The following is a 57,671-nucleotide window of genomic DNA, read 5'->3' as shown; positions in this document are numbered from 1 at the left end:
TGTCGATCGACTGCGTGGCCAGCGCGACGCCTTGCGTGAGGTCCTGGGCCTTGCCGGCAACGATCAGCGTCGCCGCGGCGTTGAGCACCGCGACGTCGCGGTAGGGGCCCGGCATGCCTTCGAGCACCGCGCGCAGCGCGACTGCATTAGCCTCGGCGTCACCGCCCTTCAGCGCCTCCGCAGGCGCGCGCGAGAGGCCGGCGTCTTCAGGGCTGATCTCGAAACTGGTGATCTCGCCATCCTTGAGCTGCGCGACGGCGGTCGGGCCGGAGAGGGTGATCTCGTCGAGGCCGTCGGAGCCGTGCACCACCCAGATCGCCTCGGAGCCGAGATTCTTCAGCACCTGCGCCAGCGGCTGCACCCATTGCCGTGAGAACACGCCGATCATCTGGCGCTTGACGCCGGCCGGGTTCGACAGCGGGCCGAGCAGGTTGAAGATGGTGCGGGTGGCGAGTTCGACGCGAGTCGGGCCGACGTTCTTCATCGCCGGGTGATGCGTCGGGGCGAACATGAAGCCGATGCCGGCCTCGTGGACGCAGCGGCCGACCTGCGCCGGCGTGATGTCGATCTTGACGCCGAGCGCGTTCAGCACGTCGGCGGCGCCGGACTTCGACGACAGCGCGCGGTTGCCGTGCTTGGCGACTGGAACGCCGCAGCCGGCGACGATGAAGGATGCACAGGTCGAGACGTTGACCGAGCCGGAGCCGTCGCCGCCGGTGCCGACCACGTCGACCGCGTCGGCCGGGGCGTCGACGGTGAGCATCTTCGACCGCATCGTCGTCACCGCGCCGGTGATCTCGTCCACCGTCTCACCGCGGACCCGCAGGCCCATCAGCAGGGCGCCCATCTGCGACGGCGTCGCATCGCCCGACATCATGGCGTCGAACGCGCTCGCCGCCTCGTCCCGCGTCAGCGTCGCGCCAGTCGCGACCTTGCCGATTACAGCTTTGAAATCAATCATGTCCCCATCCGGCGACACCGACGCAAGACAGCTGCGTCAGTTGCTCACCGCCCCCGTCGCCTGCGCCACCGCCTGCTCGTTGATCTTGGTGCCGAGGTCCTTCTCGAGCCAAGCGATATATTCGCCGACCTGCTCGTCGGTGATCCGCTGGATCAGGGCTTCCTTCAGCTTGGTCACCTCCGCGGATGCGAGATCGACCGGCGGCACGGTGATGTCGGTGACGCGGAACACGAACCATTCGGTGCCGCTGCCGCCCTGGCTCTGGCCGGTGCCGTCCTTGGCTGTCCTGAAAACGGCGTCGACCACGCTGGCGGGCACGCTCGTCGTGCCCTCGCGCTTGAGGCCCGTGGCGGTCTCGACCTTGACGCCCGCCGGCGCCACGTCGGCGAGTTTGCCATCTGTGCCGAGCTTCTGCACCAGCTCGGTGGCCATCTTGCGCAGCCTGTCGGTGACCTGCTCGGAGCGCCAGCGGGCTTCGACCTGATCCTTGACCTCGTCGAGGCTGCGCTCGTGCGACGGAGTCACGCCGAGCACGTCGAACCAGACATAGCCGTTCTGATAGCTGATCGCGTCGGTATCGACGCCGACGTCGGCGTTGAACGCCTGGGTGGCGAGATCGAGGCCCTGCGGGATGTCCTTGACCGGCTGACCATCCGGGCCACGGCCGGAGCGGTCGACGGCCTCGATAGTCACGGCATTCAGGCCGAGCGTCTTGGCGGCGTCGACGACGTTAGCGCCGCCGGCGCGGGCGTCTTCCATCTTGTCGTGCTGGCTCTGAACTTCGGCGCGGGCGCGATCGAGCGCGATCTCGCGCTTGATGGTCTGCGCCACGCTCTCGTAGCTCGGCTGCACGCCCGGCTCGATCTTCGAAACCCGGACCAGCGCCGTTCCGAACGCGCCCTTGATCGGCTGGCTGACTTCATTGACCGGCAGCGAGAACGCGGCGTTCGCCACCGCCGGGTCGAGCATGTCGGCCTTGCTGACGAGGCCGAGTTCGACGTCGGCCGGCTTCAGCCCGCGCTCTGTGGCGATGTCCTCGAACGAGGCGCCGTCGGTGATCTTCTTGCGGGCGGCTTCGGCGTCCGCCGCGTTAGGGAAGACGATCTGCGACACCTGCCGCCGCTCCGGCGTCGACAGCTTGTCCTTGCGCTCCTCGTAGATTTTGCGGGCGTCTTCGTCCGACACCTCGGTCCACTTCGCGACCGAGTCGGGCGTCAGCACCACGTAGCCGATCTTGCGATATTCGGGCGCGCGGAACTGCGCCTTGTGCTGCTCGTAGAACGCGGCCAGCGCTTCGCTGGAGGGCGGGTCGATGGTGCCGGCCTGCGCTTCCGTCAGCTTCAGATAGTCGATCGCGCGCTGCTCGTTCTGGAACTGGCTGGCGACCTGCAGCATCGTGTTCGGCACCGCGAGGCCCGCCGTGACGGTGCCGGCGAGTTCGCGGCGCAGCGCGACCTTGCGCTGCTCGGTCATGTAGCGCTGCTCGGTGAAGCCGAATTGGCGGATCACCTGCTGGAAGCGGTTCGGATCGAACGCGCCGTTGGCCCCCTTGAAGTTCGGATCCGCCAGAACGCTCTTCATCGTATCTTCCTCGGACTGGCCGAGGCCGAGCCGGCGCGCCTGTTCGTCGAGCGCGGCTTCGGCGATCACCTGCTGCAGCACCTGGCGGTCAATGCCGAAGGCGCGCGCTTGGTCCGGCGTCAGCGGCCGGCCGAACTGGCGGCCGATCTGTTGCAGACGATCGTTATAGGTCTGGCGGAATTGCTCGGTCGAAATCTCGGTGCCACCGATGCTGGCCAGCGTCGACCGGCCGAAGCCGCGGAAGATATCCGCAATACCCCAGACACCGAAGCTGATGATCAGCACGCCCATCACGATGGTCATGATGGTCTTGCCGACCCAGTTGGATGAGGCGTTGCGAATTCCGCGAAGCATGGAGCCACTTTTTGTCAGGAGGGAACCGGCCGCGCCGTTGCGCGCGGAGGCGCAAATTAGCGTCGCCGGCTTGGAAATCCATCATAAAATGGCGGAGAAAGCGTCGCAACCGACCGCGGCGCCGGATTGCCGGCCATGGCTACCGCCCGGCACAGCGATTGCGCGATAGTCTCTTGCCTGCGCGATCACGCGGCCTTGAGCATCGCAAACGGCTCTGCTAGCGACATTGTGCAACCCCAGTCATGTGAGAGTGTCATGCCGGTCCACGCCGTTCGTCCGTTGATTGCCGGAAACTGGAAGATGAACGGCCTCAAGGCGGCTTCATCGGAATTCGAGGCGATCCTGGCCGGCGCGGCCGAGCTGTCGCCGGGAATCGATCTCCTGGTCTGCCCGCCGGCGACCCTGATCGCGGCCTTTGCGGACAAGCTCGCGGCCTCGAACGAGAGCGGCGCTCTCAAGGTCGCGATCGGCGCCCAGGATTGTCACGTCAATGCGTCGGGCGCGCATACCGGCGACATCTCCGCCGAGATGCTGGCTGACGCCGGCGCCCGCGCCATCATCGTCGGTCACTCCGAGCGTCGTGCCGACCACGCCGAGACCGACGCGATCGTGCGCAGCAAGGCCCAGGCGGTGTGGCGGGCCGGGCTGGTGGCGATCGTCTGCGTCGGCGAGACGCAGGGTGAGCGCAATGCCGGTCACACTCTCGACGTCGTCGCCGGCCAGCTCGCCGGCTCGCTGCCGGACGGGGCGACCGCAGCCAATCTGGTGGTCGCTTATGAGCCGGTCTGGGCGATCGGCACCGGAATGACCCCGACGGCCGAGGATGTCGAGGAAGTTCACGGCTTTATCCGCCAGACTCTGACGCAGCGCTTCAACACTGAAGGCGAGCGGACGCGTCTGCTGTATGGCGGCTCGGTGAAGCCGTCGAACGCCCGCGAGTTGCTTGCGGTTCCACACGTCAACGGCGCGCTGATCGGCGGCGCCAGCCTGAAGGCGTCGGACTTCCTTGCGATCGCCGCCGGCTGCCCCTAACTGAGGGCCAACCGGTCGCCTCATGGGCGCGGGTCTGGGACCGTCCGGGGGTGACAATGCCCCCATCGATCGTGTAGACACCGCGCGACTTCGTTGATCCCGCAAGCCTGTCGAGCAGCTCGCGCCGGCGCCCAGCCGGCCTTTCGGCGGTCCGGGCTTGTGATGGAAGGGTGCTATGCAGACTGTCATTATCGTCATCCACCTGATGTTGGTCCTCGGCCTGATCGGCGCTGTGCTGTTGCAGAAGTCCGAAGGCGGCGGCCTCGGCGTAGGGGGAGGCGGCGGCTTCATGTCAAGTCGCGGCACCGCGAACCTGCTGACCCGCACCACGGCGATCCTGGCGGTCGGGTTCTTCATCACCAGCCTGTCGCTGTCCTGGCTGGCGACCTACAACCGGAAGCCGACGTCGATTCTCCCGACCTCGGTCCCAACCCAGCAGGCGCCGGGCGCGCCAGTGGTGCCTCAGGGTGGCGGTCTGCTCGACAGCTTGAAGCAGTCCGATCAGCAGCAAAGCCAGACCCCGGCGGCTCCCGCTCCGCCGCAGTCGCAATAAGCATTGCCGGCATGCGTTGGCGGCAGCTCAGCAAAAGCCTGAGCAGCCGCGCGTAATCGTATGAAGGCGCTGATCTTTCAGCGTCACCCACAGGCGTTTGGAAAACTGCCCGCGGGGCACGAATCGCTTTTGCGAATCGGACCTAGGGCCTTAAAGGTAAAGTCCCATGGCGCGGTATATCTTCATCACCGGCGGCGTGGTCTCCTCGCTCGGCAAGGGTCTGGCATCAGCGGCACTCGGTGCGCTGCTGCAGGCGCGTGGCTACAAGGTCCGCCTTCGCAAGCTCGATCCCTATCTCAACCTCGATCCCGGGACGATGTCGCCGTATCAGCACGGCGAAGTGTTCGTGACCGACGACGGCGCCGAGACCGATCTCGATCTCGGCCATTACGAACGCTTCACCGGGCGGCCTGCGACCAAGCAGGACAACATCACCACCGGCCGGATCTATCAGGACATCCTGACCAAGGAACGCCGCGGCGACTATCTCGGCGCCACCATCCAGGTGATTCCCCACGTTACCAACGCGATCAAGGACTTCGTCCTCAGCGACAATGACGGCTACGACTTCGTGCTGGTCGAGATCGGCGGCACGGTCGGCGACATCGAGGGCCTGCCGTTCTTCGAGGCGATCCGCCAGATCAAGAACGATCTGCCGCGTGGCGATGTGATCTACATCCATCTGACGCTGCTGCCTTACATCCCGAGCGCCGGCGAACTGAAGACCAAGCCGACCCAGCATTCGGTCAAGGAGCTGCGCTCGATCGGCATCCAGCCCGACATCCTGCTGTGCCGCACCGACCGCGAGATCCCGAAGGAAGAGCGCCGCAAGCTCGGGCTGTTCTGCAACGTCCGGGAAAGCGCGGTGATCGAGGCGCGCGACGTCGACAACATCTACGCCGTGCCGGAGGCGTATCACGCCGCCGGGCTCGACGACGAAGTGCTGGCGGCATTCGCGATCGCCGCCAAGGAGCCGCCGCAGCTGGCGCGCTGGCACGAGATCAACGAGCGCGTCCGCAATCCGGAAGGCGCGGTGACGATCGCCATCGTCGGCAAGTACACCGGCATGAAGGACGCCTATAAGTCGCTGATCGAGGCGCTCAGCCACGGCGGCATCGCCAACAAGGTCAAGGTCAATCTCGACTGGATCGAGAGCGAAGTGTTCGAGAACGAGGACCCGGCGCCGTTCCTCGAACACGTCAACGGCATCCTCGTGCCCGGCGGCTTCGGCCAACGCGGGGCCGAGGGCAAGATCGAGGCGGCGCGTTTCGCCCGCGAGCGCAACGTGCCGTATTTCGGCATCTGCTTCGGCATGCAGATGGCGGTGATCGAATCGGCCCGCAATCTCGCCGGCATCGAGCAGGCCAACTCCACGGAATTCGGTCCGACGCCGGAGCCGCTGGTCGGCCTAATGACCGAATGGGTCCGCGGCAACGAACTCGAAAAGCGCTCGCAGGCCGGCGACCTCGGCGGCACGATGCGGCTCGGCGCCTATCCGGCGGCGCTGAAACGCGGCAGCCGTGTCTCCGAGATCTATGGTGGCGCCACCGAAATCTCGGAGCGGCATCGCCACCGCTACGAGGTCAACACCGCCTATAAGGACCGGCTCGAGCAGCACGGCCTGCGCTTCTCCGGCATGTCGCCGGACGGCGTGCTGCCGGAGATCGTCGAATACGAGGATCACCCCTGGTTCATCGGCGTCCAGTTCCACCCCGAACTGAAGTCGCGCCCATTCGAACCCCACCCGCTGTTCGCGTCCTTCGTCGGTGCGGCGCTGGTGCAGAGCCGGCTGGTTTAGTAAAGGCCGCGCGGCCGCGTCGCGTGCTCGATCGCGATGCAGCTACGCAATCGTCGTTTGCGTCGTCATGGCCGGGCTTGTCCCAGCCATCCACGCCTTTTTCCCGTAACGCTCACCAAGGCGCGGATGCCCGGCACAAGGCGGGGCATGACGGTGGTGATGCTTGGGACTAACTGATCAGCGCTTGATCAATTCTCGAACAGCACGAATGCCGCCCACACCGATGGATCCTCGGCGGCTTTGATCTTGCCGTGGATCGCTTCGATGCGGACTTTGCGCAGTGCTGCGGCGTAGTCGAGCTTGTCGTCGGCGAGCACCTGGTACAGCCGCGCCATGAAATTGGCGGTGCCTTCGTCGCTGACTTCCCACAGCGTCAGCAGCGAACGGCGGGCGCCGGCGATGGCCAGCGCGGTCGGCAGGCCGCTGACGCTGCCGATCCGGCTCGGATCGCCGAGCGCCGTCTGGCAGGCGGACAGCACGACGAGGTCGGCGGCGGATAGATTCCAGTCCATCAGTTCGCGCGCGTAGATCACGCCGTCGGTGCCGTCGCGGCGCGGGGGGCGGTCGAGTTGAGGACGCGCGGCGACGAGCCCGCTGCGCCATAGCGCGTCAGTGCGGTCGGTCGCGGCCTTGTAGAAACCGTGGGTGGCGAGGTGAAGCAGCGCGGCGCCTTCGGCCCTGCCGCGGATCGCGGTTTCGCCGGCGTCGTCGGTCATCATCACGCTGGCGATGTCGCGGCGCTGCAGGTCGGGCGCGATGCGGTCGATCTCGGTTTTGGTCGAGGGAAGCTGGCTGGCCGCGCCGGCGTAGTCGAGACCGCCGACCAACACGGCCTTGGTGCCCGCGATCAGATGATCGTCCTGGTCCGCGAACACGATCGCATCGGCGCGGGTCAGGATGCGGGTGTCGTAGATCTCGTCGAGATAGCGGCCGTTGCCATCCTGCAGCATCGCGAACGGCAGGCTGTAGAGGTCGGCGTCGGGCACCAGAAACAGCCGCGTGACATCGGCGAGCTGCGGCTTGAGCGGCCCGATCAGGGTGTCGTACAGCCGGCGGAAGGGCTGCATCCGGTCTGCGCTCTCGACGCTCGGAGCGGTGAAGCTGTCGAGCAGGCCGAGGTCGATGACCTGCGGCGGTTTGCCGGCGCGGCGGACGACGGCCTGCAGCCGCGCCGCGGGCTTCGGTTCGGTCGGATTGACCCGGCTGCCGCGGCCGCTGACGAAGAAATCGACCAGCGCGTCGTTCGCCGCGAGCTTGTCCTCGACAGAGGGCAGCTGCACATTCGCTGGCGGCTTCGTGCCGGCGCGCGCGGCGAGCTGCTGTCGCGCTTCGTCAAGCCGCTTGAGCACGTCGCGGGCATCGTCGTCGAGCTTGCCGGACGACAGCATCTCCTGGCGCTGACCTGACAGCCGCAGCACGGTGCGGGCGAGCTCGCGCGTCGGCTCGTCGGGCAGGCGGTCGAGTGTCAGCCGCAGCAGCGTGCGTTCGCCGTCCTCCATGGTCTTCCAGCGCGCCACCGCGTCCGCATAGGCGAGCGCCGCCTTCGGATCGATCAGCGCGTAGCGGCCGTATTCGTACAGGATGTCGTCGGCGAGCTTGCGCATCGTCTCGGCGACGTAGCGATTGCCGGCGGTGCCGACCTCGCGCAGCATCCAGTTGAAGGATTGCTGCTCGACGTCCTTGAAGGTCGCCAACGCATCGGCGTCGCCGCGCTTCAACCGGGTCACCGCAACGCCGAGCAGCGCGTCGAACGTGATCGGATGCTGCCGCGCGATGGTTTCCTGCGAGCGCTGATAGGCGTCGATCCGCAACGCCAGCGCCCGGCCGGTATCGCCGCGGCGCTCGTAGTGATCAGCGGCGAGCTGCGCCGACTTGATCCGCAACAGGTCGGGCGCGCCGTTCCAGTCTTTCACACGCGCCATCGCTTCCAGTTCTGTCGGGGATAGCGAACGGTCGGGATGAAAGTAAGCTTTGGCGTAGGCGATCCAGGTGTCGGCCTGGGCGACGTGTTCGGAGGTCGGGTCGGCGAGCTCGGCAGCGCAGCGCTTCTGCAGCGCGAGCGCCTGCATGGTCTCGGCCTCGTTGCCCATCGCCAGATGATCGAGCGCCAGATTGCTCGCGCTGACCAGCGCCTGGATGCTGCCGACGCCGTAATGCGCGATGCGCTTCTTCAACAGCGGGGCGTCGATCTTGGCGGCGAGGTCGGGATGACCGACCATGCGCAGCGCTTCGGCGTAGTTGTTCTCGGTGCGCCAGGTCAGCGGCTCCTTGTCGCCGAGCGCCTTGCGGGCGCCGAGATAAGTCTCTTCCGACAGATTGAGACCGGCTGCCACGGCACCGTTGTTAGTCAGCAGCGTGGCGAGGATGTCGCTGCCGGCGATGTCCTGCGCGGTGTTCGGTCCATAGATGGCGCGCATCCGTTTGCGCGCCTCGACCGCGACCGGAATGCCGCGCTCGTACTGGATCGTGCGCTCGAGGAAGCGGGCGTACTCGAACCACAACGTGGTGGCGTCCGGACTCGCCTCGCGCGCAGCGCGGGTGTTTGCGGCCTCCGCGAACAGCTCGGATGCCGTCGCAGTGTCGCGTCGCCGCTCGAAGAAGGTGACGGCGTTGAGATAGGCCTGAATCGTCAGTGCGTCATAGCTGCTGTCGCGCACCGCGCGCAGTGCGGCGGTGAGGCGCTGCCGGCCGCCGTCGCGATCGCCCGCCTGCAGCGACCGGAACGCATCGTTGATCTTCGCCACTAGTTCGCGTTCGCTCGCCGCCCCGCGTTGCTGCGCCTGGACCGGTAATGTAGTGAGCGCCGGTAGCGCGGCCGACGACACCAGAGCGGCGAGAATGAGCCGGGCGACACGGGTACGCGCCAGGCGGCGCGATCGAGACTGAAGTACCATCACCGGAGCGACGCGCCGCGCTACTTGCAGCCCGCCGTCGCGTCGCCCGCGCGTGCCATCGGTTTGCCATTGATGAAAACGTTTGGACCGCCGCCCACCACCGCGCCGCCGCAGGTCGTTTTGCCTCCCATGACTGCGGCCGGTTTGCCGTTGATGAAGACGTTGCTCGAGCCTTCCACGATCGAACCGTCGGACGTCGTGTCGCCCGCCCGCGCAGCCGGCTTGCCGTTCACCGTCACATTGCCGCTGCCGCTAGTGATCACGCCTGAATCCTGCGCCGCGGCCGGAGCCCCGGCAAGGATCAGCAAAGCGAGGGCAGGGACCATGCGCATCATTCTCTCCATTGATCTGGCAGCCTTAAGGTAACGACTAACCAGCGGATGTGTCGCCGGGTCGCGATGCGGTTCGAATTTTCACGGTGTTCGAACGATTGTTTGTCACTTCCCGGACAGACATTCGATCAGGGGTGGATGATGCTGTTGACGTCAACCGATGCGTGTTTAGCGACGCAGAGCGATCGAGGGTTCCGAAATGGCACAGCCGGTCACGCTGTTTGCATGGGCAATTCCCGCCTGGGATTCGGAATCGCCAGTCGACCATACTTGGGTGACCAGTTACGACAATCGTATTCACGCCTATCCAACCATCACCGAGGTGGTGGGGGCCAACCAGTTCTTCTGGTACTGTTGGGGCTCGTTTCATGCAGTCGGCGGCACGCCGGTGAACACCAGCGGAGCGCTGGGCCAGCAGCCCGGCGATCTCGCTGTGGCGCAATGTCTGGTACGGCCCAATCTGGATTCGCGAACGACGTCGCTGGCCCGCGGGACGATCTATCACTACGGCGTCGACGGGGTCTGCCACCAATTGGCAAATCAGGTGTTGTATGCGAGCGGACTAGGCGGCGCGGCGCCGCTGACGGTGCACAACGCGCGCGGCTACCTGTTGAGCAGCTTCATCTACGGCACCTACGGACTGCAGCAGACGGCTTGGTCGGCCAAGATTGCGTCCTGCACGGCACAGCAGCTGGCGGCAGGTCCCGGTCGCCCGGAAGGATTGAGGATGGCGCGAGACGAGGCGGTGCCCGAACCGGACGAATTCGAGAAGCGAGCCGTCGCCCTACTGGCCGCAGAGCCGGCGAAGCTGGGCCGATTGCTGCAGCTGCGCAGCGAGGTCCAGCAATTCGCGGCCCGGGCTTGGCCGGGATCCGGCCAGCCGAGCGCCCCCGCATTGAATGCTCGGAACCAGGAGTTGATCGACGAGGCCGCAAGGCTGCTTGGTCCGGAGGTTTTCCGGCAGCTGTTCGGGAGCGATCCGGCCGCCAAGGTCAATCTGGTTGATCCCCACATTGCCAACTCGGCCGGCGAAATTCCGCCGCCGAAACTGCGTTAAGGCTCATTCCGGCGTCCGTCGCGCGAACGTCACGCGTTGTTGCCATGCGGCGGACGCGGTGCTGTCCGCCGCCGCTCGCTTTGACCTTCTCTCCAATTGTTGCCACAACACGGCACCCGCCGCGCGGCCACGAGTGGAGGCCTTTCATGATCTACGAGTCCAGGACGTATCGGTGCGTCCCCGGCCGTCTTCCCGCGTTGCTGAAGCGGTTCGAGACCGTCACGCTGAAGTTGTTCGACAAGCACGGCATCCGTCCGGCCGGCTTCTTCACCACGCTGGTCGGCACCTCGAACCAGGAGCTGACCTATCTTCTTGTTTGGGAAAGCCTCGCTGAACGCGACCAGAAATGGACCGCGTTCGTTACTGATCCGGAATGGCTGGCCGCGCGAGCCAAGAGTGAGGAAGACGGCCAGATCGTCGAGACCATCGGCAATCAGCTCCTGACACCCACCACATTCTCCGCGATGAAATAATCGTTGCCGTCTGGATGAGAGTTTCGAACTGATGCCCAGCGGGCTCGACCATATCGTTCACGCCGTACGAGACCTCGATGCGGCGGCCGACGCCTATCAACATTTCGGTTTCACCGTCGGAGCGCGAAACCGCCATCCCTGGGGTACGCATAACCGCATCGTGCAGCTCGACGGCTTCTTCATCGAGCTACTCACCGTCGCCGAGCCGGAACAGATCGAGCCGCACCGTCCCGGCGCGTTTTCATTCGGTGCCTTTCAGCGCGACTACTTGTCCGGACGTGAAGGGCTGTCGATGCTGCTGCTCGCCAGTAGCGATGCGGCCGCTGACGCCCGGCACTACGCGGCTGTCGGCATCGGTGACGATGGGGTGTTCAGCTTCGCACGACAAGGGACGCGGCCGGACGGCAGCGTCGCGGAGCTCGGTTTTTCGCTCGCCTTTGCCCGCGATCCGCTGGCACCCAACGCCGGCTTCGCGGTCTGCCAGCATCACCATCCCGAGAATTTCTGGAGCGCCGCGTTTCAGCGCCACGCCAATGGGGCGCGCTTGGTGATCGCTGCGGTGATGGTCGCGGACAGCCCGACCGATCATCATATCTTTCTCGGCGATTTCACCGGCCTGCGTGATCTGCATGCCTCGTCGATCGGCGTCTCGGCGCGGACGCCGCGCGGTGATATCGCGATCGTGGAACCGGTGTCGTTCCGTGACCAGTATGGTGTCGACGTCGCGGCGGAGCCCGCAGGTGCCCGGTTCGCCGGATTGCGCATTGCAGTTGAAGACTTGGCCGTGGTTGAAGCGGTGTTGCAGCAGAACGGCGTCGCAGCGACGCATCATATGGGTCGGCTGGTCGTCCCGGATCTCTACGGCGCGACGTTGATCTTCGAACAAGGAATGGTCCGTTGAACAAGAGTATTGCGCCCGCGACCGCGGTGAGCGCGGGGAACGTCAAATTCGGCAACGCGCTGCCGCTGTCTGTGATCGCCGGGCCGTGCCAGCTCGAGAGCCGGGCGCATGCGCTGGAAGTGGCGGGCGCGCTGAAAGAGATCGCCAATCGGCTCGGCATCGGCCTCGTCTACAAGACCTCGTTCGACAAGGCCAATCGCACCAGCGCCGCGAGCGCGCGCGGCATCGGGCTCGACGCCGCGCTGCCGATCTTCGCGGAGATCCGCGACAGCATCGGCCTTCCGGTGCTGACTGATGTGCACGAGAGCGAACAATGTGGGCGCGCCGCCGAAGCGGTCGACATCCTGCAGATTCCGGCGTTCCTGTGCCGGCAGACCGATCTGCTGCTGGCCGCGGCGGCCACCGGCAAAGTGGTGAACGTGAAGAAGGGCCAGTTCCTGGCTCCGTGGGACATGGGCAACGTGGTCGCCAAGATCACCCATGCGGGCAATCCCAAGGTGCTGGTCACCGAGCGCGGCGCCTCGTTTGGCTACAACACGCTGGTCTCGGATATGCGCGCGCTGCCGATCATGGCCAAGACCACCGGCGCGCCGGTGATCTTCGACGCGACGCATTCAGTGCAGCAGCCGGGTGGCAAGGGAACGTCCTCCGGCGGTGAACGCGAATACGTACCCGTGCTGGCGCGGGCGGCGGTCGCGGTCGGCGTCGCCGGGGTGTTCATCGAGACCCACCCCGACCCCGATCACGCGCCGTCGGATGGCCCCAATATGGTGCCGTTGCGCGATTTCGAGGGCCTGCTGCGGACCCTGATGGAGTTCGACGCGCTGGCCAAAAAGCGTCCCGGCGTCGGCGCGGCTTGATGCGGCAAACTGGTGGCAGGGACGCTCCGGCGGGCCTGCCGCCGGCGCTCAATATCATCGCGCTGTCGGGGTTCGCCGCCAGCCTGTCGACGCGGGCACTCGACCCAGTGCTGCCGCGTATTGCGTCCGAGTTTTCGGTTTCGATCACGACGGCGGCCGGGCTGGCCGCGGTCTCGGCCTTCACCTTTGCGGTCGTGCAACCGGCGATCGGCGCGCTCGCCGACATGTTCGGCAAGGCGCGGCTGATGATCGTCTGCCTGGCGCTGCTCGGCCTTGCCAGCCTGCTCGGGGCGATGGCGACATCGTTCGAACTCCTATTTCTGTGCCGCATTCTGGCCGGCATCGGGTCGGGCGGCGTGTTCCCGGTCGCGCTCGGTCTCACCGGCGATCTGGTCGGGCCTGAGCGGCGGCAGGTGGCGATCGGCCGCGTGCTCGGCGGTTCGATGACCGGCAATCTGCTCGGCGCCACCGCCTCGGGCGTGATCGGCGATGTGCTGGGCTGGCGCGGTGTGCTCACCGTGCTGGGGCTGCTGGTGATCATCGCGGCGCTGGCCGTGGCGTTCGGCTTTCGCGGCAAGCCGATCAGTCCCGGCGGCCCGATGGATTTCGCCGGACTGCGCCGCAGCTATCGTACCATCTTCAGCAATCCGAATGCGGCGATCTGTTTCACCGCGGTGCTGGTCGAGGGCACCTGCGTGATGGGGACGTTTCCTTACGTCGCCGCCTTCCTCCACGAACTCGGCCAGGAATCGCTGGCGATCGCGGGGCTGGTGATCGCCGGCTTCGCGGTCGGCGGATTGATCTATACGCTCACCGTCGGCCGGCTGCTGCCGCGGCTCGGCGTCAACGGCATGATGATCGCCGGCGGCGCCCTGGTCGGCCTGCAACTCGCCATCATTGCGTTCGGCCCGCCGTGGCAGGCGCAAGCGGCGTGCTTCATCGCCATGGGCATGGGGTTCTACATGCTGCACGGCTGCATCCAGGTGTTCGCCAGCGAGCTCACCGAGACCGCGCGCGGCACAGCGATGTCGCTGCACTCGTTCTTTTTCTTCATCGGCCAGACGACCGGGCCGATCGCCTATGGCTTCGGTCTCTCCCATGCCGGCAAAGTGCCGACGATGCTGATGGCGGCGGTGACGATGCTAACGCTGGGGCTGGTTCTGGCCCGCATTCTGCGCGCCCGGCCGCCCGCCGACGCGATCGGCGTGGCGCCGGACCGTTAACCCATCGCGAGGAGACGCTGCAGCGTCTCGCTGTCCCCCATCACAGCACGCTTTTCGCGAGGGCCGAGCCAGCGGGCGGCTTCCGCGTAGCCATGCGCGTCGTCGATTAAAGTTCTGGCGATCGCCAGATCGGCCTCGATCCCGCCACGCCTTCGCTGCGGATGGCGCGCCAAGCCCGCGAGGTGCAACGCGCGGAGCTGCGGATCGTCCCGCAGGGCGTCGAGCGGATCGCCGACGCAGACCTTGCCGTGCATCATCGCCGCAAGCTCCGGAACCCGCTCCAGAATAGCGGGTGGGTTGCGGTCTTCCGGTGTTGTCAACACGCTATCGGCTGGGCCCGCGGCTCGCGTAGTGATCAGTGCGACCGGAATGGCGAGGACCAGGCCGAGGATCACCGGCGTCATCCACAGCAGCAACGGCCAGGAGACGATCAGCGCGGCTGTGGCCATCAGCAGGCCGAGCAGCGTGGGCATGGCATAGCGATGCATCACCTCGCGAAGCGGAATGGCGCCGTCGCCGCGGCGCTGCACCTGCCAGCCGGCGTCGCGCCCCATCAGGATCTCGGCGACCGCCGTCGATTGGAACATCATCATCACCGGTGCGGTGAGCGCCGAGAGCAGGGTCTCGACCACGACGCCGGAAGCGGCGCGCCAGCCGCCACCGAACTGCCGTCGCGCGTCATGACGGATCAGTACCAGGATCAGTGCCAACAGCTTCGGCACGATCAGCAGCGCGATGGTGGCGCCGAACACCCAGGCGGCGCGGATCGGATCCTGTGCCGGCCAATGCGGAAACAGCGAGAACGCGTTCGGGAAATATTCGGGGCGGACGAACTGCGCCTGCAGTGAGATGGCGATGCCGGCAGTCAGGAACAGCAGCCACATTGGCGCGGTGATGTAGGCGCCGATTCCGGTGACGAAGTGCAGCCGTGAGACCCAATGCAGTCCGCGCGTCGGCAGCAACCGCGCATGCTGCAGATTCCCTTGGCACCAGCGGCGGTCGCGGGCGGCGAAGTCGAGCAGCGAGGGAGGGCATTCCTCGTAGCTGCCAGGCAGCGTCGGCGCCATGTGGATGCGCCAGCCGGCACGCCGCAGCAAGGCCGCCTCGACGAAATCGTGGCTGAGAATATCGCCGCCGAACGGTTTACGGCCAGGCAAAGTCGGCAGGCCGGCGCATGCGGCGAAGGCCGCGACTCTGATGATGGCGTTATGGCCCCAGTAATTGCTTTCCGAGCCGTACCACCACGCTACGCCGGCGGCGATCATCGGCCCGTACATCCGGCCGGCGAATTGCTGGACCCGCGCGAACAGCGTCCTGGCGCCGACGATGACAGGTAGGGTCTGGATCAGCCCGACATCGGCGTGTCGTTCCATCGCCGCTGCGAGCCGGACCAGAGCTTCGCCGGTCATCACGCTGTCGGCGTCGAGCACCACCATGGAGTCGTAGCCGGCGCCGAAGCGCGTCACCCAATCCTCGATGTTGCCGGATTTTCGCGCGCGGTTGTTCGGGCGGTGGCGATAGAACAAGCGACCGCTGCTCTCGGCCAGCGCGAGATAGCACGCTTCTTCGGCCGCCCATATCGCCGGATCGGTGGAGTCGCTGAGGACGAACCAGTCGAACTGATCGCCTTGGCCGGTGAGATCGACGGATTCCCGCGTCGCCTGCAGTCGCGCGAATACGGTGTGGGGGTCCTCGTTGTAGGTCGGCAGCAGCATCGCCACGCGATCGCCGAGCTTTGGGAGCGGTTCGTCTGCGGCCACGCCGAGAGCGTCGCGCCATCCGCAGCACAGCGCGACAAAACCCGTCAGCGCGGAGACGAAGGACAGCGACACCCAGGCGAACAGCGCGGTGAACAGAGCCAGGATGACGCCCTCGAGAATGGTGATGCCGCCGATCTTCAGCACCTGAACCATCTCGTAGACGCCAGCGGCCGTCAGTGCTGCCGCCGCGAGCATGACCAGGGCGCGGCGCCATTCCGGGCCGCGGCCGGGCGCCCGGTCGGCGCGTGGCGGCGTCGATAGCGACTGCGCCGGCATTGCGAGCGGCGCCTCGGCGGGCAACGGATCGAACGCCTGCGCAGTGCGATCCTGCGGCCCGATCACAATGTCCATCGGTAGAGCCAGACTTCGGTGAGCGCCTGATCGCCCTGCATCAGCGATGCACGTAGTTCCACCGGTGGCGGAGCTGATACCAGATCGAAGCTCAATCGCCAGCCGCCGGTGACAGGATTGAGCTGAACGACGATGTTGTGGATCTCGCCTTTGTCGGCCGAGACGTCACCGCGGACCAAATCCGGATCGGCCTCCTTGAGTTTGTCGCCCTCGATGTCGAGCACGAACAGACGATTGTTGTCGCCGCGCACGCTGATGCCGGTCCGGGTGAATCGCGCCAGCGAACTCGGCTTCGGCGCGTCCGGTCCCCAGTGCAGCCGATACGTGTAGCTGTGTTCGCCCTTCGCAAGCAGCGGCCCCTTGGGCTCCCAGAACGCGGCGATATTGTCGTGGACTTCCTCGCGGGTCGGGATTTCGATCAGCTTCACGACGCCTTCGGTCCAGTCCCCGATCGGCTCGGCCCACAGGCTGGGACGCAGCTCGAAGCGGGATTCGAGATCGTGATAGGCGGCGAAGCTCTTCTCGCGCTGCATCAGGCCGTAGCCGCGCGGATCGCGGTCGTTGAACGCGCTGATCTGCAGATCGCGGGGATTGGACAGCGGGCGCCACAATTGTTCGCCGCGGCCGTTGAACACCGCGAGGCCATCGGAGTCGTGCACGGCTCCGCGGAAGTCCGGGATATCGCCGTGATCATTGGGCCCGAAGAAGAACATGCTGGTCATCGGCGCGAGGCCGACATGCTTCAGATCGACGCGCGGGTAGAGCACCATCTCGACGTCGAACACGGTCGTGTCGCCGGGGCGGATGGTGAAGCGATACGCACCCGTGACGCTCTTGCTGTCGAGCAGGGCGTGGACCACGAGCGAGGATGCGCCCTGGGCGGGACGTTCGAGCCAGAACGTCTTGAACAGCGGAAACTCCTCGCCGGACGGCTGCCCGGTGTCGATCGACAGCCCGCGCGCCGACAGGCCGTAACGCTGGCCCTTCGCGACTGCGCGGAAATACGCGGCGCCGAGGAACACGCAGAACTCGTCGTGGCGGTGCGGATCCTGGAGCGGCGCGTGAATGCGAAATCCGGCGAAACCCAGATCGGCATCGGGCGATGGAGTCGGCATTTCGGCGAAGCGGAAGTCTGCCGCGCGGTAAGCGATCTTTCGCGCCCGGCCGTCGCTGACCTCGTGGATGGTCACACGGTTCTTGTAGAGGAACCCGCGATGAAAGAACTGCACCTGAAACGGCAGGTGTTCGCCGCGCCACAGCGCCCGATCCGGGTCGAACCGAATCGTCCGATAGGCGTCATAGCCGAGGTCGGCGAACGACGCCGGCAGTTGGCTGTCAGGCGGCTGGTACGGCTTGCTCGCAAGATCCCGAGCCATCTGGCGGACGACCCAGGGACTGAAGGCATCCGAGGGATCGAACGCCTCGGCGACGCTCTTGCCCGCTTCCGAATGCAGCAGCGGCAAGGCCGCGAGGCCGGTCAGAACTTGCCGCCGGTTCAAGATGATGCTCCGCGAAAGGAATGAAGGCCAGCAAACGTCTTGGTGCGCGAAGGGTTCCTGTAAATCCAGGCGCGGAACGTCGCAGCGGGTGGGGTGGGGCTTGTATCGCCTTCACGCATCCGAAAGACAGATGTGGTTAGTACGCCAACAACGGTCGCTGCCGCTCACACGATCCTCGTGAACAAACGAAGTGGCTGTCGGCGAAGCAAGGATTGCGACTACAATCGGCAGGCCGATGCCGAATCGGAACGTGATGTCGCCTGGCGTGCAAGCGAGGCACCCTTTGCAATCGAGGTCGGATTTGCTGAAGAGATCGAACAAGGGGCAGGGCGCCCGCGCGCGAACGCGGATCATCGCCGCCGCGATGGCCGCCGGCGCGATCGCGACGCTGGCGGGGACGGGTGCAGCCGATGCTGCCAAACGTGGGCGGTCGGCCGCTCCGGTCGAAGCCGTTGCACCGCGCGAAGCCGGCGAGCCGATCATGGCGATCGTTTCGATCAAATCGCAGCAGGTGACGTTCTACGACGCCGACGGGTGGATCTTCCGCGCCCCGGTCTCGACCGGCACCAGCGGACGCGAAACTCCGGCCGGAATCTTCGCGATCGTCGAGAAGGACAAGGATCATCACTCGACGATGTACGACGACGCGTGGATGCCTCACATGCAGCGCATCACCTGGAACGGCATCGCCTTGCACGGCGGGCCGCTGCCCGGCTATGCGGCCTCGCACGGCTGCGTGCGGATGCCGTTCGGCTTCGCCGACAAGCTGTTCGACAAGACCCGGATCGGCATGCGGGTGATCATTTCGCCCGGCGATGCGGCGCCGGTGGAGATCTCCCATCCGGCTCTGCTCCAGCCGAAGCCGGAGGCGCTCGCAGCGGCGCCCGGGCGCGTTGAGGCGCTGGCCCGCGAGGCCGAGGAGGCCGCCGTTGCGGCGGCGGAGGCCAAGAAGGCGGCTGCCGCGGCCGCCCGTGAGCTGCCGCCTCTCAAGGCAACCTTGGCCAGGCTCACCAAGCAGAAGGCGCGGGCCGATGCCGAGCTGAAACGCGCCGACCGTCTGCTCGCCGGTGCGAAGACGGACGAGGCGAGGGCGCGAAGCGAGGAGATGCAGCAGAAGGCGGCGCAGCAGGCCGGCGAGGCTACCGCCCAGCTCGACACCGCCAAGGCCGACGCCGAGTCGAAGCGAGCGGTTGCCGAAGCCACCAAGGACGCCGCCAAAGCGGCGCTCGCCAAGAAGGCCGAGACGGAGCGGCTTGCGACCGACGCCAAGCTCGCACTCGAGCCGGTGTCGATCTATATCAGCCGGGATACCCAGAAGCTCTATGTTCGCCGCAACACCCACAAGCCGGCACCGGACGGCGGCGGCGAAGTGTTCGACACCTCCATCGAAGTTCCGGTGACGATCCGCGATCGGGAACGTCCGATCGGCACCCACGTGTTCACCGCGATGACGCGCAGCGGAGACCGCTTGCGCTGGAGTGCGGTCAGCATCGACGGCACCGAGACTGCGAGCGAAGCACTCGATCGCATCACCATTCCGCAGGATGTGCTGGATCGGATCGGACCGACCGCTCTCCCACGCAGCTCCATCGTTATTTCCGACGAACCGCTGAGCGCCGAAACCAACTATCGCACCGAATTCGTGGCGGTGCTCAGCCATCAGCCGCAGGGCGGCTTCATCACCCGCAAGCCGACCCAGGATGTGCTGGTTGCGGATCGCGACGACGGCATGGACGACGGCGGCTTCGCTTCGTTCTTCTTCGGGCGCGATCCTGAGCCGCAGCCGCGAAACCCGCGCCAGCGCGGCGGCCGCAATTCTTACCCGCAGCCGCAGCCGTTTCCCGGCTGGCAGAGTTGGTAGCTGCCGCGGCTGATCAACCGGGGCGTTGCTGCGCGGATGCTGCAGCAGCGTCCGGCAACGGCCACAGCGCGAAGCTCGCAATGCGATTGATGTCGGCAAGGCGGCGGTCGGCGTCGCCGTTCAGATCCAGCGTCGACAGCAATTGCGCCAGACGGTGATGGACATCGCTGGCGAGCTCGACGGGGACCGGCGCTTCGTCGAACGCCTCGATGTATCCCTGGACGAGATGCGCTAGCACCCGGCAAAGGCCGCGCTGCCGTGGTTGCTCCTCGGCGAGCCGCGCGAGCTTGTCTTGAAAGGATTTGAAGGTATGCAAGCCGTGGTGCTGGTGCGCGACCCACGCGTATAAATCGTTCATGTCAGCCTCTTCGGACGATAGAAGAAGCTGCGACTTATTACCCGGTGCCGCGTCGCGACGCAATCCCCAAGCCGCGCCCTAAAGCCGCGAGGCCATTCAGGCGCACGGCGGATCGCTTTTCCGCGTGGGCTAACCGCGCCCGCGATACGGCTGCACGCCCTGATCGGGCACCCAGACGCCTTTCGGCAGTCTGCCGGTTTGCCAGAACACGTCGATCGGCATGCCGCCGCGCGGATACCAGTAGCCGCCGATGCGGAGCCATTTCGGCTTGATCGCGGCGACGATGCGCTTGCCGACCGACACGGTGCAGTCCTCGTGAAAGCCGCCATGGTTGCGGAAGCTGGCGAGGTAGAGCTTCAGCGCCTTGGATTCGACCAGCCAGGCCCCGGGCACGTAGTCGATCACCAGATGGGCGAAATCCGGCTGGCCCGTCACCGGGCACAGCGAGGTGAATTCGGGGGCGGTGAACCGGACCAGATAGTCGGTGCCAGCCTGCGGGTTCGGGACGCGGTCGAGCTGGGCCGTCTCCGGGCTGGTCGGCCATTCGACGGCGCGGCCGAGCTGCAGCCCGGCGGGCTTCGAGGTCTTGCGGGGGGTCTTGGACATGGGAGCTCCGTTCACGCGACCTCTAAAGCATTTTCCGGCGCGGGGGAATTGTACCGCGACGGTGGCTTCGCCGTTCGTCGGGAGCGCCCCGGCGGCCTTTTCCGCGCCGGTCCCATGCTGTAGAAGCGGCGCCAAATCCCCTCCCTCCCAACCTCCCAAGAGGCATCCATGACTGCCATCGTCGACATCATCGGCCGTGAAATTCTCGACAGCCGCGGCAATCCGACCGTCGAGGTCGACGTCGTGCTGGAAGACGGTTCGGTCGGCCGCGCCGCGGTGCCGTCGGGCGCCTCCACCGGCGCCCACGAGGCGGTCGAGCTGCGTGACGGCGACAAGGCCCGCTATCTCGGCAAGGGCGTCCTCAAGGCGGTCGAAGCCGTCAATGGCGAGCTGTTCGATGCGCTCGGCGGCATGGACGCCGAAGCCCAGGTGCAGATCGATCAGACCATGATCGAACTCGACGGCACCCCGAACAAGGGCCGGCTCGGCGCCAACGCCATCCTCGGCGTGTCGCTCGCCGTCGCCAAGGCCGCGGCGTCGTCCTACGACCTGCCGCTGTATCGCTATGTCGGCGGCACCTCGGCCCGCACGCTGCCGGTGCCGATGATGAACATCATCAATGGCGGCGCGCACGCCGACAATCCGATCGACTTCCAGGAATTCATGATCATGCCGGTCGGCGCGCCGAGCTTCTCGGAAGCGCTGCGCTATGGTTCAGAAATCTTCCACACCCTGAAGGGCGAGCTGAAGAAGGCCGGCCACAACACCAATGTCGGCGACGAAGGCGGCTTCGCGCCGAACCTGCCGTCGGCCGACGCCGCGCTCGACTTCGTGCTGTCGGCGATTGGCAAGGCCGGCTTCAAGGCCGGCGAAGACGTCATGATCGCGCTCGATCCGGCGTCGACCGAGTTCTTCAAGAACGGCAAGTACGTCTATGAAGCCGAAGGCCGCAGCCTCGGCCCGCAGGAGCAGGCCAAGTACCTCGCCGATCTGGTGTCGCGCTATCCGATCGTGTCGATCGAAGACGGCATGGCCGAGGACGATATGGAAGGCTGGAAGGCGATCACTGATCTGATCGGCGACAAGTGCCAGCTGGTCGGCGACGACCTGTTCGTCACCAACGTGTCGCGCCTCGCCGACGGCATCAAGGCCGGCCGCGCCAATTCGATCCTGATCAAGGTCAATCAGATCGGCACGCTGACCGAGACGCTCGCCGCCGTCGAGATGGCCCACAAAGCCGGCTACACCGCGGTGATGTCGCATCGCTCCGGCGAGACGGAAGACTCTACGATCGCGGACCTCGCCGTGGCGACCAATTGCGGGCAGATCAAGACCGGCTCTCTGGCACGCGCCGATCGCACCGCGAAGTACAACCAGCTGCTGCGCATCGAGCAGGAACTGGGCTCGAGCGCGTACTTCCCTGGCAAGGCGGCGCTGAAGGCGTTTCGCTAAGATACTCGCCGTCATTGCGAGGAGGCGCAGCCGACGAAGCAATCCAGCTCAGTGCACAAAGCTGGATTGCGTCGTCGCTTTGCTCCTCGCAATGACGCGGGTGTTATCATCGTGGCCTTGAACCCCGCGCGCGGCTGCATCATGGTGCAGCCGCAATAACGCGCAGGGAGAGAGACGTGACCGAGGCCATCACCGGACTGCAACTGCGCTCGCTGATCAAGGCGAGCGGCGACCTCGAAGTCTCGCTGGTCCCGGTGTCCATCTCGGAGCCAGGTCCCGACGAGGTGGTGGTCCGGGTCGAAGCCACCCCGATCAATCCCTCCGATCTCGGCCTGCTGTTCGGCGCCGCCGATATGTCGACCGCGAAAGCGTCCGGCACCGCCGATGCGCCGGTGATCACCGCCAAGGTGCCCGAAGCCGCGATGAAGGCGATGGCGGGCCGGCTGGACGAGTCGATGCCGGTCGGCAACGAGGGCGCCGGCACGGTGATCAAGGCCGGCAGTTCGGATGCCGCCCAGGCGCTGCTCGGCAAGACCGTGGCGATGATCGGCGGCGCGATGTACGCGCAGTATCGCACGATGAAAGCCGCCGACTGCCTGAAGCTGGCCGACGGCACGACCGCGGCCGAAGGCGCGTCCTGCTTCGTCAATCCGCTGACCGCGCTCGGCATGACCGAGACGATGAAGCGGGAAGGCCACAAAGCGCTGGTGCACACCGCGGCCGCGTCGAACCTCGGCCAGATGCTCAACCGCATCTGCCTCAAGGACGGCATTGATCTGGTCAACATCGTGCGCAGCGAAGCGCAGGCCAAGCTGCTGCGCGACATCGGCGCCAAGTACGTCGTCGACTCGACGTCGCCGAACTTCATGGCCGAACTCACCGACGCGCTGGCGACCACCGGCGCGACCATCGCGTTCGACGCGATCGGCGGCGGCAAGCTCGCCGGCCAGATCCTGAGCTGCATGGAAGCGGCGATCGCCAAGACGTCGAAGGGGCCTTACAGCCGTTACGGCTCCAACGTGCTGAAGCAGGTGTACATCTACGGCGGCCTCGATACCCGGCCGACCGAAATCGTGCGCAACTTCGGCATGATCTGGGCGGTCGGCGGCTGGCTGCTGTTTCCGTTCCTGCAGAAGATCGGCGCCGCCGACGCGGCCAAGCTGCGCGAGCGGGTCGCCGCCGAGATCAAGACCACCTTCGCCAGCCACTACACCCGCACCGTGTCGCTGAAGGAGGCGCTGACGCTCGACGCCATTGCGGTCTACAACAAGCGCGCCACCGGCGAGAAATTCCTGATCGACCCGACCAAATAAACGCCGCGATCGGATGTAAATCTTGCTGGCTGAGGTTGAGAATGCGAGCTATTCTCAACCATCGCGTCAAAGCAGGATAGACTCATGGATCAGATGGCTGAACGGCGTCCGTCGGAGCTGACGGAGGCGACCTCGGCATTGATCAATCACGTTGTCGCCGCGATCGAGCAGGCCGCGGTGGTGATGGAGCCGTTCTACCATCTCGAATTCGTCGGGATCTTTCCCGCCATGGTGTACGCGGCGATGCTCGCGGCTCTGCCGCGGAACACCGACTATCGGCCGATGCACGGCCGCAGCAAGGGCAACGATCTCGCCGACGGCACCCATACCCGGGTGAAGATCGATCTGTTCCCCGAATACATCCGGCATCTGCCGCCCGAGCAGCGCTCGATCTGGCGGCTGGTCGGCGATGCGCTGTGCTCGGAGCCGGTCAAGAACGCGTTCCGGCGCAAGCTGGCTCCGGCGCTGGAGCGGCGCTTCGGCACGGGCGCGCAGGATGTCGGGATGTTTCCGATTCCGATCCTGACCGGTGACGTGCCCGGCTACAAGATCACGCCGCACACCGACACGCATTGGAAGGGCATCACCGTGCAGCTGTACCTGCCGCGCGACGAAGCCCACACCGACATCGGGACCATCTTCCACGACGTCAAGCCGGACGGCTCGATGCCGAAGGCGCGGCAGATGAAGTTCGCGCCGAATTCCGGCTATGCCTTCGCGGTCGACAAACACACCTGGCACTCGGCCGACACCGTGCCCGCGGGCGTCGACACCCGCGACAGCATCCTGCTGACGTACTTCGTCGATCAGGGCGTCCTCAAAGTTCTGCGCAATCGCGGCAAGCGCGTCGGCAATTTCCTGCTCAACGAAATCCGCGCGCGGACCTGACCTCACAGCGTCATTGCGAGAAGCGCAAGCGACGAAGCAATCCAGGCGCGGTGCACCGGGCCCATGGATTGCTTCGCTCCGCTCGCAATGACGGCTTGACTTGAGTCAGCGCTCCGCCGTCGCCAGCTTTGCGCTGAGCGCAACAAACGCCGCTGCAAAACTACGGCGCATCCAGGTCAGCACGCGCGGCCTGGTGATGACGTGGTCGCGCAGCCAGGCGGCGAACAGGCCGTAGATCACGAATACCACGAACGTCATCAGCATGAAGATCGCACTGAGTTCGACCATGCGGCCGAGCGGGTGCGGATCGTTCGTCGCCACGAACTGCGGCAGGAAGGCGAGGAAGAAGATCGACAGCTTCGGATTGAGGATGTTGATCAGCACGCCGGTCACCGTCATCTGCAGCGCCGACGGCGCGCCGACGTCCGTGTCGACGCTGAGCGGCCCACGTTCGCCCAGCGTTTTCCAGGCCATGTACAGCAGATAGGCGACGCCGAGATATTTGAAGGTCTGGAACGCCACCGCGCTGGTGTGGAGCAGGGCGGCGAGGCCCAGGATCGCCGCCGCCATGTGCGGGACGATGCCGATGGTCGAGCCGAACGCGGCGACGACGCTGGCCTTGGAGCCGCGCGATAGTCCGGCCGCCAAGGTGTAGAGCACACCGGTGCCCGGCGAGGCGACCACGATCAACGAGGTCACGAGGAATTCCGGGCTGATCATGGCAGGGTCCTACTGTTGCGACGGGCTTGCAATTTCAGTCGAGGCACGGAAACAGTGCCACGGCAATTGTGACGGTTCGACCTTATAATGTGGAGACGCAAATGGCGGGGCCTCTGGCCGGGATCAAGGTGATCGAGATCGCTCAGGCGATCGCCGGGCCGATGGCCGGCATGATCCTCGGCGACATGGGCGCCGACGTGATCAAGGTCGAGAAGCACGACGGCGGCGACGACGCCCGGCATTGGGGCCCGCCCTTCGTCGACGGCGACTCGCTGTTCTTCCACGGCTTCAACCGCAACAAGCGATCGGTGACGCTCGACATCAAGAGCCCGGACGACGTCGCGCGGCTCAAGGAACTGGTGAAGGACGCCGACATCCTGATCCAGAACCTGCGGTCCGGCGTGGTCGCGTCCTGCGGCATCGGCCCGGATGTGATGTGCGCGATCAATCCGCGGCTGATCTATTGTTCGGTGTGGGCGTTCGGCAAGACCGGGCCGCTGAGCAAGGAGCCAGGCTTCGATCCGCTGCTGCAGGCCTATGGCGGGGTGATGTCGCTGACCGGCCGCCCGGACGATCCGCCGGCGTTCTGCGCGCCGGCGATCAACGACTGCGCCACCGCGCAATGGTGCGTGATCGGCGCGCTGGCGGCGCTGCAGCAGCGCGCCACCACCGGCAAAGGCTGCGTGATCGACACCTCGCTGTTCGACAGCGCGATCTCTTGGGTCGGTACCCAGCTCAACGGCTATCTGTTCTCGGGAGAGGCGCCGCCTCGCCACGGCACCGCCAGCGCCACGCTGGCGCCATACCAGGTATTCGAGACCGCCGACCGGCCGATCGTGATCGCCGCCGGCAACGACCGGCTGTTCGCCAAATGCGCCGAGGTGCTCGGCCATCCGGAGTGGAGCACGGATGCGCGGTTCGCCCGGGTGCGCGACCGGGCGGCCCATCGGCACGAGCTGGTCGGGCTTATGCAGCCGGTGATGGCTTCGCGGTCGTCGGCGGAGTGGCTCAGTGCGCTGAAGCGCGCCGGCGTGCCCGTGAGTCCGGTCAACGATATCCCGGAGCTGGCAGCGACCGAGCAGTTCGCCGCGGCCGATATGATCCGCACCATGCCGGACACTGGTCTGAAGGTCGCCGGCCTGCCGATCATATTCGACGGCGAACGTCCGCATCCGATGCTAAATACGCCGAAGCTCGGCGCGCACAACGACGAGGTGCTCGGCAAGCCTGCCGACGCGGCGGAGTAGGGATCACAACTTCGTCAGTGCGGCGCGGCGGGGCGATGTTGTCGTGCCCGCGCTGCCCACTCGCGCTAGGGTTCCGACCCGTCCGGACCTTCCTTTACAATCAGGATAGACCCTATGCCCAATCCGTATCGCGTGGCCGTCGTCATCGGCAGCTTGCGCAAGAACGGCTTCTCGCTGCGCCTCGGCGAGGCGCTGCAAAAGCTCGCTCCCGCGACGCTCAAGCTCGACATCGTCACGCTGCACGGCCTGTCGTTCTACAATCAGGATCTCGAAGCGCAGGCGCCGGCCGACTGGACGGCCTTCCGTGACAGCATCAAGAGCGCCGACGCGGTGTTGTTCGTGACACCGGAATACAACCGGTCGATTCCGGGCGTGCTGAAGAACGCGATCGACGTCGGCTCGCGCCCCTACGGTCAGAGCGCCTTCGACAAGAAGCCGGCCGGCGTGGTGTCGAATTCGCCCGGTGCGATCGGTGCGTTCGGCGCCAACCATCACCTGCGGCAGTGCCTGACCTTCCTCAACATGCCGGTGCTGCAGCAGCCGGAAGCCTATGTCGGCGGCATCGGCGACGCCTTCAACGACCAGGGCGATCTGGTGAAGGATTCGACGCGCGAATTCCTGCAGAAGTACATCGATGCCTTCGCCGCCTGGGTGGCGCAGCAATACAAATAGTCCCGGACGGCGCGAGCTTCCGTGAGCGCGCGCCGATCGGTTCACGGTATATCGGATATGCCGCAGACGACGCGCCGTTAGCGCCGCATTAACCGCGCCGGGGCATGGTTGAGCCATGGTTACCCGCAGTCGCCTCAAATCCATTCTGGTCGGTATCGCGCTGTATGCGATCGCCTCGGCAGCGATCGCGTATTTCGGCATGAACGCCTATACGGGACGCTACGGGCTCACGGCGCAGCAGGAGCTTGATCAGGAAATCATCGCGCTGACGTCCGAACTCGTGCGGCTCCGCGCGGAGCGAGCCGAGGGTGAGAAGCGCGTGGCGCTGCTCCGCTCGGATCGACTCGATCCCGACATGCTCGACGAACGCGTGCGCTATCAGCTCGACTTCGCGCATCCCGCGGATCTGGTTCGGATGAACCCGCCCCGCTGAGTCTCATATTCCAAAAACCAAGATAAACGATCGCGAAAATTTCGCGTCGTTGCACTGCGGCACAAGGATTTGCGTGCTGCGGCACGCGGCTCCTTTCACAGCGGAATAAGTTACGGTAGAGAGGCTGATCTACTCTCTCATCGGAAACGCCATGGCCGCACCAAAGAAGAGCGCCGCGAAAGAGACGGGGCAGGACGTATCGTCCGCGCCGAGCAAACCGCGGGTCCCGGACTTCTCCAAGGAACAGGAGCTGCACGCCTTCCGCGACATGCTGCTGATCCGCCGCTTCGAAGAGAAAGCCGGCCAGCTCTACGGCATGGGTGCGATCGGCGGCTTCTGCCATCTTTATATCGGCCAGGAGGCGGTCGTTGTCGGCATGCAGATGGCGCTGCGCGAAGGTGATCAGGTGATCACCGGCTATCGCGACCACGGCCACATGCTCGCCTGCGAGATGGACCCGAAGGGCGTGATGGCGGAGCTGACCGGACGGCGCGGCGGCTACTCCAAGGGCAAGGGTGGCTCCATGCACATGTTCAGCATGGAGAAGCATTTCTACGGAGGCCACGGCATCGTCGGCGCGCAGGTCTCGCTCGGCACCGGCATCGCCTTCGCAAACCGCTACCGCGACAACGGCAATGTCTGCCTCGCATACTTCGGCGACGGCGCGTCCAATCAGGGCCAGGTGTACGAGAGCTTCAACATGGCGGAGCTGTGGAAGCTCCCCGTGGTCTACGTCATCGAGAACAACCGCTACGCGATGGGCACGTCGGTGACGCGCTCGTCGGCGCAGACCGACTTCTCCAAGCGCGGCGTGTCGTTCAACATTCCGGGCGAACAGGTCGACGGCATGGACGTTCGCGCCGTCAAGGCTGCGGGCGACAAGGCGGTGGCGCATTGCCGCGCCGGCAACGGCCCCTACATCCTCGAGATGCAGACCTATCGCTATCGCGGCCACTCGATGTCCGACCCGGCGAAGTACCGGACCCGCGAGGAGGTCGACAAGATCCGTAACGATCAGGATCCGATCGAGCAGGTGCGCCAGCGCCTGCTGGCGCTCGACATGACCGAAGACGACCTCAAGAAGATCGACGCCGAGGTTCGCAAGATCGTCAACGAGTCGGCCGACTTCGCACAGAACGATCCCGAACCCGATCCGTCCGAACTCTACACCGATGTGTATCGCTGACCTTCGCGCCGGCGCTCGCACGCCGGCCATGCTCTCCTGCCGCCTTGCGGCGATCCCGCGCACGATCTGACTGCGGAGCCCCGATGCCTATTCAAATTCTGATGCCCGCGCTGTCGCCGACCATGGAGAAGGGCAACCTCTCGAAATGGCTCAAGAAGGAAGGCGACCAGGTCAAGAGCGGCGACGTGATCGCGGAGATCGAGACCGACAAGGCGACGATGGAAGTCGAAGCCGCCGATGAAGGCACGCTCGGCAAGATCCTGATCCCCGAAGGCACCAACGACGTCGCGGTCAACACCCCGATCGCCACCATCCTCGGTGACGGTGAAAGCGCCGGTGACGCCGACAAGGCCGCCGATCCTGCGGCGCAGAACAAGGCGGCGCAATCGGCGCCGCCGTCGTCCGAGCCGGAGGCGGCTCAGGCGAAATCCGCGGCCGCGCCCGCGCAGCACGCATCGGCAGCGCCGACCGTATCGGCCGCGGCCGATCCTGACATTCCCGCCGGCACCGAGATGGTGACGCAGACCATCCGCGAAGCGCTACGCGACGCGATGGCCGAGGAGATGCGCCGCGACGCCGACGTGTTCGTGATGGGCGAAGAGGTCGCCGAGTATCAGGGCGCCTACAAGGTCACGCAGGGCCTGTTGCAGGAATTCGGTGATCGCCGCGTCATCGACACGCCGATCACCGAGCACGGCTTCGCCGGCGTCGGCGTCGGCGCCGCGATCGCCGGGCTGAAGCCGATCGTCGAATTCATGACGTTCAACTTCGCCATGCAGGCGATCGACCAGATCATCAACTCCGCGGCGAAGACGCTGTACATGTCCGGCGGCCAGCTCGGCTGCTCGATCGTGTTCCGCGGCCCGAACGGCGCGGCGTCGCGCGTCGCCGCGCAGCACAGCCAGGACTACTCGGCCTGGTATTCGCAGATCCCCGGCCTCAAGGTCGTGGCGCCATATTCGGCCGCCGATGCCAAGGGCCTGCTCAAGGCCGCGATCCGCGATCCCAACCCGGTGATCTTCCTCGAACACGAGATGCTGTACGGGCAGCACGGCGAAGTGCCGAAGCTCGACGACTATGTGATCCCGATCGGCAAGGCCCGCGTGGTGCGCGAGGGCTCGCAGGTCACGCTGATCGCGTGGTCGCACGGCATGACCTACGCGCTGAAGGCGGCCGAGGAATTGGCCGGCGAGGGGATCGACGCGGAAGTGATCGATCTGCGCACGCTGCGTCCGCTCGACACCGAGACGATTATCGCCTCGGTCAAGAAGACCGGCCGCGCGGTGACGGTCGAGGAGGGCTGGCAGCAGAACGGCGTCGGTGCCGAACTTGCCGCGCGGATCATGGAGCATGCCTTCGACTACCTGGACGCGCCGGTGACGCGCGTTTCCGGCAAGGACGTGCCGATGCCCTACGCCGCCAATCTCGAAAAGCTGGCGCTGCCGAGCGTTGCCGAAGTCGTCGAGGCGGCCAAGGCCGTCTGTTATCGGTAGCGCGACCATGGCTGGCCCCAAGCAACAGCCGCTGCCGCCCGACGTCGAGGGCCGCGAGGACGCCACCGAGGTGCTGCGCGCCTTCGTGCTCGACGGCGGATTGTCGATCGCGTTCATGCGCGCGTTCGAGGAGCCCGAGATGTGGGGGCTGCTGCTGGTCGATATCGCCCGTCACGCCGCGCGCGCTTATTCGCGCGAGAGCAACTACACCGAGGACGAAGCGCTGGAGCGCATCGTCGAGATGTTCGAGTCCGAGATCGCGCGCCCGTCCGACATGGGCAGCGCGACCGAACGGCCGCAATAAGGTTTCGCCATGCCGATCAACATTCTGATGCCCGCTTTGTCGCCGACCATGGAGAAGGGCAACCTTGCGAAGTGGCTGAAGAAGGAGGGCGACAAGGTCAAGAGCGGCGACGTCATCGCCGAGATCGAGACCGACAAGGCGACGATGGAAGTCGAAGCGGTCGATGAAGGCACCATCGCCAAGATCCTGGTGCCCGAGGGCACCCAGGACGTCCCGGTCAACGACGTGATCGCGGTGCTCGCCGGCGACGGCGAGGACGTCAAGGCCGCCGGGGCGACGCAGGCCAAGCCTGACTCGACCAAGACAGAGGCCAAGGCGGAAAGCACCAAACCCGAAGCGCCGAAGACGGATACGCCAAAGCCCGAGGCGCCGACCAAGGCCGAATCTGCTGCGCCTGCATCGCGGCCGTCCGAGCGCTCCAATTCGGCTCCGCCCGCCGCTCCTGCGCTGGCCGCGCAGAACGGCGCCCGCGTGTTCTCGTCGCCGCTGGCGCGGCGGCTCGCCAAGGACGCCGGCATCGAGCTGTCCCGGATCAGCGGCACCGGCCCGCACGGCCGCGTCGTCGCCCGCGACGTCGAGCAGGCGAAAGCCGGCGGAAGCTTGAAGGCGGCTGCGCCGGCGTCCGGCACAGCGCCCGCAATCGCGCCGTCGATGTCGGACCAGCAGATCCGCGCGTTCTTCAAGGACGGCAGCTACGAGGAAGTGCCGCACGACAGCATGCGCAAAATTATCGCGCAGCGCCTCGTCCAGGCCAAGCAGACCATCCCGCATTTCTACCTGACGATGGACTGCAACCTCGACAAGCTGATGGCGGCGCGCGAAGAGATCAACGCCCAGGCGCCGAAGGACAAGGACGGCAAGCCGGCCTACAAGCTGTCGGTCAACGACTTCGTCATCAAGGCGCTGGCGATGGCGCTGCAGCGCGTGCCGGACGCCAACGTCACCTGGACCGAAGGCGCGATGCTGAAGCATCAGGGCTCCGACGTCGGCGTCGCGGTGTCGATCCCCGGCGGCCTTATCACCCCGGTGGTGCGCGACGCGCATCTGAAGTCGGTGTCGACGATCTCGCGCGAGATGAAGGATTTCGCCGCGCGCGCCCGCAATCGGCGGCTGAAGCCTGAAGAGTATCAGGGCGGTTCGACCGCGGTGTCCAATCTCGGCATGTACGGCATCAAGGACTTTGCCGCGGTGATCAACCCGCCGCATGCGACGATCCTGGCGGTCGGGGCCGGCGAGCAGCGTCCTGTGGTCAAGGCCGGCAAGATCGAGATCGCGACGGTGATGAGCGTGACGCTGTCCACCGATCACCGCGCCGTCGACGGCGCGCTCGGCTCCGAACTGCTCGGCGCCTTCAAGGCGCTGATCGAAAATCCAGTGATGATGATCGTCTAGTTTCCAAGGCTGCCATGTCCGATACCTCCTTCGACGTCATCATCATCGGCTCCGGCCCCGGCGGCTATGTCGCGGCGATCCGGGCGGCGCAGCTCGGGTTCAAGACCGCGATCGTCGAGAAGACGCATCTCGGCGGCATCTGCCTGAACTGGGGCTGCATCCCGACCAAGGCGCTGCTGCGCTCGGCCGAGATCTATCACTACATGCAGCACGCCAAGGACTACGGGCTGTCGGCCGATAACATCAGCTACGACCCGAAGGCGGTGGTGCAGCGCTCGCGCGGGGTGTCCAAGCGCCTCAACGACGGCGTCGGCTTCCTGATGAAGAAGAACAAGGTCTCCGTGATCTGGGGCCAGGCGACCATCGATGCGCCCGGCAAGATCACCGTCACGGGCTCGAAGACCGAGGCGCCGAAGGGCACGATCGGACCGGGCAGCTATCAGGCCAAGCACATCATCATCGCAACCGGCGCCCGGCCGCGGGCGCTGCCGGGGCTCGAGCCGGACAAGAAGCTGATCTGGACCTATTTCGAGGCGATGGTGCCGGAGAAGATGCCGAAGTCGCTGCTGGTGGTCGGCTCCGGTGCGATCGGCATCGAATTCGCGTCGTTCTTCCACACGATGGGCTCGAAGGTCACCGTGGTCGAGGTGCTGCCGCAGATCCTGCCGGTCGAGGACGCCGAGATCGCCACGCTCGCCCGCAAGCGGTTCGAGAAGCAGGGCATCCGGATTCTGTCCGGCACCAAGGTCACCAAGCTCGACAAGAAGGCCGACAGCGTCGTCGCCACCATCGATGCGGGTGACGGCAAGCCGTTCACCGAGGAGTTCGAGCGGGTGATTTCGGCAGTCGGCGTCGTCGGCAATATCGAAAATCTCGGGCTGGAGAAGCTCGGAGTGAAGATCGAGCGCGGCACCATCGTCACCGACGGCCTCGGTAAGACCAACGTGCCGGGCATCTACGCGATCGGCGACATCGCCGGTCCGCCGATGCTAGCCCACAAGGCCGAGCATGAGGGCGTGATCTGCGTCGAGGCGATCAAGGGCCTGCATCCGCATCCGCTCGACAAGAGCCTGATCCCAGGCTGCACCTACTGCAACCCGCAGATCGCCTCGGTGGGCCTCACAGAGACCAAGGCGAAGGAGCAGGGCCGCGACATCCGGGTTGGCCGCTTCCCGTTCACCGCCAACGGCAAGGCGATCGCGCTCGGCGAGGACCAGGGTTTGGTCAAGGTGATCTTCGACAAGAAGACCGGCCAGCTGATCGGCGCCCACATGATCGGCGCAGAAGTCACCGAGCTGATCCAGGGCTATGTGGTGGCGATGAACCTCGAGACCACCGAGGAAGAGCTGATGCACACCGTCTTCCCGCATCCGACGCTGTCGGAGATGATGAAGGAAGCCGTGCTCGACGCCTACGGCAAGGTGCTCAACGCCTGACGCGCCCACCGTCCCGGGCTTTCTCCTGACAGTTAGTGGACCGATTAGTGGTGGCCGCCGCGCAACGTTTGTTGCGGCGGCGCAACAGTTCCGGATGATTTAACCGTCTTTGACGGTGCCTCTTGCGCGCGCCGCTTTTTAGCCACACCGGTCAATGAGACCATCGTCCCAAGACAGGCTCATGAAGGCGTGAGCTCAGGTCGATGGTTGTCGGTGTGGACGTCGGTCGAGAACGGCCGGGATGCGGGTCAGGATGGGCGCGAGGACCAATAGCAAGTCGGAGCTCCGCAGGCGGCAAGCACCCGAATGGACGGTGCGTGCCGAACTCGGCTGCGAGCTCGCCCTCGCTGCTGTCGAACGACCTCGTCATGCTGCGTCGCAGCGTCTACGTGCTCAACACCCTCGTATCAGCGTCGAGGAAATTGCCACCGCTGCAGTCTTCAAAAAGACACCATGTATCGCGGATTTGCAGCCGGCCGGCCGCGATGTCGCCAAAGACATAGAAGATGTTGGCAGCATACCGCTCCTGATGAAGACCCAGCTCGATCATGACTTCTTTCACGGCGACCGCCTGACCAGCACTGGCCGGACGATCCTCGAAGACCTGAAGTTCATGACGTGGACTCCGCATCAAGAGCTGGTGCGGCAGACGCAGCGTTCGGTCCTTGCGGCCGGCGACGTCGGGCTGAAGGGAAATCTCGCGCCAGAAGGTGCGATTGTGAAGGTCGCGGGAATGTCGAACCTGCTGTCGTCCGGGCCCGCCCGCTGCTTGGAGCGCGATTACGCCGCGTGCCCGAGCGCGCAGGACGATTCGATCGCCCCGCGGGAGGGCGACCCTGCGCCCGGCGCAGCCGATGACACGAATTTGACCGACGCCCTCGCGCCGCGCCCGTCCGAATGGACCGCTGGCGCGACAGATCAGACGTCGGATGCGCTTTCGGAATATGCCCAGCAGGTCGGCCCCGCCTTCGTCGGCGCCATGACCCGTCCGGGCGGGGCGGTCGAGAAGCATTGCTATGCGGATGTTTAAGCGTACAGTTTGTGTCGCGTGGGTGATGGGCGCTACGGCAGCCCTGGCGCCGGCGTTCGCCTTCGAGGGCACCCCGGTGAACCCCGAGAACACCGCGATCCCGGTCGCCTCGTCGCAGCCGGGCACCGCGCCGGCGCTGAAGAAGGCGATCCCCGCCGAAACTACCACGACCTCGCTCACCGCCCTGCAATACGCTGCGGAAGGCGGACACCCGATCGCCCAGTGGCGGCTCGGGCGGATGTACGCCGACGGCAACGGCGTCGTGCAGGACGACCTGCGCGCCTTCGACTATTTCAGCAAGATCGCCAACGCCCATGCCGAGGACAGCCCGTCCGCGCCGCAGGCGGCGATCGTCGCCAACGCCTTCGTGGCGCTCGGCCGCTATTATCTCGACGGCATCCCGAACTCGAAGATCAAGCGCGATCCGGAGCGGGCGCGGGAGATGTTCTCCTACGCCGCCTCGTATTTCGGCAATGCCGACGCGCAGTACGATCTGGCGCGGCTTTATATCGAAGGCATCGGCATGCCGCGCGACTTCCGCTACGGCGCGCGCTGGCTTGGCCTCGCCGCTCAGAAGGGCCAGCACCAGGCTCAGGCGATGCTCGGGCAGCTGTTGTTCAACGGCGAGAAGCTGCCGCGCCAAGCCGCCCGCGGGCTGATGTGGCTGACGCTGGCTCGCGACAGCGCCGCGCCGGAAGAGACCTGGATCAAGGACAGCTACAACCGCGCCTTCGCCAAGGCCTCCGACGACGACCGCGCCATGGCGCTGCAGATGCTCGAGCACTGGGTGCAGGGGCGGCGGGACTGAGGTCTTACTTCTTCAAAGTTTGAGGCCAGGTCTGTGTCCCGGACAAGGTGCAGCGCGAAGCGCTGCGCCGCAGATCCGGGACCCCGGTTGCGGCCCAACTAACCGGGGCCCCGGATCTGCAGCGCACCACGCCGCAAGAGCGGCGCGCTGCGCAGCGTCCGGGGCACGAATGGCGCTAGCGCTGCGTGCCCGAAGGACGGTCGCTGTTTTTCTGGGGCTGCCTCACGCCGTCTCCAGATCGAAATCCGCCCAGACCGGGACGTGGTCGGACGGCTTCTCCCAGTTCCGCACGTAGCTGTCGATGCCGACGCCGCGGAGGCGGTCGGCCGCCTGCGGCGACAGCAGCAAATGGTCGATGCGGATGCCCCAGTTCTTTTGCCAGGCGCCGGCCTGATAGTCCCAGAAGGTGTATTGGCCGGGCGCGTCCGTGGTGGCGCGCAGCGCGTCGGTGAGACCGAGACCGAGCAGGGCCTGGAAGCTCTCGCGGGTCTCTGGCCGGAACAGCGCATCGTCGACCCATGCGGCGGGATTGTGCACGTCTTCGGGCTGCGGGATGACGTTGAAGTCACCGGCCAGGATCAGCGGCTCCTCGGTCTTCATCCGCTCCTTCGAATACTGAAGAAGTCGCGACATCCAGCTCAGCTTATAAGGATATTTCTCACTGCCGACCGGGTTGCCGTTGGGCAGATACAGGCACGCGACCCGCACCACGCCGCGCTTCAGCGAGATCACACCCTCGAGGAATCGGGCGTGGACGTCGCTCTCATCCCCGGCGAGCCGCGGGGTGGCTTCTTCGAGCGGGTGCTTCGACAGCAGCGCGACGCCGTTGAAGGTCTTCTGGCCGTGGGTGACGACATTGTAGCCCAGCGCCTCGATCGGCTCGCGCGGGAACGCCTCGTCGACGCACTTGATCTCCTGCAGGCAGACCACGTCCGGCTGGCAGTCCTGTAGCCAAGTCAGCAGGTGGTCCAGCCGCTGCCGGACCGAGTTCACGTTCCAGGTCGCAATCCGCATCAGGGTTACCCGTGGCAATATATCCGGCGGCTGCCATACCATGCCCCTTGGTGCTGTGATAAGCCTTTGTAAAATCGAGCGCTAACATCGGAGGGCGGGGACGGGCGATGCGTGGCCCCGCGACAGGCTGACACGGAGTGTCATGACGAAGCGTCGCTGGATCATCATCGCCATCGTGCTCGCCGCAGGCGGTTTGGCTGCCTACGAACTGCGGCCGTACTGGACCGACAAGCAAGTTGCCGCCAAAGCCGCGCCGCGGGCCCGCGTGGTGTCGATCGATGCCGTCAAGGCGGTGCGCAAGCCGATCCCGGTCGATGTCGACGCGATCGGCATGGTGACGCCGATCTCCAGCGTGGCGCTGAAGTCGCGGCTCGAGACCACCATCGTCAGCGTCCATTTCGAGGATGGCGCCAAGGTCAACGAAGGCGACCTGCTGTTCACGCTCGATGCGCGGCAGATCGACGCCCAAATCGAACAGGCTGAAGGCAATCTGGCCCGCGACCGCGCGCAGCTCGCCGGTGCGGAGCGTGACTTGCGGCGTTTCAGCGACCTGATCGGCAAGGGCGCCACCACCCAGGTCAATCTCGATAATGCGAAAACGCAGGCCGATATTCTCGCCGGCACCATCAAGGGCGCGGAGTCGGCACTCGCAAATCTGCGGGTTCAGAAGAGCTATACGCTGATCCATGCGCCGTTTGCCGGCCGTATCAGCGCCGCCAACGTCAAGATCGGCAACTTCGTGCGCCCGGCCGACACCGCGCCGCTCGCCACCATCAACCAGATGGCGCCGGTCTATGTCAGCTTCGCGGTGCCGCAGCGCGTCCTTGCCGATCTCCGCGACGCGATGGCGGCCGGCACCACCGCCGTGACCGCGACCATTCCCGGCAGCGGGCGTTCCGAGCAGGGCAAGGTGGCGATGGTGGAGAACACCGTCGACGCCGCCACCGGCATGGTGATGGTCCGGGGCATCATGGACAACGGCAACGAGACGTTGTGGCCGGGCACGCTGGTCAACACCAAGCTGACGATCCGCACCGAGGAGGCCGTCGCCGTTCCGACCGTCGCGGTCCAGCGCAGCCAGAGCGGCAACTTCGTCTTCGTGATCAAAGACGGCGCAGCGCATGTGCAGTCCGTCAAGGTCAGCCGCACCCACCAGGGCGAGACCGTGATCGCCGAAGGACTTGCCGGCGGCGAGGAGGTGGTGACCGACGGCCAGTTGCTGCTGTCCGAAGGCACCAAGGTCGAGCCGCGCAGCCGCAAGGCCGGAGCCTGACATGACCCTCTCCGAGCTGTGCATTCGCCGGCCGGTGATGACGACGCTGATCACCGCGTCGCTGATCGTGTTCGGCCTGTTCGGCTATCGGTTGCTGCCGGTCTCGGCGCTGCCGAAGGTCGACTTTCCGACCATCGCGGTGACGGCGACGCTGCCGGGCGCCAGCGCCGACACCATGGCGGCATCGGTCGCCGGCATCATCGAGCGCCAGCTTTCGACCATCGCCGGAATCTCGTCGATGTCGTCGAACTCGGCGCAAGGCACGACGGTGATCACCATCCAGTTCGATCTCGGCCGCAATATCGACGCGGCCGCGCTGGACGTACAGACGGCGCTGACCATCGCGCAGCGGCGGCTGCCGATCGAAATGACGACGCCGCCGAGCTTCCGCAAGGTGAACCCCGCGGAGTTTCCGGTGCTGTTCGTGGCGCTGAGCTCGGCGACGCTGCCGCTGTCGGCCGTCAACGAATACGGCGACATCACCATCGGCCAGGCGCTGTCGCAGATCCCCGGCGTCGCCCAGGTGGTGATCTACGGGCCTCAGAAATTCGCCGTGCGGGTGCAGGCCGATCCTGAAGCCGCAGCGGCACGCGGGCTGTCGCTCGAGGACATCCGCGCCGCGGTCGCACGCGCCAATTCGTCGACGCCGGTCGGCACCATGAGCGGTCCGAAGCAGGACTTCGTGCTGCAGGCCTCCGGCCAGATGGACAAGGCCGCCGACTATCGCCAGATCGTCGTGGCGTGGCGCAACGGCTCGCCGGTCAAGCTCGACGAAGTCGCGCGGATCTACGACAGCGTCGAGAACGACCGGCTCGCCACCTGGCTGAACGACGATCGCGCCATCGTGCTGGCGATCCAGAAGCAGCCCGACGCCAATACGGTGGCGGTTGTCGATCTGGTGCGCGAGCGGCTGCCGTCGCTGCGGGCGCAGATCCCGCCGTCAGTCGAGATGACGGTGACGATGGACCGCTCGGTCTCGGTGCGGCAGGCGGTGTTCGACGTCCAGGAGACGCTGGCGATCGCCGTGGTGCTGGTCGTGCTGGTGATCTTCCTGTTCCTGCGCAAGGCGTCGGCGACCTTCATCCCGGCGCTGGCGGTGCCGATCTCGCTGCTCGGCACCTTTGCCGTGATGTACATGCTCGACTTCTCGATCAACAACATGACGCTGCTGGCGCTGACGCTGTCGGTCGGCTTCGTGGTCGACGACGCCATCGTCATGCTCGAGAACATCATGCGGCACATCGAGGACGGCATGCGGCCGTTCGAGGCGGCGCTGAAGGGCGCGCGTGAGATCGGCTTCACCATCATCTCGATCACGCTGTCGCTAATCGCGGTGTTCATCCCGGTGCTGCTGATGGGCGGCATCGTCGGCCGGGTGTTCCGCGAATTCGCGGTGACGATCTCGATTGCCATCCTGGTGTCGGGCTTCGTGTCGCTGACGCTGACGCCGATGCTGTGCGCGCGGATGCTCAAGGCGCACGATCCAAACAAGCGCGAAAACATAGTGCTGCGCGCCTTCGAGGCGATGTTCGCCGGCTGGCTGCGCGGCTACGAATGGGCGCTCGACCGCGTGCTCGCGCACAAGTTCCTGATGCTGCTGGTGACCTTCGCGACGCTCGGCGGCACGATCTATCTGTACATGGTGGTGCCGAAGGGCTTCTTTCCGCAGGAGGACACCGGCTTCCTGATAGGCGTCACCGAGGCGGCGACCGATACCTCGTTCGAAGCGATGAAGGAGCGGCAGCTCGCGCTAGTGCAGATCCTGCGCGAAGATCCGGCGGTCGACTACATCAACAGCACGGTCGGCGCCGGCGGCCCGAATCCGACTGCGAACTACGGCCGATTGTTCGTCGGCCTGAAGCCGGTCAAGGAGCGCGATCCCGCCCCGAAGGTGATCACGCGCCTGCGCCAGCAGGCCGCGCAGGTCCCGGGCATCCAGGCATTCTTCCAGAGCATCCAGAACCTGAATGTCGGCGGCCGCATCTCGAAGAGCCAGTATCAGTACGTGATGCAAGGCAGCGACACCGAGGCGCTTTATCGGCTAGCGCCCGAGATGCGCGACAAGATCGCGAAGCTGCCGGGTCTGCTCGACGTCACTACCGACCTCTATATCCGCAATCCGCAGATGACGGTCGAAGTCGACCGCGAGAAGGCCGCCGTCTACGGCATCACCGTCGATCAGGTCCGCAACCAGCTTTATAACGCCTACGGCTCGCGGCAGATCGGCACGATTTATACGCCGACCAACGATTACCAGATCATCCTCGAGGTACAGCCGCAATTCCGCGTCGATCCGAACGATTTGTCGAAGCTGTATCTGAAGACGGCCAACAACCAGACGATCCCGATCGAAGCCGTGGCGCGGACGGTGCCGAGCATCGGCGCGCTGCAGATCAACCACCAGGGCCAGCAGCCCGCGGTGACGATCTCGTTCAATCTCGCCGAAGGCCGCTCGCTCGGCGAGGCGGTCGATCGCATCACTCAGATCGAGCGCGACTCAAATCTGCCGGCGACGATCTTCACCGGCTTCTCCGGCACCGCGCAGGTGTTCCAGGAAAGCCTGCGCGGGCAGGGCGTGCTGATCCTCGCCGCGGTGTTCGCCGCCTTCGTGATCCTCGGCATTCTCTACGAGAGCTTCATCCATCCGATCACGATCATCTCCGGCCTGCCGTCGGCCGGCATCGGCGCGATCCTGACGCTGATGCTGTTCAAGATGGAGCTGTCGGTGATCGCGATGATCGGCATCGTCATGCTGGTCGGCATCGTCAAGAAGAACGCCATCATGATGGTCGATTTCGCGCTGGAGCGGCGCCGCGTCGGGCTGTCGGCCGAACACGCGATCCGCGAGGCGGCGCTGCTGCGCTTCCGGCCGATCATGATGACGACGTTATCGGCGATCTTCGGCACCCTGCCGATCGCGCTCGGTGCCGGCGCCGGCGCCGAACTGCGTCAGCCCCTCGGCGTCGCCGTGGTCGGCGGCCTGCTGCTGTCGCAGCTGCTGACGCTGTTCATCACCCCGGTGATTTACATCTATCTCGACAAGATCGACCGCCGATTGAAGCGCCGGCTCGAACCGCAGCTCGAAGACGTCCGTGAGGATGTGCGCCCGCACGCCACGGCCGCCGAGTAACCGGCAGCGCCACGAGACCGCCGCCGGCCGGTTTGACCGAAGGGCGGGTGTAGGCTTTCCTCCCAGATCGTGGGGCACCCTTCGCAGTGCGTGCGTCAGTGCGCGAACCCTGACGCCTTGTCCCTCGTAACCTCACGGGGTCCAGTTTTACTCCAGAAGACGTAGATGCGCGTTAAAGTTGTGGTGAGGGAGCTGGCTTCGAGGCGTCGGAATGTCCAGCCGCGGCGACAGGATGGTTCAGGCGATGCGGTTGAGGGGCATGACCAAACAGCATGCTTTGGCATTTGCGATCGGCGTCAACGAGAGCACGGTCACGCGGTGGAAGAATGATGGGCCGATGTCGGTGGAGCATGCGGTTATGCTTTGCACGGCTCTCGATATCTCGCTCGATTGGTTTCTGACTGGCGCAGGCCCGATCGACGCGCCTCGGCCGCAGGTCGCGCCACCGTGTTCGGAGTCCGGATTCCTGGCAAGCATGCGTCAGGCCGACACGGCGTTGAGCGAGCAGTCCAAACTCCTGCTCGCCGCCTTCATCCAATCCATTGTGACGAAGCAGCAGGGGTTGTGACGCGGCTTGCGCTGCCCGCAAGGGCCGCGCCTGGGGCCTTGCATGAGGTGCAATCATAAGCGATCGCTCGGGACGACATGCACGTATAGGTTGTGATGGCTGGTCGATTCACGCCAGCGGGTAATCTGGCCGGGTGACCCGGCAGGAGGTCAAAATGCCGACGACCATCACGATCAACGTCACCAACAACAGCACCACGATCCAGAACTTCTTCTTCTTCCAGCAGCCGGCCGCATATTCCGGTGGCCAGCAGGTCTACACCAACAGCCTGTACAGCCAGGCGTTGCTGCCCTACAGCACGTCGGGCGCGGTTCTCACCTTCACGATGATCCTGCAGTACTACGCGGGCGTTCAGCAGCAGGTCCAGCCGCCTCAGATCGGCCAGCCGTCCGGCCAGCTCGCCGCGATTCAGGCGATCAACCTGACGTCGGCGGCCGGTGGACCGCAGACCAACAACACCACCAACATGACCGTGTCGCCCTCGCTGGGTCTGTCGGTTCCGACCTATACGGCGGGCCCGCAGGCGGGATCGTTCCGGATCGTCACGCCGACTTTCAACCCCGTGCTGACCAACTACAACGCCGGCTCTGCTGTGCAAGCGCTGTCCGGCGCCATCACCCTGTCGAACTTCGTGACGGCTCAGCCGAACAACAATCTCGACTGTCAGCCGATCATCAAGTTCTACGTGCAGACCGGCACCTACACGGCGGGCACGGTGATGAATTTCACCAGTTCGTCGATCAACGCCGCGCTGTGCGACGCGACCCCGGGCTTCACCACTTTCAACGTGACCTACAACGTCGACGGGACCTGGACGGTGCGGAACATGGCGGTGAGCTCGCTGGCGGACGGCACGCTCGGTCTGGTCGAGCGCTCCGTCACTCCGAGCGGCCTGCTGGCGACGATCGCCCCCAACGCGGTGGTGAAGAACGAAGCCGGCACCGGCGTGATCTCGACCGGTAATGCCGTCAACTTTGATCTGCCGACGACGATCACCAACCTCAACAATCCGGGCGGCCTGACTGTGTTCAAGGAATATCAGGTCGGTCCGACCAACGGCCCGTTCAAGGGAACGATGTGTACCAATCTCGCGGGGACCACGGGCACGTTCTCGTAAGCCGCCGCCGGGTTGGTAAGCCGAGCGGCTCCTGATCCGTTCGGTAGCAGAAGCAGCCGGGAGATCTTGCATGCCGAGCTCTCCCGGCGACCGCGTTCGCCGAGATCAGATCGAGAAGCTGGTGCCGCAGCCGCAGGACGCGGTCGCGTTGGGATTGTTGACGCGAAACGACGCGCCGATCAGGTCGTCGACGAAATCGACCTCGGAGCCTGCCAGAAACGGCACAGAGGCGGAATCGACCAGCACTACCGCTCCGTCGCGCGCGATCACCAGGTCATCGTCGGTCTTGGCGCGGTCGACGTCGAACTTGTATTGAAAACCCGAACAGCCGCCGCCCTCGACGCTGATCCGCAGCATCGCGCCGTCGCCTTCGCCCCTGAGGATTTCGCCGATCCGGCGCGCCGCGCGCTCGCTGATGGTGACGCTGGTGTCGGTCATCTGTCGCTCCATAATCCCGGATAGGGATTGTGCCGTCATTGGATTTCCATGCAAGCCATAGTTAAGTGCACCGCAACGCAGAATCAAACGGGTCAAGGATAGCTTCAGCGTGTCGGTCGGGATGGCAGCTCCTCGCGCAGCCTATGGCTGCGATCCGGACCGCAGCCGCGGCCGGCAATTCGGCGAGCCGCCGAGCAGCAATCGCAGCGCGTTCCGGCGCGACTGCGATCGGGTGATTCACTCCAACGCGTTCCGCCGGCTCAAGCACAAGACCCAGGTGTTCGTCTTCCACGAGGGCGATCACTACCGCACACGGCTGACCCACAGTCTGGAGGTCGCCCAGATCGCCCGGGCGATCGCCCGCCAGCTCGGGCTCGACGAGGACCTCACCGAGACGTTGGCGTTGGCGCACGACCTCGGCCATCCGCCGTTCGGCCATGCCGGCGAGCGGGCGCTGGATGCCTGCCTGCGCGATCACGGCGGCTTCGACCACAATGCCCAGACGCTGCGGGTGCTGACCGCGCTGGAGCATCGCTATCCGGAGTTCGACGGGCTCAATCTGACCTGGGAGACGCTGGAGGGCGTGGTCAAGCACAATGGCCCGCTGACTGACCGTGCCGGCACGCCGCTGCCGCGCTACGCCGAGCACGGCGTGCCGCTCGGAATCGCCGAATTCAACCAGCGCTTCGACTTACAGCTTTGGAGCTTCGCCTCGCTCGAAGCGCAGGTCGCGGCCATCGCCGACGACATCGCCTACGACGCCCACGATATCGACGACGGCCTGCGGGCCGGGCTGTTCCGGGTCGACGATCTGCGCGCCGTGCCACTGACGGCGGCGATCATTGCGGACATCGATCGTCAGTATCCGGTTCTAGCCGAGAGCCGGCGGGGCGCGGAGCTTGTGCGGGAACTGATCTCGCGGCTGATCCGCGGCGTCACGGCCGAGACGGTGCGACGGCTGACGGCTGCGGCGCCGCGATCACCGGAGGAGGTGCGCCATGCGACGACGGCGATGGTCGCCTTCCCGGCGGACCTCGCGACGGCGGAGGCCGCGATCAAGGCCTTCCTTTGGACCCACATGTACCGGGCAGACCGGGTGATGGCGGTCATGCGGGATGCCGAGGCGATCGTTGCGGACCTTTTCCAGCGGTACTGCGACCATCCCGCCGATCTGCCGCCCGACTGGCTGCCGGCCGATGGCCCGGTGGCCGAGTGCGAGGCGGACCGCTTTCGCCGGATCCGCAACTTCATCGCCGGTATGACCGACCGCTACGCCTTGAACGAGCACCAGCGGCTCTTTGACTCGACCCCGGAATTGCGTTAGGCGGCGCCGGACCGGCCGAATGGCCGCCTTTCCAATCCCATTGCAGCCATGTCCGATCAAACCACGTCCACGCATCTTTTTGCCCATGTTCTGTCGCGGGTGCACGCCGCCTGCGCCGCGCTGATCGGCGAGGGCGCGCTGCCGGCCGGGATCGATCTGGCGCGTATCGTGGTCGAGCCGCCGAAGGACGCCTCGCACGGCGACATGGCGACCAATGCGGCGATGGTGCTGGCCAAGGATGCCAAGGCGAAGCCGCGCGATCTGGCCGACAAGATCGCCGACAAGCTGCGGGCGGAGCACGAAATCGCCGAGGTGGCGATCGCCGGCCCGGGCTTCATCAACCTCACTCTGAAGCCGGCCGTGTGGGCGCAGGCGCTGCGGGAGGTGCTGGCCGCCGGCGACGATTATGGGCGCTCCGGGATTGGAAGCGGCGAGAGGGTGAATATCGAATACGTCTCCGCCAATCCGACGGGCCCGATGCATGTCGGCCATTGCCGCGGCGCCGTGTTCGGCGACGCGCTGGCCAATCTGCTGGATGCCGCCGGCTACGACGTCACCCGCGAGTACTACATCAACGACGCCGGCGCGCAGGTCGACGTGCTGGCGCGCTCCGCGTTCCTGCGGTACCGCGAGGCGCTGGGCCAGGCTATCGGCGAAATCCCCGAAGGACTCTACCCGGGCGATTATCTCGTGCCGGTCGGGCAAGCGCTGAAGGCCGAGCACGGTGCGGCGCTGAAAGATATGTCCGAAGCGCAGTGGCTTCCGATTGTCCGTGCCAAGTCCATTGCGATGATGATGGACATGATCAAGGGCGATCTCGCTGCCCTTTCAATCACCCACGAAGTGTTCTTCTCGGAGCGCTCGCTGATCGAGGGCGAGCGTAACCGTGTCGCCGACACCATCGACTTCCTGCGCGCCAAGGGCGACGTCTATCAAGGCCGCCTGCCGCCTCCGAAGGGCGCGCCGGTCGAGGACTATGAGGATCGCGAGCAGACGCTGTTCCGCGCCACTGCCTATGGCGACGACGTCGACCGGCCTCTGCTGAAATCGGACGGCTCCTACACGTACTTCGCCTCGGATATCGCCTATCACAAGGTGAAGTTCGACGCCGGCTGCCCCACTTTGGTCGACGTGCTCGGTGCCGACCACGGCGGCTACATCAAGCGGATGCAGGCCGCCGTCCAGGCGGTGACCGCCGGAAAGGGCACGCTCGACGTCAAGATCGTTCAGCTCGTTCGCCTGCTGCGGAACGGCGAGCCGGTGAAAATGTCCAAGCGGGCCGGGGACTTCGTGACGCTACGTGAAGTCGTGGATGAAGTCGGCTCGGACGCCGTTCGGTTCATGATGCTGTTCCGCAAGAACGACGCGGTGCTCGACTTCGACCTCGCCAAGGTGATCGAGCAGTCGAAGGACAACCCGGTGTTCTACGTGCAGTACGGCCACGCCCGGGGCCACTCGATCTTCCGCAACGCGCGCGAGCTGTTTCCAGATCTGCCCGAGGCGACGGATGCCCGGATCGCATTCCTGAAGGATGCTGCTGTCGAACGGCTGACCGATCCTGCCGAGCTCGATCTGCTCCGCCGGCTGGCGCTGTTTCCGCGGACCGTGGAAGCCGCGGCCGTGGCGCACGAGCCTCACCGGGTCGCGTTCTACCTCTACGAACTTGCCAGCGAATTCCACGCGCACTGGACGCGCGGGCGTGATGCGCCTCATTTACGCTTCATTATCAATAATGATGCAGAGATTAGCAGGGCGCGACTGGCGATGGTTCAGGGCGTCGTCTCGGTTCTGGCATCGGGGCTTGCCATTCTCGGCGTCACTGCGCCGGACGAGATGCGATAGGGGACGGCCGGTCAGATTGGGGATCTGTGGCGGCTTTTGAGAGCGGCTTATCGTCTGCGCAAGCGGGTTTTGGCGGCTTTCCCGAATGGGACGCGACATCACATGACCGATCGATACCACGACCGACCCTTTCCGGCGGATGACGAAGAGACCCGCGCAGCTTACGCCCAGCACAAGCCTGACAACGATCCGCTTGCCGAACTCGCCCGACTGATCGGTCAAACGGATCCGTTCGGCAGCCAGCTGCCGCCGACTCAAAGCCGGCCGGCGTCGCGTACGACCGATTTCCGCCCCAGCACGCCACTGCCGCCGCTCGACGACGATGCGCCACAGCAACCGATGCCGTCCTGGCTGCAGCATCGTCGCGCCGCCGAGCCTGAGCCGGCCCCGGTGCCGCCGCGTCCGGACTTCAGCAAGCCGCCGTCTTTCGTGAAGGCCGTCGCTCCGCGTCTCGCGGAGTCGCGTGGCTATGAGCAGCCGAGATACACCGAGCCGCGGTTCGAGCAGCCGCAGTTCGATCCTGTCCCGGTTCAGCCCTCGCAGTTCGACCAGCAACAGTTCGATCAGCAGTTCGATCCGCATCAGTACGGTCAGGCGCAAATCGATCCGCGGGCTGCGCCCGATGCATACGCTGCAGCGCAGCCGTCTCTGCCGCTGGAGCAGCCGCAATTCGTCCCGGCGCGTTACGATGATGCTCTGTACGGCCAGCCCGATCCGTTCCAAGTGCGGCCCGACGCCAACTATCCCGAATCTCCCTATGGATACGATGACGGCTACGCCGAGGAGCCTGACGCCCGCGCCGTCAAGCCGCGCCGCAACAGCATGGTGACGGTGGCGGCGGTGCTGGCGCTGGCCGTGGTCGGTACCGGCGGCGCCTTCGCGTATCGCACCTTCAGCGGCGGCAGCCGGAGCGGCGAGCCGCCGGTGATCAAGGCCGATCCGACCCCGACCAAGGTGATGGCGGCGCCAGCCTCCGGCGATGCGGCCGGCAAGCCGATCCAAGACCGGCTGGCTGCCGGCACTGGCGTTGAAGCGCTGGTGTCGCGTGAGGAGCAGCCTGCAGATCCGTCGCGCGCCGGGCAGGGCGCGCGGGTGGTCCTGCCACAGCTTAATCCGAATCCCAATCCGCCCTCCGTGGGCTCGGTCTCGCCTGGGCAACGCCCGAATCTGCCGCCTTCCAGCAATGGGGCGAGTGGCAGCGAGGAGCCGCGCCGGATCAAGACGTTCAGCATCCGCCCGGATCAGGCGGACCAGGCGGCCGCGCCGGTGAACACCGTGCCGGCCAAGCAAGCGGCGCGGACGCCGCCGACGCCCTCCGCCCAGCAGCAGCGGCCGGCGACCCGGCAGGTCGAGGACGCCAACGCATCGGCCGGCACTGCGCCGCTGTCGCTGAATCCGAACGCGCCGGCGCAGACCAATCAGCGGGTAGCTGCGCTGCCTCCGGCGGAGACGCCGGCGACCAGCGGGGGCTATGTGGTGCAGATCTCGTCCCAGCGGAGCGAGGCGGATGCCAAGGCTTCGTACCGGGCGCTGCAGAACAAGTTCCCGTCCGTTCTCGGCTCGCGTCCGCCGCTGATCAAGCGCGCAGACCTCGGCAGCAAGGGCGTCTACTACCGGGCCATGGTCGGCCCGTTCGGAACCCCCGACGAGGCCCAGCAGGTCTGCGGCAACCTAAAATCTGCCGGCGGACAGTGCGTCGTCCAGAGGAATTAACGGCCGTTTCCTTGACCCTGGAGGCGCGCGCGGGCTAAGCGCCCTGTATGACTTCGCGCGCTTTCATCACCGGTATCTCCGGCCTGGGCATCACGGACGAGGAGCGCGAGTTTTTGCGCCAGACTCGTCCGTGGGGGTTCATTCTGTTCAAGCGCAACGTCGATAATCCCGCCCAAGTGGCTGGGGTTATTGGCGAGTTGCGCCGGATCATCGATGCGCCGGACGCTCCTGTCCTGATCGATCAGGAGGGCGGCCGGGTACAGCGGCTCGGGCCGCCGCACTGGCCGGTGTATCCGCGCGGCGCCGTGTTCTCTGCTCTTTACGACATTGATTCGCAGCTTGGTCTGACGGCCGCACGCCTCAGTGCGCGACTGATCGCGGCCGATCTTGCCGACCTCGGCATCACCGTTGACTGCCTCCCGTTGGCCGATGTGCCGGTCGCCGGAGCCGATGCGGTCATCGGCGACCGGGCCTACGGCAACGCGCCGGCCAAGGTCGCGGCGATCGCGCGTGCTGTGACCGAAGGACTGGAGCAGGGCTCGGTGTTGCCGGTCCTCAAACATATTCCAGGCCATGGCCGGGCGACCGCGGACAGTCATTTCCGGCTGCCGATGGTGGGTACGTCCCGGCAGGAGCTCGAACGCACCGATTTCGCCGCGTTCCAGCCGCTCGCCGATCTGCCGATGGCGATGACTGCACATGTTGTGTTTAGCGCGCTCGACCCCGCCAAACCGGCGACCACTTCTGCGACAATCATCGATCAGGTGATTCGCGGCCGGATCGGGTTCCAAGGGCTACTGATGAGCGATGACGTCTCGATGAATGCGCTGGAGGGCTCGATCGCGGATCGGACGCGGGCGAGCATCGCGGCCGGCTGTGACGTCGTCCTGCATTGTAACGGCAAGCTCGACGAGATGCGCCAGGTCGCGGCCGAAGTGCCGGAACTGTCCGGCAAGGCGCTGGAGCGCGCCGAAGCCGCGCTGGCGGCGCGCAAGCCGGCGCAGCCGTTCGACCGCACCGCCGCGCGGGCCGAACTCGAAACCTTGATCGGCCGCGCAGGGATGAGCGCATGACCGCTGAAATTCTGCAATTCGAAACGGGACGACCGGCGGAGCAGGTCGACCAGGACGAAGCGCTCGTCATCGACATTGAAGGCTTTGAAGGCCCGCTCGACCTGCTGCTCACATTGGCGCGGCAGCAGAAGGTCGATCTGCACAAGATCTCGATCCTGGCTCTGGCCGACCAGTATCTGCTGTTCATCGAGGAAGCGCGGAAGATCCGCCTCGAACTCGCCGCCGACTATCTGGTGATGGCGGCATGGCTCGCCTTCCTGAAGTCGCGGCTGTTGTTGCCCGAGCCGCCGGCGCAAGAAGGTCCGAGCGCCGAGGAGATGGCCACCGCGCTGGCCAACCGGCTGCGCCGGTTGGAGGCGATCCGTGAAGCCGCCAATGCGCTGATGACCCGGCCGCAGCTGCAGCGCGACGTATTCCCGCGCGGCGCGGCCGAATCGATCGACGAGATCCGCCATCCCAAGTTCACCGCGACGCTGTACGATCTGCTCAGCGCCTACGCCACGCAGCGCCAGTCGCGCGTGCTCACCACCGTGCACCTCGCGCGCCGCACCGTGTGGTCGCTGAGCGAAGCGCGCGCTTCGCTTGAGCGGCTCGTCGGCCTCGCCGAGGAGTGGAGCCGGCTCGACGAATATCTGCTCCGCTATTTGCCCGATCCGGCGCAGAAGGCGACCGCATTGGCATCGAGCTTCGCCGCCGCGCTGGAACTGGTGCGCGAAGGCGAAGTCGAACTGCATCAGTCCGCGCCGCTGGCACCTTTGTATTTTCGTAAGCGTCAGCCGCCTCCAGCGATGGAAGCGGCAGCCGTGCCGGAAGTTCCGGCAGGGTAGTGGTAGAAGGAGAGCGAGCCATGGCAAGTCTGGCGGAGAAGCGCATCGTGGAGTTCGAACCTCATCTCGAACGCGACGAAGTCGTCACCGAACAGCAGCCGCAGGGCCGGCCCGAGGAGCTGCGTCTTCTCGAAGCCTTGCTGTTCGCCTCGCCCGAACCGCTTGAGCAGGCGGCGCTGGCCAAGCGGATGCCGGAAGGCGTGGACATCAAGGCGGCGCTTGCGCAGCTGCAGGCCGACTACGCGCATCGCGGCGTCAATCTGGTGCGCATCGCCAACAAATGGACGTTCCGCACCGCCGGCGATCTCGCCTGGCTGATGACGCGCGAGACCACTGAGACCAAGAAGCTGTCGCGCGCCGCGATCGAAATGCTGGCGATCATCGCCTATCACCAGCCGATCACCCGCGCCGAGATCGAAGAAATTCGCGGCGTGGTGACGTCGAAGGGCACGCTCGACGTGCTGCTCGAGACCGGCTGGATTCGTCCGCGTGGCCGCCGCAAGACCCCGGGCCGGCCGCTGACATTCGGCACCACCGACGCCTTCCTGGCGCAGTTCAGCCTCGAAGCGTTGAGCGATCTGCCGGGCCTCGAAGAGCTCAAGGGCTCGGGCTTGCTCGACACCCGTCTGCCGACCGGCTTCAGCGTGCCGACGCCGTCGGATGACCCGACGCTGCGCGAGGATGAAGATCCGCTCGAGGCCGGCGATCTCGACTTGGCGCTGGCGCCGGTCGCCGATCCGGAGACCGACGAGGCTGCGCCGGCTGGGGCGGAGACAGTGCAGCGTGGCGAAGTGGAAGCCGAACCTGCTGCCGGTGTGATCGAAGCTGGGACTGAGACCACGGCAGAGCCGGAAACGGGATTAGCCGAAACCTCCGATGAGGAGGGCACCGAAGCCGAAGTCGGTTTTGCCGAGACCGGCGACGTCGTTGCTGACGAGGCGGCAACGGATGAGGATGCCGCGTCGAATGATGTTGCGGTGGAGGACGCTGACGACAGCGATGCTGCGTCGGAGCTCGCCGCGGACGCCGATCTCAGCGAGGACGAGATCGACGAGGACACGCTTGAAGAAGCCGCGCTTGAAACGTTCGAGGACGAGCAGGGCGAGGCTGAAGTCGCTGAAGCGGACGACAGTGAATCGGCTTCCTCCGATATCGACAACGTCTTCGAGGACTCTGATGCGAACGAGTCCGAACAGGCCGATGCCGATCAAGCCGAGGGTGACGACCGCGAGCCGCGCTGACGGCGCCGGAGCGAGGCAACAGGAACACTGGGGCCGCGGCAATCACGTCGCCGTTGGCGCGGCTTAAATCCTTGTTTTTGATTGCTCTTGCCCCTAGTTTCCAAGACAGGGCACAGGCTGGCGCGCCGGTCGAGTTTCGGGAGATTGCAGGATGGGTTCACTCAGTATCTGGCACTGGATCGTCGTCATCGCGATCGTCCTGCTGCTGTTCGGTCGCGGCAAGATCTCCGACCTGATGGGCGACGTCGCGCAGGGCATCAAGTCCTTCAAGAAGGGCCTGCAGGACGATGAAAAGACTGCCGAAAAGCCCGAGCCCGTGAAGTCGATCGACCACAACGCGACGGCCGGCTCGGCGCCGAACCGCACCGACGTTGGCAGCAAGGCGGTCTGATCCGGCAGTGCGCGCCGGAGCTCGCCGCTGCGCCGCCGATTGTTGAGGCAAACCTGTGGCAGCGTCGGCGCGCTGCAGCAAGCCTCTTGTGGTGACACGTCGCCTCAGGCAGGAGTGTCGCAGGCGCAAGTGATCGCCGCGGCGGACGCCGATACCGGCCCGCCGGCGCAGTTTGGCATGTTCGGCACGTCTCATGTTCGACATCGGGTGGAGTGAACTGGTGGTGATCGGGGTGGTCGCGCTGATCGCGATCGGCCCCAAGGAATTGCCCGGCGTGCTGCGCATGGTCGGGCAGTGGATGGGCAAGGCGCGACGGCTCGCCTCCGAATTCCAGGGCCAGTTCCAGGAGGCGATGCGCGAGGCCGAAATGGCCGACCTCAAGAAGTCGTTCGACGAGGTCAAGGAAGCCACCGCCGGTCTCACCACCAACAACATGCTGACCAAGCTCGGGAGCGAATTGTCCGAAGCCGCGTCGATCGAGAAGACGACCACGATCGACACGCCGCCGGTCGAGCCGACCACGCCGGTGCCGCCGACGGCCGAGACCTTTATCGAAGCCACCACGCACGAGGCCGTCACCAGCGAGCCGCTGGCGATCGTCAGCGAAGCGCAGGCGAGCGGCGAGCATCTTCCGGTGCCGGCCGAGACTCATGCGCTGGCGACCACTGACCTGACGCCTGACCTTTCCCATCCCGAGCCGGCTGCGGCCGAGCCCGCCAAGGACGCCAAAGCCTCATGAGCGCCGAGGATATCGAAGCCTCCAAGGCGCCGTTGATGGACCACCTGATCGAACTGCGCTCGCGGCTGATCAAGGCGCTGCTCGGCTTCGGCCTGGCCTTCATCTTCTGCTTCTTCTTCGCCAAGCAGATCTACAACGTGCTGGTCTGGCCGTTCGTCTGGGTCGCCGGCGTCGAGAACTCGAAGTTCATCTACACCGCGCTGCTCGAATACTTCCTCACCCAGCTCAAGCTGGCGATGTTCGGCGCCGGCTTCATCTCGTTCCCGATCGTCGCGACGCAGATCTACAAATTCGTCGCGCCGGGCCTGTACAAGCACGAGAAGAACGCCTTCCTGCCGTATCTGGTGGCGACCCCGGTGTTCTTCGTGCTCGGCTCGCTGGTGGTGTATTTCGTCGTGCTGCCGATGCTGGTGCGGTTCTCGCTCGGCATGCAGCAGGTCGGCGGCGCCGAGACCGCGCAGATCCAGCTGCTGCCCAAGGTCGGCGAATATCTGTCGCTGATGATGTCGCTGATCTTCGCGTTCGGCCTGGCGTTCCAGCTGCCGGTGATCCTGACGCTGCTCGGACGGATCGGCGTGCTGACCTCCAAGCAGCTCAAGGACAAGCGCCGCTATTTCATCGTCGGCGCCTTCGTCATCGCCGCGGTGCTGACGCCGCCCGACGTCATCAGCCAGGCCTCGCTCGCGATCCCGCTGATGATTCTCTACGAGGGCTCGATCATCGCGGTGCGCATCGTCGAGAAGAAGCAGGCGGCGGCAGCCGCGGCCGGGGCTGCTGAAGCGGAGCCGTCGAAGCCGGCGGAGTAGGGCGGTAATCGCCCGCGGTTGCGTCGGCGAGAGAAGCTCCCATCCTTATTCACATGAGGATGGTCGATGGCTTTCGCATTCGATACGCTCGGTTACGCCAAACGCCTGCGAAGCGCGGGCATTCCGAATGAACAAGCGGAGGCGCACGCCGAAGCAGCGCGCAAGTTCATTATGGCCGAACTGGTGACGAAGACGGATCTCAACGCGGCGATGGAGACGCAAACCTTGCGGCTGACTGTACGGCTTGGCGGCATCGTTGCGGCCGGCTTCGGCGTGTTGGCGGCGGCCGTGGGCATCGCAGCGGCCTTGCTGCGCGCACACTAATCCATCGAACGTCACGCCAGAAGTTCTCTTCCAGGCCGGCCTTGTGCCCGGCACCCACGTCTTTTACAGACCCACTACCGCAAAGACTTGGATGGCCGGGACAAGCCCGGCCATGACGGGGCTAGTTTCATGCACGACATCAAAGCGATCCGCGACAATCCGCAGGCGTTCGACGCGGCGTTCACGAGGCGCGGGTTGGCGCCGATTGCCGACAGCCTGTTGGCGCTCGACGAGGCGCGTCGCAAGGCCGTGCTGGCGGCCGAGCAGGCGCAGGCGCGGCGCAACGCGGCATCCAAGGAAATCGGCGAGGCCAAGAAGGCCAAGGACAACGCCCGCGCCGACGCGCTGATGGCTGAGGTCGCCGAACTCAAAACCACGATGCCGGCGCTTGAGGCTGCCGTGAAGGAAGCCGACGAGGCTTTGAAGAAGGCGCTGTCGGAAATCCCGAACCTGCCGCTCGCCGAGGTGCCGGAAGGCGCCGACGAGCACGGCAATGTCGAGCATCACCGCTTCGGCGAGGTTCCGACCTACGCGTTCACGCCGAAGCCGCATTACGACCTCGGCGAAGCGCTCGGCATGATGGATTTTGAAGCCGCCGCCAAAATGAGCGGCGCACGCTTCACCGTGCTGAAGAAGGGCCTCGCCCGGCTCGAACGCGCGATCGGCCAGTTCTTCCTCGACGTCCACACCGGCGACCACGGCTACACGGAAGTGAACCCGCCGTTGCTGGTCAAGGACGACGCCATGTTCGGTACCGCGCAGTTGCCCAAGTTCGAAGAGGATCAATTTTTTGTTTCAGGGCTTACCGAACTTCATAAGGAAGATGCCGCCGAATTTAGTAACCTCATGGAGCAACAACACAGGATAAGAGACGAAATCATCTCGCTCCAAAACGAACTCGATAACAAAGCGTCAGTAAAGAATCCTAATGACCTTCGTCGAGACATCATCGCGTTGAATTTTCAACGAGAGCGACTCGCGAAGCAGGTTCGAAAGTTGATACAGCCGGAACGGTTAGGGCTCATCCCCACCGCCGAAGTCTCGCTGACCAATCTCGTCCGCGAATCCATTCTCGACGAGAAAGAGCTGCCGATGCGGCTCACCGCGCTGACGCCGTGTTTCCGCGCCGAGGCGGGCGCGGCGGGGCGGGATACGCGCGGGATGATCCGGCAGCATCAGTTCAGCAAGGTCGAGCTGGTGTCGATCACCACGCCGGAGCAGTCGAAGGACGAGCACGAGCGGATGCTGAGCTGCGCCGAGGAAGTGCTGCGCCGGCTCGGGCTGCATTACCGGGTGATGACGCTATGCACCGGCGACATGGGGTTCGCGTCGCAGAAGACCTACGACATCGAAGTGTGGATGCCGGGCCAGGGCGAGGGCGGCGCTTACCGCGAGATATCCTCGTGCTCGGTGTGCGGCGACTTTCAGGCTCGCCGCATGGACGCGCGCTCGCGCGGCCCGGATGGCAAGCCGCGCTTCGTCCATACGCTCAACGGCTCCGGCACCGCCGTCGGCCGCGCGCTGATCGCGGTGATCGAGAACTATCAGCAGGAAGACGGCTCGATCGCCGTCCCCGACGTGCTGCAGCCCTATATGGGCGGGCTGAAGGTGATTGCGAAGGCGTAAGCACATGACTCTCCCCGTCATTGCGAGGAGCGAAGCGACGAAGCAATCCAACTCCGTGCACCGGGTCGTGGATTGCTTCGCTGCGCTCGCAATGACGCTGATGCTTGGGGTGACTTTGTTCGTCACCAGTTTGCCGACGCCCGCCCACGCCGCCGGCCCGGCCGAGCTGATCTCCGACTTCCGCGCCAAGAACGGCGAGGGCAAGGTGGTGATGGATGCGACGCTGAATGCGATTGCGCAGCAGCAGGCGGCCGGGATGGCGGCGAAGGACGTGCTCGATCACGACGTGGTCGGCAACTTCAACAATCGGGTCGCGCCGTCGAAGGCGAGCAGCGCGGCCGAGAACATCGCCTATGGCTACGACAGTTTCCCGAAGACGCTCGGCCAATGGATCAACTCGCCGGGGCATCGCCGCAATTTGCTGCTGAAGGGCGCCACCAAGGTCGGCGTCGCCAATGCCAAGAGCGCCAGCGGCCGGACCTATTGGGCGATGGTGATCGCCGGCGGCTACGACAAGCCGAAGCCGAAAGCCAAGCCGCCGGCGAAGCCGGCGCAGGCGGCCGCGAAGGGACAGACCAGGGCGGCCGGCCCTGCGGCTGGCAAAGACAAGCCCGCGAAGCCGAAGCCGGCACCGCGCGACTGCACCATCAAGATGCTCGGCCTGTGCTTCTGACGCAGTTGCGCTTCGCTGAGCCTGCTACTTCATCGTGCCGGCGTCGCACACGCCACGCAGCGATGAACTGGAATCGTTCCAGGTGCGCGTCGGCGATTAACACGACGTTGCGAAGAGTGGCGATTTCATGGGCTGATCTCGACGCAATGCGGGCGAGTGTCGCAGTTTGTTTCTGGACCCATTCAAATTGTTCCCAGTTCGCGGTCCGCGCATAAGCCGCTCAGTGTTATTGCTGGGGACTGGGAATGCCGGGATGGAAAGTCGCGCGGCGCGTTGCGCTCGCGAGTTGCAGCTTGTTGATCGGGGATGCCTGCTGGAGCCGCACAGGCCATGCCCAGACAGCGCTGCCATCGGTCACCGTCGACGCACCGAAGCCGGCGCAGGCGCGGACAGTACGCGCCGATCGCCGCTCGACGTCGACGCAGCCGCGCCGAACGGCGCAGCGCGCCACACCGGCTCAGCCTCCGGCCGCGATCGTGCCGGCGTCCGCGACCACGCTGTCGAGCGCGACCGGGCCGGTCAGCGGCTTCGTCGCGACCGGCAGCGCCACCGGCACCAAGACCAACACGCCGCTGATCGAAAGTTCGCAGTCGGTCTCGGTCGTGACCCAGGATCAGATCCGCGACACCGGCGCCCGCACGGTCGGCGAGGCGCTGGCCTATACGGCCGGCGTGCACACCCAGCCGTTCGGCTACGACGCCCGCTACGATCAGTTCATGATCCGCGGCTTTTCGAGCACGCAGTACGGCAATTATCGCGACGGCCTGCGCCAGGGGAACGGTCTTTACGCTTACTTCCGCAACGAACCTTACGGCGCCGAATGCATCGAGGTGTTGCGCGGGCCGTCCTCGGTGCTGTACGGCGCCAACGACGCCGGCGGGCTGGTGAACTACGTCAGCAAGATGCCGCTGCCGTACCGCCTGAACGAAGCCGGCTTCGACGTCGGCAATTTCAACCGTTATCAAGGGCGGTTCGATTTCAGCGGGCCGGTGCCCGGCCACGACGATCTGTTGTATCGCTTCACCGGCCTGGTGCGCGACAGCGGCACGCAAATTCCTGGCACCTGGGACGACCGCGTCTTTCTGGCGCCGAGCGTCACCGCGAAGCTGGGCGAGGACACGACCCTCACCATCCTGTCCGAGTACACGCGCAGCAAGGCCTCGATGTGGCCGTACTACATGCAGAACCCGACTACCGGGCTGGCCACCAATATCCGGCTCGGTGATCCCGCGTTCGACGTGCTGAAGATCTCGCAGGCCTCGATCGGCTACCGGCTGGAGCATCGCTTCAATCCGGCGCTGACGTTCCGGCAGAACGTGCGCATCGGCCATGCGCGGCTCGACGGCGACATGATCGACGGGCTTGGCCTGTCGGCCGATGGACGCACGCTCAACCGCTATGCGTCCAATTTCAAGGAAACCCTGAAGACGTTCGCCATCGACAGCCAGATCGAAGCCAAGCTGGTGACGGGACCGGTCCGGCACACCGTGCTGGCGGGTGTCGATTACTTCAGGCAGGCGACGAATTTCGGCTACTCGGTCGGAACGGCGCCGTCGCTCGATCTGACCAATCCGGTGATCGGCGTCGCGTTCCCGACGTCCGAGCTGTCGCTGATGGCTGCCAATCGGCAGACCCTCGGGCAACTCGGCCTCTATGTGCAGGATCAGCTCGCGCTCGGCGGCTGGCGCCTGACGATCGGCGGCCGGCAGGATTTCTCCGAGCTGTCGCAGTACAACGAACTGTCGAGCACGACCACCAACAGCAAGCCGGATCGCTTCACCGGCCGCGCCGGGTTGCTGTATCTGTTCGACAGCGGCTTTGCGCCTTACGTCAACTACGCGACCTCGTTCCTGCCGCAGGCCGGCACCACGGCGCCGGGGCGGGGTGCGGCGCCGTTCGCGCCGACCACCGGCGAGTCGTTTGAGGCCGGCATCAAGTATCAGCCGAGCGGCTGGAACAGCTACTTCACCGCGACCTGGTTCAACCTGACCAAGGACAATGTGCTGACGGTCGATCCGGTGTTCGGCGCGATGTATTCGGTGCAGACCGGTCAGATCCGCACCCGCGGCGCCGAGCTGGAGGCCGTGCTGTCGCTGGCGGAAGGTCTCAAGGGGATCGCGTCATACAGCTACACCAGCGCCGAGGTGACGCGCAGCAACGATGCCGATCTCGGCAAGGTGCCGATCGGCGTGCCGACCCAGCAGGCGGCGATCTTCATGGATTACACTTGGCAGACCGGCGCGCTGGCCGGGTTCGGCCTCGGCGCCGGCGTGCGCTGGATCGACCGGACCTGGGCGGATTCGCTCAACACCGTGCGTAATCCGGCGATCACTGCGTTCGACGCCGGCGTGCATTACGACTTCCGCGGCATGCGGCTCGCCGTCAATGCGCGCAATCTGGCGGACGAGCGGGTCGGCATCTGCAACGGCGGCAACTGCACCTTCACCCAAGGCCGCACCGTGCTCGGCAGCGTCACCGCGCGCTGGTGACCTGCGCGCTCGCAGGACGCAGAGCGCGCCCGAGCGATCGGTCGGCTTAGATTAGCGTGAGCCTCAGCGTTCCCCGGACGCGCTGCGGCACGCAGTGCCGCTGCGCAGATCCGGGGTCCCGGTTGTGCGGCGCTCTCGGCACGGGCAATCCGCGGTGTTCTGGTTTGGCGCTGTGAAGAAACCGGGGTCCCGGGTCTGCGGAGCAGCGCTGCGCGCTGCACCGCGCCCGGGACAC

The 57,671-nt window shown here is 65.7% G+C and carries 50 protein-coding genes (1 of these 50 running past the window's edge); 39 read left to right on the top strand and 11 right to left on the bottom strand.

The window, feature by feature from the left end; all coding sequences use genetic code 11:
- Positions 1-961, bottom strand: partial view of an anthranilate phosphoribosyltransferase gene (trpD, locus tag IP86_RS13030; RefSeq protein ID WP_054162960.1) — the 5' portion only. It extends 56 nt beyond the left edge of the window; 961 of the gene's 1,017 nt are visible here — the first part of the coding sequence; its start codon is at positions 959-961; its stop codon lies beyond the left edge, outside the window.
- A gap of 36 nt (positions 962-997) precedes the next feature.
- Entirely contained in the window at positions 998-2,896 is a 1,899-nt protein-coding gene (locus tag IP86_RS13025) for a peptidyl-prolyl cis-trans isomerase (protein ID WP_054162959.1), read from the bottom strand.
- Between the two features lie 255 nt (positions 2,897-3,151).
- Between IP86_RS13025 and tpiA the strand changes: the two genes are divergently transcribed.
- The 3 genes from tpiA (at position 3,152) to pyrG (ending at position 6,279) form a co-directional block, all read left to right on the top strand.
- Positions 3,152-3,928 (top strand): triose-phosphate isomerase, encoded by a 777-nt coding sequence (gene tpiA / locus IP86_RS13020; protein WP_054162958.1) that lies wholly within the window; start codon positions 3,152-3,154, stop codon positions 3,926-3,928.
- A 175-nt stretch (positions 3,929-4,103) separates the two neighbouring features.
- Positions 4,104-4,481 (top strand): preprotein translocase subunit SecG, encoded by a 378-nt coding sequence (gene secG / locus IP86_RS13015; protein WP_054162957.1) that lies wholly within the window; start codon positions 4,104-4,106, stop codon positions 4,479-4,481.
- A 166-nt stretch (positions 4,482-4,647) separates the two neighbouring features.
- Positions 4,648-6,279 (top strand): CTP synthase, encoded by a 1,632-nt coding sequence (gene pyrG / locus IP86_RS13010; protein ID WP_054162956.1) that lies wholly within the window; start codon positions 4,648-4,650, stop codon positions 6,277-6,279.
- Between the two features lie 188 nt (positions 6,280-6,467).
- On the opposite strand, the gene IP86_RS13005 is transcribed toward pyrG, so the two are convergent.
- Positions 6,468-9,023 carry a CHAT domain-containing protein gene (locus IP86_RS13005; RefSeq protein ID WP_054162955.1) on the bottom strand — a complete coding sequence of 852 codons (2,556 nt, stop codon included), beginning with the start codon at positions 9,021-9,023 and terminating at the stop codon, positions 6,468-6,470.
- Between the two features lie 170 nt (positions 9,024-9,193).
- A complete protein-coding gene (locus IP86_RS13000) occupies positions 9,194-9,508 on the bottom strand; it encodes a PAAR domain-containing protein (RefSeq protein WP_054162954.1) in 315 nt (104 codons plus the stop codon).
- Between the two features lie 196 nt (positions 9,509-9,704).
- Between IP86_RS13000 and IP86_RS12995 the strand changes: the two genes are divergently transcribed.
- The 5 genes from IP86_RS12995 (at position 9,705) to IP86_RS12975 (ending at position 14,019) form a co-directional block, all read left to right on the top strand.
- Positions 9,705-10,562: a hypothetical protein gene (locus IP86_RS12995; RefSeq protein WP_054162953.1), complete on the top strand. Its 858-nt coding sequence runs from the start codon at positions 9,705-9,707 to the stop codon at positions 10,560-10,562.
- A gap of 146 nt (positions 10,563-10,708) precedes the next feature.
- Positions 10,709-11,035: an NIPSNAP family protein gene (locus IP86_RS12990; protein ID WP_054162952.1), complete on the top strand. Its 327-nt coding sequence runs from the start codon at positions 10,709-10,711 to the stop codon at positions 11,033-11,035.
- Positions 11,036-11,066: 31 nt separating this feature from the next.
- Positions 11,067-11,936 (top strand): VOC family protein, encoded by an 870-nt coding sequence (locus IP86_RS12985; protein ID WP_054162951.1) that lies wholly within the window; start codon positions 11,067-11,069, stop codon positions 11,934-11,936.
- Positions 11,933-12,796 carry a 3-deoxy-8-phosphooctulonate synthase gene (gene kdsA, locus IP86_RS12980; protein ID WP_054162950.1) on the top strand — a complete coding sequence of 288 codons (864 nt, stop codon included), beginning with the start codon at positions 11,933-11,935 and terminating at the stop codon, positions 12,794-12,796. Before IP86_RS12985 ends, kdsA begins: the two co-directional genes overlap by 4 nt.
- Positions 12,796-14,019, top strand: a complete 1,224-nt coding sequence (locus IP86_RS12975) for an MFS transporter (protein ID WP_054162949.1) — start codon at positions 12,796-12,798, stop codon at positions 14,017-14,019. The genes kdsA and IP86_RS12975 overlap by 1 nt, the downstream gene beginning before the upstream one ends.
- Here IP86_RS12975 and mdoH read toward each other — a convergent pair.
- Positions 14,016-16,130, bottom strand: a complete 2,115-nt coding sequence (gene mdoH / locus IP86_RS12970) for a glucans biosynthesis glucosyltransferase MdoH (protein ID WP_054162948.1) — start codon at positions 16,128-16,130, stop codon at positions 14,016-14,018. The genes IP86_RS12975 and mdoH overlap by 4 nt on opposite strands.
- Positions 16,118-17,629, bottom strand: a complete 1,512-nt coding sequence (locus IP86_RS12965; protein ID WP_054162947.1) for a glucan biosynthesis protein G — start codon at positions 17,627-17,629, stop codon at positions 16,118-16,120. The genes mdoH and IP86_RS12965 overlap by 13 nt, the downstream gene beginning before the upstream one ends.
- Positions 17,630-17,933: 304 nt before the next feature.
- Between IP86_RS12965 and IP86_RS12960 the strand changes: the two genes are divergently transcribed.
- The gene (locus IP86_RS12960) at positions 17,934-19,490 is read left to right on the top strand and encodes a L,D-transpeptidase (protein ID WP_283804779.1); all 1,557 of its coding nucleotides are present in this window, start codon (positions 17,934-17,936) and stop codon (positions 19,488-19,490) included.
- 13 nt (positions 19,491-19,503) lie between these two features.
- Here the strand turns inward: IP86_RS12960 and IP86_RS12955 are convergent, their stop codons facing one another.
- Together IP86_RS12955 and queF are read right to left on the bottom strand one after the other, a co-directional pair.
- Positions 19,504-19,911, bottom strand: a complete 408-nt coding sequence (locus tag IP86_RS12955; protein WP_349509531.1) for a hypothetical protein — start codon at positions 19,909-19,911, stop codon at positions 19,504-19,506.
- Between the two features lie 66 nt (positions 19,912-19,977).
- Positions 19,978-20,454 carry a preQ(1) synthase gene (gene queF / locus IP86_RS12950; protein WP_054162945.1) on the bottom strand — a complete coding sequence of 159 codons (477 nt, stop codon included), beginning with the start codon at positions 20,452-20,454 and terminating at the stop codon, positions 19,978-19,980.
- A 168-nt stretch (positions 20,455-20,622) separates the two neighbouring features.
- Between queF and eno the strand changes: the two genes are divergently transcribed.
- From eno to IP86_RS12935, 3 genes are all read left to right on the top strand, one after another.
- Positions 20,623-21,906, top strand: coding sequence for a phosphopyruvate hydratase (gene eno, locus IP86_RS12945; protein ID WP_054162944.1), 1,284 nt, complete (start codon positions 20,623-20,625; stop codon positions 21,904-21,906).
- 176 nt (positions 21,907-22,082) lie between these two features.
- On the top strand, positions 22,083-23,219 hold the full coding sequence (locus IP86_RS12940) for a zinc-binding dehydrogenase (protein WP_054162943.1): 1,137 nt from the start codon (positions 22,083-22,085) through the stop codon (positions 23,217-23,219).
- Positions 23,220-23,303: 84 nt separating this feature from the next.
- Entirely contained in the window at positions 23,304-24,107 is an 804-nt protein-coding gene (locus IP86_RS12935; RefSeq protein WP_054162942.1) for a hypothetical protein, read from the top strand.
- A gap of 105 nt (positions 24,108-24,212) precedes the next feature.
- On the opposite strand, the gene IP86_RS12930 is transcribed toward IP86_RS12935, so the two are convergent.
- Positions 24,213-24,827, bottom strand: a complete 615-nt coding sequence (locus IP86_RS12930; protein ID WP_082363986.1) for a LysE family translocator — start codon at positions 24,825-24,827, stop codon at positions 24,213-24,215.
- Positions 24,828-24,928: 101 nt separating this feature from the next.
- Between IP86_RS12930 and IP86_RS12925 the strand changes: the two genes are divergently transcribed.
- The 10 genes from IP86_RS12925 to IP86_RS12880 all read left to right on the top strand — a co-directional run bounded on the left by IP86_RS12925 (position 24,929) and on the right by IP86_RS12880 (position 34,828).
- Positions 24,929-26,074, top strand: coding sequence for a CaiB/BaiF CoA transferase family protein (locus IP86_RS12925; protein WP_054162941.1), 1,146 nt, complete (start codon positions 24,929-24,931; stop codon positions 26,072-26,074).
- Between the two features lie 114 nt (positions 26,075-26,188).
- Positions 26,189-26,746, top strand: a complete 558-nt coding sequence (locus IP86_RS12920) for an NADPH-dependent FMN reductase (RefSeq protein ID WP_054162940.1) — start codon at positions 26,189-26,191, stop codon at positions 26,744-26,746.
- 115 nt (positions 26,747-26,861) lie between these two features.
- Positions 26,862-27,179 (top strand): FtsB family cell division protein, encoded by a 318-nt coding sequence (locus IP86_RS12915; protein ID WP_054162939.1) that lies wholly within the window; start codon positions 26,862-26,864, stop codon positions 27,177-27,179.
- Positions 27,180-27,330: 151 nt separating this feature from the next.
- Positions 27,331-28,365, top strand: a complete 1,035-nt coding sequence (gene pdhA, locus IP86_RS12910; protein ID WP_054162938.1) for a pyruvate dehydrogenase (acetyl-transferring) E1 component subunit alpha — start codon at positions 27,331-27,333, stop codon at positions 28,363-28,365.
- Positions 28,366-28,448: 83 nt separating this feature from the next.
- The gene (locus IP86_RS12905; RefSeq protein ID WP_054162937.1) at positions 28,449-29,858 is read left to right on the top strand and encodes a pyruvate dehydrogenase complex E1 component subunit beta; all 1,410 of its coding nucleotides are present in this window, start codon (positions 28,449-28,451) and stop codon (positions 29,856-29,858) included.
- Between the two features lie 7 nt (positions 29,859-29,865).
- Positions 29,866-30,162 (top strand): DUF5076 domain-containing protein, encoded by a 297-nt coding sequence (locus IP86_RS12900; protein WP_054162936.1) that lies wholly within the window; start codon positions 29,866-29,868, stop codon positions 30,160-30,162.
- Positions 30,163-30,171: 9 nt separating this feature from the next.
- The gene (locus IP86_RS12895; protein ID WP_054162935.1) at positions 30,172-31,554 is read left to right on the top strand and encodes a pyruvate dehydrogenase complex dihydrolipoamide acetyltransferase; all 1,383 of its coding nucleotides are present in this window, start codon (positions 30,172-30,174) and stop codon (positions 31,552-31,554) included.
- Positions 31,555-31,568: 14 nt separating this feature from the next.
- A complete protein-coding gene (gene lpdA / locus IP86_RS12890; protein WP_054162934.1) occupies positions 31,569-32,990 on the top strand; it encodes a dihydrolipoyl dehydrogenase in 1,422 nt (473 codons plus the stop codon).
- Positions 32,991-33,303: 313 nt separating this feature from the next.
- Entirely contained in the window at positions 33,304-34,020 is a 717-nt protein-coding gene (locus IP86_RS12885; protein ID WP_245290611.1) for a dihydroxy-acid dehydratase domain-containing protein, read from the top strand.
- The gene (locus tag IP86_RS12880) at positions 34,007-34,828 is read left to right on the top strand and encodes a tetratricopeptide repeat protein (RefSeq protein ID WP_054162932.1); all 822 of its coding nucleotides are present in this window, start codon (positions 34,007-34,009) and stop codon (positions 34,826-34,828) included. The genes IP86_RS12885 and IP86_RS12880 overlap by 14 nt, the downstream gene beginning before the upstream one ends.
- A 222-nt stretch (positions 34,829-35,050) precedes the next feature.
- Here IP86_RS12880 and xth read toward each other — a convergent pair whose 3' ends face one another.
- Positions 35,051-35,842 (bottom strand): exodeoxyribonuclease III, encoded by a 792-nt coding sequence (gene xth / locus IP86_RS12875; protein WP_054162931.1) that lies wholly within the window; start codon positions 35,840-35,842, stop codon positions 35,051-35,053.
- 142 nt (positions 35,843-35,984) lie between these two features.
- Between xth and IP86_RS12870 the strand changes: the two genes are divergently transcribed.
- The 4 genes from IP86_RS12870 (at position 35,985) to IP86_RS12855 (ending at position 41,930) form a co-directional block, all read left to right on the top strand.
- Positions 35,985-37,115 (top strand): efflux RND transporter periplasmic adaptor subunit, encoded by a 1,131-nt coding sequence (locus IP86_RS12870; RefSeq protein WP_054162930.1) that lies wholly within the window; start codon positions 35,985-35,987, stop codon positions 37,113-37,115.
- A 1-nt stretch (position 37,116) separates the two neighbouring features.
- The gene (locus IP86_RS12865) at positions 37,117-40,245 is read left to right on the top strand and encodes an efflux RND transporter permease subunit (RefSeq protein ID WP_054162929.1); all 3,129 of its coding nucleotides are present in this window, start codon (positions 37,117-37,119) and stop codon (positions 40,243-40,245) included.
- Between the two features lie 259 nt (positions 40,246-40,504).
- The gene (locus tag IP86_RS12860; protein ID WP_245290610.1) at positions 40,505-40,813 is read left to right on the top strand and encodes a helix-turn-helix domain-containing protein; all 309 of its coding nucleotides are present in this window, start codon (positions 40,505-40,507) and stop codon (positions 40,811-40,813) included.
- Positions 40,814-40,967: 154 nt separating this feature from the next.
- Positions 40,968-41,930, top strand: coding sequence for a hypothetical protein (locus IP86_RS12855; RefSeq protein ID WP_054162998.1), 963 nt, complete (start codon positions 40,968-40,970; stop codon positions 41,928-41,930).
- Positions 41,931-42,035: 105 nt separating this feature from the next.
- Here the strand turns inward: IP86_RS12855 and erpA are convergent, their stop codons facing one another.
- Entirely contained in the window at positions 42,036-42,368 is a 333-nt protein-coding gene (erpA, locus tag IP86_RS12850) for an iron-sulfur cluster insertion protein ErpA (RefSeq protein ID WP_054162927.1), read from the bottom strand.
- A 109-nt stretch (positions 42,369-42,477) separates the two neighbouring features.
- Here erpA and IP86_RS12845 point away from each other — a divergent pair, with 109 nt between their 5' ends.
- The 13 genes from IP86_RS12845 (at position 42,478) to IP86_RS12785 (ending at position 57,436) form a co-directional block, all read left to right on the top strand.
- Entirely contained in the window at positions 42,478-43,692 is a 1,215-nt protein-coding gene (locus IP86_RS12845; protein WP_156332487.1) for a deoxyguanosinetriphosphate triphosphohydrolase, read from the top strand.
- Between the two features lie 48 nt (positions 43,693-43,740).
- A complete protein-coding gene (gene argS, locus IP86_RS12840; protein WP_054162925.1) occupies positions 43,741-45,534 on the top strand; it encodes an arginine--tRNA ligase in 1,794 nt (597 codons plus the stop codon).
- 102 nt (positions 45,535-45,636) lie between these two features.
- Positions 45,637-47,247: an SPOR domain-containing protein gene (locus IP86_RS12835; protein ID WP_054162924.1), complete on the top strand. Its 1,611-nt coding sequence runs from the start codon at positions 45,637-45,639 to the stop codon at positions 47,245-47,247.
- Positions 47,248-47,294: 47 nt separating this feature from the next.
- Positions 47,295-48,320 carry a beta-N-acetylhexosaminidase gene (gene nagZ, locus IP86_RS12830; RefSeq protein WP_054162923.1) on the top strand — a complete coding sequence of 342 codons (1,026 nt, stop codon included), beginning with the start codon at positions 47,295-47,297 and terminating at the stop codon, positions 48,318-48,320.
- Positions 48,317-49,147, top strand: coding sequence for a segregation and condensation protein A (locus IP86_RS12825; RefSeq protein ID WP_054162922.1), 831 nt, complete (start codon positions 48,317-48,319; stop codon positions 49,145-49,147). Before nagZ ends, IP86_RS12825 begins: the two co-directional genes overlap by 4 nt.
- A gap of 20 nt (positions 49,148-49,167) precedes the next feature.
- Complete coding sequence (scpB, locus tag IP86_RS12820) at positions 49,168-50,388, top strand: SMC-Scp complex subunit ScpB (RefSeq protein ID WP_054162921.1); 1,221 nt, start codon at positions 49,168-49,170, stop codon at positions 50,386-50,388.
- A gap of 151 nt (positions 50,389-50,539) precedes the next feature.
- Positions 50,540-50,779 (top strand): twin-arginine translocase TatA/TatE family subunit, encoded by a 240-nt coding sequence (locus IP86_RS12815; protein ID WP_054162920.1) that lies wholly within the window; start codon positions 50,540-50,542, stop codon positions 50,777-50,779.
- Positions 50,780-50,972: 193 nt separating this feature from the next.
- Complete coding sequence (tatB, locus tag IP86_RS12810; RefSeq protein ID WP_082363984.1) at positions 50,973-51,518, top strand: Sec-independent protein translocase protein TatB; 546 nt, start codon at positions 50,973-50,975, stop codon at positions 51,516-51,518.
- The gene (gene tatC, locus IP86_RS12805; RefSeq protein WP_054162919.1) at positions 51,515-52,324 is read left to right on the top strand and encodes a twin-arginine translocase subunit TatC; all 810 of its coding nucleotides are present in this window, start codon (positions 51,515-51,517) and stop codon (positions 52,322-52,324) included. Before tatB ends, tatC begins: the two co-directional genes overlap by 4 nt.
- Positions 52,325-52,390: 66 nt before the next feature.
- Positions 52,391-52,648, top strand: a complete 258-nt coding sequence (locus IP86_RS12800) for a hypothetical protein (RefSeq protein WP_054162918.1) — start codon at positions 52,391-52,393, stop codon at positions 52,646-52,648.
- A gap of 129 nt (positions 52,649-52,777) precedes the next feature.
- A complete protein-coding gene (gene serS, locus IP86_RS12795) occupies positions 52,778-54,274 on the top strand; it encodes a serine--tRNA ligase (RefSeq protein ID WP_054162917.1) in 1,497 nt (498 codons plus the stop codon).
- 4 nt (positions 54,275-54,278) lie between these two features.
- Complete coding sequence (locus tag IP86_RS12790; protein WP_054162916.1) at positions 54,279-54,947, top strand: CAP domain-containing protein; 669 nt, start codon at positions 54,279-54,281, stop codon at positions 54,945-54,947.
- Positions 54,948-55,240: 293 nt separating this feature from the next.
- Positions 55,241-57,436, top strand: a complete 2,196-nt coding sequence (locus IP86_RS12785) for a TonB-dependent siderophore receptor (protein WP_197279783.1) — start codon at positions 55,241-55,243, stop codon at positions 57,434-57,436.
- The last annotated feature ends 235 nt before the right edge of the window (positions 57,437-57,671 follow it).

The organism is Rhodopseudomonas sp. AAP120, from assembly GCF_001295845.1.
Classification (GTDB): Bacteria; Pseudomonadota; Alphaproteobacteria; order Rhizobiales; family Xanthobacteraceae; genus Rhodopseudomonas.
Note: the sequence above shows the minus strand (reverse complement) of the source record. Positions and strands in the feature narration are given on the sequence as shown.

Bases quoted from the DNA above. Each gene is read 5' to 3' on its own strand.
- nagZ (WP_054162923.1), top strand. From the start codon at position 47,295: ATGACTTCGCGCGCTTTCATCACCGGTATCTCCGGCCTGGGCATCACG.
- IP86_RS12920 (WP_054162940.1), top strand. From the start codon at position 26,189: ATGCCCAATCCGTATCGCGTGGCCGTCGTCATCGGCAGCTTGCGCAAG.
- mdoH (WP_054162948.1), bottom strand. From the start codon at position 16,130: ATGGACATTGTGATCGGGCCGCAGGATCGCACTGCGCAGGCGTTCGAT.
- IP86_RS12800 (WP_054162918.1), top strand. From the start codon at position 52,391: ATGGCTTTCGCATTCGATACGCTCGGTTACGCCAAACGCCTGCGAAGC.
- tatC (WP_054162919.1), top strand. From the start codon at position 51,515: ATGAGCGCCGAGGATATCGAAGCCTCCAAGGCGCCGTTGATGGACCAC.
- IP86_RS12870 (WP_054162930.1), top strand. From the start codon at position 35,985: ATGACGAAGCGTCGCTGGATCATCATCGCCATCGTGCTCGCCGCAGGC.
- tatB (WP_082363984.1), top strand. From the start codon at position 50,973: ATGTTCGACATCGGGTGGAGTGAACTGGTGGTGATCGGGGTGGTCGCG.
- IP86_RS12930 (WP_082363986.1), bottom strand. From the start codon at position 24,827: ATGATCAGCCCGGAATTCCTCGTGACCTCGTTGATCGTGGTCGCCTCG.
- IP86_RS12865 (WP_054162929.1), top strand. From the start codon at position 37,117: ATGACCCTCTCCGAGCTGTGCATTCGCCGGCCGGTGATGACGACGCTG.
- IP86_RS12815 (WP_054162920.1), top strand. From the start codon at position 50,540: ATGGGTTCACTCAGTATCTGGCACTGGATCGTCGTCATCGCGATCGTC.
- secG (WP_054162957.1), top strand. From the start codon at position 4,104: ATGCAGACTGTCATTATCGTCATCCACCTGATGTTGGTCCTCGGCCTG.
- lpdA (WP_054162934.1), top strand. From the start codon at position 31,569: ATGTCCGATACCTCCTTCGACGTCATCATCATCGGCTCCGGCCCCGGC.
- queF (WP_054162945.1), bottom strand. From the start codon at position 20,454: ATGTCCAAGACCCCCCGCAAGACCTCGAAGCCCGCCGGGCTGCAGCTC.
- IP86_RS12925 (WP_054162941.1), top strand. From the start codon at position 24,929: ATGGCGGGGCCTCTGGCCGGGATCAAGGTGATCGAGATCGCTCAGGCG.
- IP86_RS12835 (WP_054162924.1), top strand. From the start codon at position 45,637: ATGACCGATCGATACCACGACCGACCCTTTCCGGCGGATGACGAAGAG.
- IP86_RS12995 (WP_054162953.1), top strand. From the start codon at position 9,705: ATGGCACAGCCGGTCACGCTGTTTGCATGGGCAATTCCCGCCTGGGAT.
- IP86_RS12895 (WP_054162935.1), top strand. From the start codon at position 30,172: ATGCCGATCAACATTCTGATGCCCGCTTTGTCGCCGACCATGGAGAAG.
- eno (WP_054162944.1), top strand. From the start codon at position 20,623: ATGACTGCCATCGTCGACATCATCGGCCGTGAAATTCTCGACAGCCGC.
- IP86_RS12990 (WP_054162952.1), top strand. From the start codon at position 10,709: ATGATCTACGAGTCCAGGACGTATCGGTGCGTCCCCGGCCGTCTTCCC.
- tpiA (WP_054162958.1), top strand. From the start codon at position 3,152: ATGCCGGTCCACGCCGTTCGTCCGTTGATTGCCGGAAACTGGAAGATG.
- IP86_RS12915 (WP_054162939.1), top strand. From the start codon at position 26,862: ATGGTTACCCGCAGTCGCCTCAAATCCATTCTGGTCGGTATCGCGCTG.
- IP86_RS12985 (WP_054162951.1), top strand. From the start codon at position 11,067: ATGCCCAGCGGGCTCGACCATATCGTTCACGCCGTACGAGACCTCGAT.
- argS (WP_054162925.1), top strand. From the start codon at position 43,741: ATGTCCGATCAAACCACGTCCACGCATCTTTTTGCCCATGTTCTGTCG.
- IP86_RS12860 (WP_245290610.1), top strand. From the start codon at position 40,505: ATGACCAAACAGCATGCTTTGGCATTTGCGATCGGCGTCAACGAGAGC.
- scpB (WP_054162921.1), top strand. From the start codon at position 49,168: ATGGCAAGTCTGGCGGAGAAGCGCATCGTGGAGTTCGAACCTCATCTC.
- IP86_RS12880 (WP_054162932.1), top strand. From the start codon at position 34,007: ATGCGGATGTTTAAGCGTACAGTTTGTGTCGCGTGGGTGATGGGCGCT.
- IP86_RS12905 (WP_054162937.1), top strand. From the start codon at position 28,449: ATGCCTATTCAAATTCTGATGCCCGCGCTGTCGCCGACCATGGAGAAG.
- serS (WP_054162917.1), top strand. From the start codon at position 52,778: ATGCACGACATCAAAGCGATCCGCGACAATCCGCAGGCGTTCGACGCG.
- xth (WP_054162931.1), bottom strand. From the start codon at position 35,842: ATGCGGATTGCGACCTGGAACGTGAACTCGGTCCGGCAGCGGCTGGAC.
- pdhA (WP_054162938.1), top strand. From the start codon at position 27,331: ATGGCCGCACCAAAGAAGAGCGCCGCGAAAGAGACGGGGCAGGACGTA.
- pyrG (WP_054162956.1), top strand. From the start codon at position 4,648: ATGGCGCGGTATATCTTCATCACCGGCGGCGTGGTCTCCTCGCTCGGC.
- IP86_RS12900 (WP_054162936.1), top strand. From the start codon at position 29,866: ATGGCTGGCCCCAAGCAACAGCCGCTGCCGCCCGACGTCGAGGGCCGC.
- IP86_RS12855 (WP_054162998.1), top strand. From the start codon at position 40,968: ATGCCGACGACCATCACGATCAACGTCACCAACAACAGCACCACGATC.
- erpA (WP_054162927.1), bottom strand. From the start codon at position 42,368: ATGACCGACACCAGCGTCACCATCAGCGAGCGCGCGGCGCGCCGGATC.
- IP86_RS12825 (WP_054162922.1), top strand. From the start codon at position 48,317: ATGACCGCTGAAATTCTGCAATTCGAAACGGGACGACCGGCGGAGCAG.
- IP86_RS12975 (WP_054162949.1), top strand. From the start codon at position 12,796: ATGCGGCAAACTGGTGGCAGGGACGCTCCGGCGGGCCTGCCGCCGGCG.
- IP86_RS12935 (WP_054162942.1), top strand. From the start codon at position 23,304: ATGGATCAGATGGCTGAACGGCGTCCGTCGGAGCTGACGGAGGCGACC.
- IP86_RS13025 (WP_054162959.1), bottom strand. From the start codon at position 2,896: ATGCTTCGCGGAATTCGCAACGCCTCATCCAACTGGGTCGGCAAGACC.
- IP86_RS13000 (WP_054162954.1), bottom strand. From the start codon at position 9,508: ATGATGCGCATGGTCCCTGCCCTCGCTTTGCTGATCCTTGCCGGGGCT.
- IP86_RS12790 (WP_054162916.1), top strand. From the start codon at position 54,279: ATGACTCTCCCCGTCATTGCGAGGAGCGAAGCGACGAAGCAATCCAAC.